Source organism: Pseudonocardia kunmingensis (genome assembly GCF_006716445.1).
GTDB lineage: Bacteria > Actinomycetota > Actinomycetes > Mycobacteriales > Pseudonocardiaceae > Pseudonocardia > Pseudonocardia kunmingensis.
Genome location: NZ_VFPA01000003.1, coordinates 800282 through 854948, shown reverse-complemented (window position 1 = coordinate 854948; position 54667 = coordinate 800282). Strand labels below are relative to the sequence as shown.

Annotated in this window: 58 protein-coding genes and 1 other annotated feature (2 of these 59 cut by a window edge); of the genes, 26 read left to right on the top strand and 32 right to left on the bottom strand. The window is 72.8% G+C overall.

Annotated features, from left to right (window positions below; all coding sequences use genetic code 11):
• The 6 genes from FB558_RS26945 to FB558_RS26920 form a co-directional block, all read right to left on the bottom strand.
• Nucleotides 1-821: the 5' portion of a carbohydrate kinase family protein gene (locus FB558_RS26945; protein WP_246106766.1), read on the bottom strand. It extends 142 nt beyond the left edge of the window; the window shows 821 of its 963 coding nt (coding positions 1-821); its start codon is at nt 819-821; its stop codon lies off the left edge, out of view.
• 8 nt (nt 822-829) lie between these two features.
• Entirely contained in the window at nt 830-1273 is a 444-nt protein-coding gene (locus FB558_RS26940) for an SRPBCC family protein (RefSeq protein WP_142058040.1), read from the bottom strand.
• A gap of 74 nt (nt 1274-1347) precedes the next feature.
• The gene (locus tag FB558_RS26935) at nt 1348-2154 is read right to left on the bottom strand and encodes a hypothetical protein (protein WP_142058038.1); all 807 of its coding nucleotides are present in this window, start codon (nt 2152-2154) and stop codon (nt 1348-1350) included.
• 206 nt (nt 2155-2360) lie between these two features.
• Nucleotides 2361-3152, bottom strand: a complete 792-nt coding sequence (locus FB558_RS26930) for a hypothetical protein (protein ID WP_142058037.1) — start codon at nt 3150-3152, stop codon at nt 2361-2363.
• A gap of 22 nt (nt 3153-3174) precedes the next feature.
• Nucleotides 3175-3492: a hypothetical protein gene (locus FB558_RS26925; protein WP_142058035.1), complete on the bottom strand. Its 318-nt coding sequence runs from the start codon at nt 3490-3492 to the stop codon at nt 3175-3177.
• On the bottom strand, nt 3489-4121 hold the full coding sequence (locus FB558_RS26920) for a hypothetical protein (protein WP_142058033.1): 633 nt from the start codon (nt 4119-4121) through the stop codon (nt 3489-3491). The genes FB558_RS26925 and FB558_RS26920 overlap by 4 nt, the downstream gene beginning before the upstream one ends.
• 176 nt (nt 4122-4297) lie before the next feature.
• Between FB558_RS26920 and FB558_RS26915 the strand changes: the two genes are divergently transcribed.
• Nucleotides 4298-5974, top strand: coding sequence for a LuxR C-terminal-related transcriptional regulator (locus FB558_RS26915; RefSeq protein WP_142058031.1), 1677 nt, complete (start codon nt 4298-4300; stop codon nt 5972-5974).
• A gap of 13 nt (nt 5975-5987) precedes the next feature.
• On the opposite strand, the gene FB558_RS26910 is transcribed toward FB558_RS26915, so the two are convergent.
• The 6 genes from FB558_RS26910 to FB558_RS26885 form a co-directional block, all read right to left on the bottom strand.
• Nucleotides 5988-6710, bottom strand: a complete 723-nt coding sequence (locus FB558_RS26910) for an SDR family NAD(P)-dependent oxidoreductase (RefSeq protein WP_211366866.1) — start codon at nt 6708-6710, stop codon at nt 5988-5990.
• Nucleotides 6694-7533, bottom strand: a complete 840-nt coding sequence (locus FB558_RS26905; RefSeq protein ID WP_142058029.1) for a polysaccharide deacetylase family protein — start codon at nt 7531-7533, stop codon at nt 6694-6696. Before FB558_RS26905 ends, FB558_RS26910 begins: the two co-directional genes overlap by 17 nt.
• Nucleotides 7530-8684 (bottom strand): C45 family autoproteolytic acyltransferase/hydrolase, encoded by a 1155-nt coding sequence (locus FB558_RS26900; RefSeq protein WP_142058027.1) that lies wholly within the window; start codon nt 8682-8684, stop codon nt 7530-7532. Before FB558_RS26900 ends, FB558_RS26905 begins: the two co-directional genes overlap by 4 nt.
• An 11-nt stretch (nt 8685-8695) precedes the next feature.
• Entirely contained in the window at nt 8696-9991 is a 1296-nt protein-coding gene (locus tag FB558_RS26895; RefSeq protein ID WP_211366865.1) for an MFS transporter, read from the bottom strand.
• A gap of 3 nt (nt 9992-9994) precedes the next feature.
• Nucleotides 9995-10726, bottom strand: coding sequence for an SDR family NAD(P)-dependent oxidoreductase (locus FB558_RS26890; protein ID WP_170231539.1), 732 nt, complete (start codon nt 10724-10726; stop codon nt 9995-9997).
• A 128-nt stretch (nt 10727-10854) separates the two neighbouring features.
• The gene (locus FB558_RS26885) at nt 10855-11355 is read right to left on the bottom strand and encodes a 2'-5' RNA ligase family protein (RefSeq protein WP_142058024.1); all 501 of its coding nucleotides are present in this window, start codon (nt 11353-11355) and stop codon (nt 10855-10857) included.
• 116 nt (nt 11356-11471) lie between these two features.
• Here FB558_RS26885 and FB558_RS26880 point away from each other — a divergent pair, with 116 nt between their 5' ends.
• A complete protein-coding gene (locus FB558_RS26880) occupies nt 11472-12662 on the top strand; it encodes a metal-dependent hydrolase family protein (protein ID WP_211366864.1) in 1191 nt (396 codons plus the stop codon).
• Nucleotides 12663-12758: 96 nt separating this feature from the next.
• Here FB558_RS26880 and FB558_RS26875 read toward each other — a convergent pair whose 3' ends face one another.
• The 6 genes from FB558_RS26875 to FB558_RS26850 all read right to left on the bottom strand — a co-directional run bounded on the left by FB558_RS26875 (nt 12759) and on the right by FB558_RS26850 (nt 18729).
• Nucleotides 12759-13859 carry a Gfo/Idh/MocA family protein gene (locus FB558_RS26875; RefSeq protein WP_142058020.1) on the bottom strand — a complete coding sequence of 367 codons (1101 nt, stop codon included), beginning with the start codon at nt 13857-13859 and terminating at the stop codon, nt 12759-12761.
• Nucleotides 13856-14620 carry a ThuA domain-containing protein gene (locus tag FB558_RS26870; RefSeq protein WP_142058018.1) on the bottom strand — a complete coding sequence of 255 codons (765 nt, stop codon included), beginning with the start codon at nt 14618-14620 and terminating at the stop codon, nt 13856-13858. The genes FB558_RS26875 and FB558_RS26870 overlap by 4 nt, the downstream gene beginning before the upstream one ends.
• A 20-nt stretch (nt 14621-14640) precedes the next feature.
• A complete protein-coding gene (locus FB558_RS26865) occupies nt 14641-15393 on the bottom strand; it encodes a carbohydrate ABC transporter permease (protein ID WP_246106841.1) in 753 nt (250 codons plus the stop codon).
• A gap of 65 nt (nt 15394-15458) precedes the next feature.
• Nucleotides 15459-16433 (bottom strand): carbohydrate ABC transporter permease, encoded by a 975-nt coding sequence (locus tag FB558_RS26860; protein WP_142058014.1) that lies wholly within the window; start codon nt 16431-16433, stop codon nt 15459-15461.
• A complete protein-coding gene (locus FB558_RS26855; RefSeq protein WP_142058012.1) occupies nt 16426-17646 on the bottom strand; it encodes a sugar ABC transporter substrate-binding protein in 1221 nt (406 codons plus the stop codon). Before FB558_RS26855 ends, FB558_RS26860 begins: the two co-directional genes overlap by 8 nt.
• 66 nt (nt 17647-17712) lie before the next feature.
• A complete protein-coding gene (locus tag FB558_RS26850) occupies nt 17713-18729 on the bottom strand; it encodes a LacI family DNA-binding transcriptional regulator (protein WP_142058010.1) in 1017 nt (338 codons plus the stop codon).
• 195 nt (nt 18730-18924) lie between these two features.
• On the opposite strand from FB558_RS26850, the gene FB558_RS26845 reads away from it, so the two are divergent.
• From FB558_RS26845 to FB558_RS26810, 8 genes are all read left to right on the top strand, one after another.
• Nucleotides 18925-19209, top strand: a complete 285-nt coding sequence (locus FB558_RS26845) for a hypothetical protein (protein ID WP_142058009.1) — start codon at nt 18925-18927, stop codon at nt 19207-19209.
• Between the two features lie 184 nt (nt 19210-19393).
• Complete coding sequence (locus tag FB558_RS26840) at nt 19394-20407, top strand: LacI family DNA-binding transcriptional regulator (protein WP_211366863.1); 1014 nt, start codon at nt 19394-19396, stop codon at nt 20405-20407.
• Nucleotides 20408-20584: 177 nt separating this feature from the next.
• On the top strand, nt 20585-21877 hold the full coding sequence (locus FB558_RS26835; protein WP_142058007.1) for an ABC transporter substrate-binding protein: 1293 nt from the start codon (nt 20585-20587) through the stop codon (nt 21875-21877).
• Nucleotides 21864-23930, top strand: a complete 2067-nt coding sequence (locus tag FB558_RS26830) for a hypothetical protein (RefSeq protein WP_142058005.1) — start codon at nt 21864-21866, stop codon at nt 23928-23930. The genes FB558_RS26835 and FB558_RS26830 overlap by 14 nt, the downstream gene beginning before the upstream one ends.
• A gap of 14 nt (nt 23931-23944) precedes the next feature.
• Nucleotides 23945-25237 carry an ABC transporter substrate-binding protein gene (locus FB558_RS26825; RefSeq protein WP_211366862.1) on the top strand — a complete coding sequence of 431 codons (1293 nt, stop codon included), beginning with the start codon at nt 23945-23947 and terminating at the stop codon, nt 25235-25237.
• Nucleotides 25234-26595: a Gfo/Idh/MocA family protein gene (locus tag FB558_RS26820; protein WP_142058001.1), complete on the top strand. Its 1362-nt coding sequence runs from the start codon at nt 25234-25236 to the stop codon at nt 26593-26595. The genes FB558_RS26825 and FB558_RS26820 overlap by 4 nt, the downstream gene beginning before the upstream one ends.
• The gene (locus FB558_RS26815; protein ID WP_142057999.1) at nt 26579-27520 is read left to right on the top strand and encodes a carbohydrate ABC transporter permease; all 942 of its coding nucleotides are present in this window, start codon (nt 26579-26581) and stop codon (nt 27518-27520) included. Before FB558_RS26820 ends, FB558_RS26815 begins: the two co-directional genes overlap by 17 nt.
• Nucleotides 27513-28421: a carbohydrate ABC transporter permease gene (locus tag FB558_RS26810; protein ID WP_142057997.1), complete on the top strand. Its 909-nt coding sequence runs from the start codon at nt 27513-27515 to the stop codon at nt 28419-28421. The genes FB558_RS26815 and FB558_RS26810 overlap by 8 nt, the downstream gene beginning before the upstream one ends.
• 156 nt (nt 28422-28577) lie before the next feature.
• On the opposite strand, the gene FB558_RS26805 is transcribed toward FB558_RS26810, so the two are convergent.
• From FB558_RS26805 to FB558_RS26795, 3 genes are read right to left on the bottom strand one after another with little or no spacing between them, the layout of a single operon-like run.
• Nucleotides 28578-29765, bottom strand: coding sequence for a plasmid pRiA4b ORF-3 family protein (locus FB558_RS26805; protein WP_246106765.1), 1188 nt, complete (start codon nt 29763-29765; stop codon nt 28578-28580).
• Between the two features lie 30 nt (nt 29766-29795).
• Nucleotides 29796-30011, bottom strand: a complete 216-nt coding sequence (locus FB558_RS26800; protein ID WP_142057995.1) for a DUF397 domain-containing protein — start codon at nt 30009-30011, stop codon at nt 29796-29798.
• Nucleotides 30012-30035: 24 nt separating this feature from the next.
• Nucleotides 30036-30881: a helix-turn-helix domain-containing protein gene (locus FB558_RS26795; RefSeq protein WP_142057994.1), complete on the bottom strand. Its 846-nt coding sequence runs from the start codon at nt 30879-30881 to the stop codon at nt 30036-30038.
• A 64-nt stretch (nt 30882-30945) separates the two neighbouring features.
• On the opposite strand from FB558_RS26795, the gene FB558_RS26790 reads away from it, so the two are divergent.
• From FB558_RS26790 to FB558_RS26775, 4 genes are all read left to right on the top strand, one after another.
• A complete protein-coding gene (locus tag FB558_RS26790; RefSeq protein WP_142057992.1) occupies nt 30946-31542 on the top strand; it encodes an LURP-one-related family protein in 597 nt (198 codons plus the stop codon).
• 63 nt (nt 31543-31605) lie between these two features.
• A complete protein-coding gene (locus FB558_RS26785; RefSeq protein WP_142057990.1) occupies nt 31606-31809 on the top strand; it encodes a hypothetical protein in 204 nt (67 codons plus the stop codon).
• Nucleotides 31806-32483: a hypothetical protein gene (locus tag FB558_RS26780; protein ID WP_142057988.1), complete on the top strand. Its 678-nt coding sequence runs from the start codon at nt 31806-31808 to the stop codon at nt 32481-32483. The genes FB558_RS26785 and FB558_RS26780 overlap by 4 nt, the downstream gene beginning before the upstream one ends.
• 68 nt (nt 32484-32551) lie before the next feature.
• Nucleotides 32552-33142 carry a TetR/AcrR family transcriptional regulator gene (locus FB558_RS26775; protein ID WP_211366861.1) on the top strand — a complete coding sequence of 197 codons (591 nt, stop codon included), beginning with the start codon at nt 32552-32554 and terminating at the stop codon, nt 33140-33142.
• Between the two features lies 1 nt (nt 33143).
• Here the strand turns inward: FB558_RS26775 and FB558_RS26770 are convergent, their stop codons facing one another.
• A complete protein-coding gene (locus FB558_RS26770) occupies nt 33144-34232 on the bottom strand; it encodes a malate/lactate/ureidoglycolate dehydrogenase (RefSeq protein WP_142057984.1) in 1089 nt (362 codons plus the stop codon).
• A gap of 680 nt (nt 34233-34912) precedes the next feature.
• Between FB558_RS26770 and FB558_RS26765 the strand changes: the two genes are divergently transcribed.
• Genes FB558_RS26765 through FB558_RS26755 form a run of 3 tightly spaced genes read left to right on the top strand, consistent with a single transcriptional unit; the run spans nt 34913 to nt 39218 of the window.
• Nucleotides 34913-35521, top strand: coding sequence for a TetR/AcrR family transcriptional regulator (locus FB558_RS26765; protein ID WP_142057982.1), 609 nt, complete (start codon nt 34913-34915; stop codon nt 35519-35521).
• Nucleotides 35515-37248, top strand: coding sequence for an ABC transporter ATP-binding protein (locus tag FB558_RS26760; RefSeq protein WP_142057980.1), 1734 nt, complete (start codon nt 35515-35517; stop codon nt 37246-37248). Before FB558_RS26765 ends, FB558_RS26760 begins: the two co-directional genes overlap by 7 nt.
• The gene (locus FB558_RS26755) at nt 37245-39218 is read left to right on the top strand and encodes an ABC transporter ATP-binding protein (protein ID WP_142057978.1); all 1974 of its coding nucleotides are present in this window, start codon (nt 37245-37247) and stop codon (nt 39216-39218) included. Before FB558_RS26760 ends, FB558_RS26755 begins: the two co-directional genes overlap by 4 nt.
• 73 nt (nt 39219-39291) lie before the next feature.
• Here FB558_RS26755 and FB558_RS26750 read toward each other — a convergent pair whose 3' ends face one another.
• Nucleotides 39292-40131 carry a class I SAM-dependent methyltransferase gene (locus tag FB558_RS26750; protein ID WP_142057976.1) on the bottom strand — a complete coding sequence of 280 codons (840 nt, stop codon included), beginning with the start codon at nt 40129-40131 and terminating at the stop codon, nt 39292-39294.
• A gap of 33 nt (nt 40132-40164) precedes the next feature.
• Here FB558_RS26750 and FB558_RS26745 point away from each other — a divergent pair, with 33 nt between their 5' ends.
• On the top strand, nt 40165-41256 hold the full coding sequence (locus FB558_RS26745; protein WP_142057974.1) for an NAD(P)/FAD-dependent oxidoreductase: 1092 nt from the start codon (nt 40165-40167) through the stop codon (nt 41254-41256).
• A 62-nt stretch (nt 41257-41318) separates the two neighbouring features.
• A complete protein-coding gene (locus FB558_RS26740) occupies nt 41319-42782 on the top strand; it encodes a flavin-containing monooxygenase (RefSeq protein WP_246106764.1) in 1464 nt (487 codons plus the stop codon).
• Here the strand turns inward: FB558_RS26740 and FB558_RS26735 are convergent.
• The 6 genes from FB558_RS26735 to FB558_RS26710 all read right to left on the bottom strand — a co-directional run bounded on the left by FB558_RS26735 (nt 42771) and on the right by FB558_RS26710 (nt 48194).
• Nucleotides 42771-43811 (bottom strand): IS110 family RNA-guided transposase, encoded by a 1041-nt coding sequence (locus FB558_RS26735; protein WP_142057970.1) that lies wholly within the window; start codon nt 43809-43811, stop codon nt 42771-42773. The genes FB558_RS26740 and FB558_RS26735 overlap by 12 nt on opposite strands.
• Nucleotides 43812-43842: 31 nt before the next feature.
• Nucleotides 43843-45107 (bottom strand): IS3 family transposase gene (locus FB558_RS26730; RefSeq protein WP_246106411.1). Its coding sequence is split into 2 segments (ribosomal slippage): nt 43843-44804 and nt 44804-45107, totalling 1266 coding nucleotides; the frame shifts between segments, so codons are not numbered across the junction.
• Nucleotides 44686-44817, bottom strand: a sequence feature (AL1L pseudoknot). It overlaps the preceding gene by 132 nt.
• 361 nt (nt 45108-45468) lie before the next feature.
• Nucleotides 45469-46716: a formamidase gene (gene fmdA / locus FB558_RS26725; protein ID WP_142057968.1), complete on the bottom strand. Its 1248-nt coding sequence runs from the start codon at nt 46714-46716 to the stop codon at nt 45469-45471.
• Nucleotides 46717-46732: 16 nt separating this feature from the next.
• Nucleotides 46733-47350, bottom strand: coding sequence for an AmiS/UreI family transporter (locus tag FB558_RS26720; protein ID WP_142057966.1), 618 nt, complete (start codon nt 47348-47350; stop codon nt 46733-46735).
• A gap of 18 nt (nt 47351-47368) precedes the next feature.
• Nucleotides 47369-47650: an FmdB family zinc ribbon protein gene (locus FB558_RS26715; RefSeq protein ID WP_142057964.1), complete on the bottom strand. Its 282-nt coding sequence runs from the start codon at nt 47648-47650 to the stop codon at nt 47369-47371.
• Nucleotides 47651-47741: 91 nt separating this feature from the next.
• On the bottom strand, nt 47742-48194 hold the full coding sequence (locus FB558_RS26710; RefSeq protein WP_170231538.1) for a MarR family winged helix-turn-helix transcriptional regulator: 453 nt from the start codon (nt 48192-48194) through the stop codon (nt 47742-47744).
• A gap of 91 nt (nt 48195-48285) precedes the next feature.
• Between FB558_RS26710 and FB558_RS26705 the strand changes: the two genes are divergently transcribed.
• Nucleotides 48286-49380 (top strand): substrate-binding domain-containing protein, encoded by a 1095-nt coding sequence (locus FB558_RS26705; protein WP_142057961.1) that lies wholly within the window; start codon nt 48286-48288, stop codon nt 49378-49380.
• 16 nt (nt 49381-49396) lie between these two features.
• Here FB558_RS26705 and FB558_RS26700 read toward each other — a convergent pair whose 3' ends face one another.
• The gene (locus tag FB558_RS26700; protein WP_170231537.1) at nt 49397-49711 is read right to left on the bottom strand and encodes a PASTA domain-containing protein; all 315 of its coding nucleotides are present in this window, start codon (nt 49709-49711) and stop codon (nt 49397-49399) included.
• A gap of 165 nt (nt 49712-49876) precedes the next feature.
• Between FB558_RS26700 and FB558_RS26695 the strand changes: the two genes are divergently transcribed.
• The 4 genes from FB558_RS26695 to FB558_RS26680 all read left to right on the top strand — a co-directional run bounded on the left by FB558_RS26695 (nt 49877) and on the right by FB558_RS26680 (nt 52543).
• Nucleotides 49877-50656: a DUF6319 family protein gene (locus tag FB558_RS26695; protein WP_142057957.1), complete on the top strand. Its 780-nt coding sequence runs from the start codon at nt 49877-49879 to the stop codon at nt 50654-50656.
• A gap of 215 nt (nt 50657-50871) precedes the next feature.
• Nucleotides 50872-51465 carry an anthrone oxygenase family protein gene (locus FB558_RS26690; protein ID WP_211366860.1) on the top strand — a complete coding sequence of 198 codons (594 nt, stop codon included), beginning with the start codon at nt 50872-50874 and terminating at the stop codon, nt 51463-51465.
• On the top strand, nt 51453-51950 hold the full coding sequence (locus tag FB558_RS26685) for a DoxX family protein (RefSeq protein ID WP_142057955.1): 498 nt from the start codon (nt 51453-51455) through the stop codon (nt 51948-51950). Before FB558_RS26690 ends, FB558_RS26685 begins: the two co-directional genes overlap by 13 nt.
• A gap of 98 nt (nt 51951-52048) precedes the next feature.
• Nucleotides 52049-52543 carry a MarR family transcriptional regulator gene (locus tag FB558_RS26680; RefSeq protein WP_142057953.1) on the top strand — a complete coding sequence of 165 codons (495 nt, stop codon included), beginning with the start codon at nt 52049-52051 and terminating at the stop codon, nt 52541-52543.
• 18 nt (nt 52544-52561) lie between these two features.
• On the opposite strand, the gene FB558_RS26675 is transcribed toward FB558_RS26680, so the two are convergent.
• The gene (locus FB558_RS26675; protein ID WP_142057951.1) at nt 52562-53017 is read right to left on the bottom strand and encodes a nitroreductase family deazaflavin-dependent oxidoreductase; all 456 of its coding nucleotides are present in this window, start codon (nt 53015-53017) and stop codon (nt 52562-52564) included.
• A 43-nt stretch (nt 53018-53060) separates the two neighbouring features.
• Nucleotides 53061-54209 carry a cytochrome P450 gene (locus FB558_RS26670; RefSeq protein WP_211366859.1) on the bottom strand — a complete coding sequence of 383 codons (1149 nt, stop codon included), beginning with the start codon at nt 54207-54209 and terminating at the stop codon, nt 53061-53063.
• A 53-nt stretch (nt 54210-54262) separates the two neighbouring features.
• Between FB558_RS26670 and FB558_RS26665 the strand changes: the two genes are divergently transcribed.
• Nucleotides 54263-54637 carry an MmcQ/YjbR family DNA-binding protein gene (locus tag FB558_RS26665; RefSeq protein WP_142057948.1) on the top strand — a complete coding sequence of 125 codons (375 nt, stop codon included), beginning with the start codon at nt 54263-54265 and terminating at the stop codon, nt 54635-54637.
• A 10-nt stretch (nt 54638-54647) separates the two neighbouring features.
• A protein-coding gene (locus FB558_RS26660; RefSeq protein ID WP_142057946.1) for a VOC family protein crosses the window boundary here: on the top strand, nt 54648-54667 show its 5' end (the start). The gene runs 382 nt beyond the window's last position; 20 of the gene's 402 nt are visible here — the first part of the coding sequence; the start codon lies at nt 54648-54650; its stop codon lies off the right edge, out of view.

The window sequence follows — 54667 nt, the reverse complement described above, 5'->3', positions numbered from 1 at the left end:
GCGGGCGCGCCGAGCAGGCCCCGCCGGTGCAGGCCGGCGAGCAGCGCGGCGGAGAACGTGTCGCCCGCGCCGACCGTGTCGACCACCGTGATCGGCACGCCGGGCCGCCGCGCCCGCACGCCGTCCGCGGTACCGGCGAGCACGCCGTCCCCGCCGAGCGTGACGGCGACGACGGCGGGCCCGCGGGTGAGCCAGCCCTCCAGCACGTCCTCCGGGCGCCTGCCGGGCACGAGCCACTCGAGGTCCTCGCTGCTGATCTTCACGATGTCGGTGACGGCGAGCAGCTCGTGCACCCCGGCCAGCACGTCGGCGGGGTCGCCCATCAGCAGGGGGCGGCAGTTCGGGTCGTAGCTGATCGTCACGTCCGCCGCGGCGCGCACGATCAGCTCGCGCAGGACGGCCGCGCCGGGCGGGGTGGTCAGCGCGAGCGATCCGGAGTGCAGCGCGACGACCGGCCCGTCGAGGGCGTCCGCCAGCTCCTCGGGGCGCCACTGCCAGTCGGCCGTGCCGCTGACGCGGAAGTCGTAGGTGGCGCCGCCGTCGGGGCCCACGGCGACCATCGCCATCGAGGTCTGCTCGCCCGCCCGCACGGCGTGGTCGAGCCCCACCCCGTTGGTCGTGAGGTGCGCGCGGATGCGTTGCCCCAGCATGTCGTCGGCGATCCGCGCCAGCAGCCGGGTGGGCACCCCGAGCCGCGAGAGCGCGACCGCGACGTTCGCGGGGCTCCCGCCCGGCGCGGCCTCGAAGTACTCGCCGACGGGCGCCGGGACCATGTCGACGAGCGCCTCGCCCGCGACCGCGACGACTGCGTTCCCGCTCATGCCGGGTGTCAGCCGCGGACGGCGTCGGCGAGCTTGGCCAGCACCCCGTCGTGGATGCGCTGCAGCCCCTTCGGCGCGAAGGTGCGCTCGAAGAAGCCGCCGATCCCGCCGGCGCCGTTCCAGGCGCTCTCGACCGTGACGACGCTGCGCCCCTCGCCGGCGGGGGTGACGGTCCAGGTGGTGACCATGCTCGAGTTCGCGTCCCGCTCGACGATCCGGTCCGGACCGGGCACGCTCACCTCGACGAGCTGGTCGCGCACCCGCTTCTGCGTGGCCTGCAGCAGCCAGTGCGCGCGCGTGCCGGCGCCCTGGCCGCCCGACTCCACGCGGTAGTCGCGGTAGTGCTCGGTGAGGATCGTGGGGCGCACGGTCTCGTAGTCGGCGAGCGCCGCGTGCACCCGCTCCGCCGGGGCGTCGATCGTGCGCTCGGTCCGCGCGGTCACCTGTGCCATGGGGCCATCCTGCCGGTCGCCCGATCGGCTCGACGGGGTACCCCGGGCTGCCGCCCCCGAGGCGGGCGGTTCGCTCAGCGCCACCTGGCGAGGCGCTTCGGGATGTCGCCGATGCCCAGCCTGATGACCTCGATGAGCTGGGACGCCACGAGGATGAGGAAGATGCTCGCCAAGATGGGCCGGGCGTGGAGGTCGATCGCGTCGGGAGGTGTGGTCGGCGTGCTCGCCATGACGACGGCGAGGAGGACCACAGCGGCGGCGCCCGCGCGGAGGAACGACTCGCCGGCGTGCCGGAGCGCCGGGAGGTGCAGGGCATCTCCGACGAACGCGTCCCGCAGGCGCAAGAAGCCGCGGATCGGGAGGAACGGCATGACCGTGACGGCAGCCGCGGCGATGATCTGGATGGATGCGCCGGGCGACGCGCTGGCCGCGCCGTGGCTCTCGGCGGCGTAGCGGGCGGTGGTGACGACGAGGAGAAGCGCGGCGAGGCCGCCGGACACCAGACATCCGACGACGCCGCGCTGGTACAGAGCCCGCGCACGCGGCCCGGCGTCCGGCGGAAGCCAGTGGTGCTCCGCGGCGGGGCCACGCCTGTCGCCGAGCGCCCGGCGGTGGAGCCAGACGAGGTGCGCCCCTTCGAGCAGCACCGCAGCGAGCAGGAGCGTGAGCAACACCGGCATGGCCGGTGAGTGGGAGAGGAGGCTCATCTGCACCACGCTCGTGGTCGCGATGGGGACGGCGGTCCATTCCGCTCGGCGCAGCGTGCGCGCGACGCGACCGGTGTCGATGCGATCGGTGGTCGCCCGGGCCAGCGCACCGACGTTCAGGCAGGACAGGAGCTGGCCGGCGGTGAGGATGCCGGAGGCGACCACAGCCGGCACGAAGGAGGAGGGCTCCGTTTCCTGCGGGCCTGCGCTCGCGAACAGGGTTGCGGGAATCGCGCCGATTGCGATGGCGAGGTGCCCGAGGGCCAGGAGCCGCAGCGTACGGCGGCCCCGTGGCCCGTCCACGGGAATCGCTCCGTGGAACCGGTCGGTCGAGGGCGGCGGCGCGGAGGCGGGGTGCGCAGCGGAGCCCGGTGGAGTGCTCACCGCAGGTTCCACTCGGTGGGGTCGCCGTCGGTGAGGCTGGCGTCGCTGAACTCCTCCGCGGCGGAGACCGGCCAGGAACCCTGCACGAAACCGGTGCCGTCGTGCACCCGACGGCCGAGTTCGGCGGTGCGGACGCTGGTCTCGTTGGCGAGGTCGGTGAACATCGTGATGGCGCTGCTCACCGCGGTGCCGAAGGCGATGAGGGACGCGGCCGCCGCCGCGATGGCGGCAGCGGTGGTGAGGGGCACCACCGCGGGGAGCGCTGCCGCGGCCAGACCGACGAGGAGGGCGATGAGGGCGACCTCGATATCCATCCAGAACTCGACGATCGCCCGGGCGAGCGCGTTGAAGACCGTGTCGATCGCATTGCCGGTGGTCTTCACCGCGTCGAGCGCGAGGTACTGCGGCCGAAGGGCACGGTGGTAGGCCTCGGCGGCCGGTCCGGTCCAGTGGTGGGCCGCCTGGGTCGAACCCTCGACAGCGAGGGCGGAGAGGTTGCTCGCGACCCCGCCGATCTCGCCGACCCAGGCCTCCCCGGCGGCCCGCAAGGCTGCGGGATCGCCCGCCTCGTCCAGCGCGCGGCGGAGCTGCCCGATCACGTCCTCGAACAGGCGCCGGACCTCGGCAACGCCGTCCCGGACGCCACCGACCAGTTCGGGAGGCAGCTCGCGGAGCACGGAGTCGACGCCGCTGATGATCCCGTTCACCAGCCCCGCGGCCTCCTCGACGCCGGATCGGATGGTCGGGACCACGCTGAGCAGGTCCTCGGGTGCGTAGGAAGCGGTCATGGCTCTTCTCCCCACAGGTGGATCAGTAGATGTTCTGCATGCGGTGGACGCCGGCGGCCTCGTCGGCGGCGTAGGCGGCGGCGCTCGCGCGCAGTGCGGTGGCGATCCCGTCGAGGTTGTCGGCCCCCTGTGCGATCAAGCCGGCCATCCGGGCGCGCAGGTCCTCGTACTCAGCGGCTGCGGCTCGCCCGGCGAAGGTGAACGCGGACGGGTCGAGCTTCTGCCGATCGGCGGTCGCGGCCGCGGCCCGCAGCTCCTCGGCGGCGAGTGCCCAGTCCTCGGCATCGGCTCGGAGCGCCTTGAGCGCAACGCGGATCTCGTCCGGGGTCGGAGTGGTCAACGCGGTGCCTCCGTCGAGTCGGGTGCGAACGGGGTGTCGGCGAGCAGTGCGCGCAGCGCCGGGTAGCCGTCGAGAGTGCGTTCGGGCAGCGTCGCGATCAGGGCGAGCGCGCCGCGCAGCGCATGACCGATGTGGTGTTCGAGCTCCCGCGCGGTGGCGATGCGCTGCCAGGCCGGGTCGATCTCGACACCTGCGAGACGACCGGCGGCAACCGTGACGATCACCTTCCGGCCGGGGCTGCCGACGCTCTCGGTGGCGGCGTGCAGGGTGGTGAGCCGTCGGCGGAACTCGCTCAGCTCGTGCCACGCGCGCGACCTCGATCCGGCCGTTGCCCGGATCGCCACCCGCCGTGGAGGTGGGTGCGCCCGTGCAGGTCCGGTGGCCCACGCCGTCAGGCGTGCGACCGTGGCCGCGGAGAAGGCCTGCAGCACCGCACCGGGCAGACCCGCTCCACCGACGGCGGAGCGCCAGCCGTCCTCGAGCACGACCACGACGTCCCGGGCCGCGCTGTCGAGCTCGACGCGCACCCGACCCGAGCCGTCCTCGCCCGCGTACCGACCGTCCCGCGGCAACACGGGTAGCGCCGCGTGCGCACCGTGTGGGCCGGTGCGCGGATCCCGTCCGTCCATGCGTCGGACGGTAGAAGCAGCGGGCATCCGCTCGTGGCCGTTTCGCAGAACTCGGAACGCCGATCCCTGCCGAGGTCGCCCAGCGATGGCGTCGGGGAACCGCACCGTCGCCCGAACCGGACGGAATCGGGAGATGTACCGCGTATCGTCGCTCGGGCCATGAGCCGGAGGCGAGGATGACACGACGCAGCGATCAGCAGCGCGAGCCCGGCCGCTTCGAGCGCTTCGTCTTCGTGGACGGTCAGCTGGTGCAGAGCGTGCCGCGGGAGGCCGCCGCGGACACCGCCCTCGTCGAGATCCTGCGGGACCTCCCCACCGCGGCCGAGCACGAGGAGCTCCAGCTGCTGGTCGCCGCCGGGGGTCCGCCCCGGCAGGCGTGGGTGAGCCGCCGGGGCGAGACCGTCTGCGTGTCGCTGGGGCAGGGGCCCGCGCCCTGGGGGCTCACGACCCGGCAGCTGGAGGTGCTGACCGGGGTCGCCGCCGGTATGACGAACGCGGAGATCGCCGCGTCGCTCGTCTGCACCACCCGGACGGTCGCCACGCACATCGAGCACATCCTGCAGATCACGGGCAGGCGGTCGCGGGTCGAGCTCGCTGTACTCGCGGTTCGATGGAATCTCGTCCTGATCAGCCATCGGCTCCGCGGGACACCCCTCGGCGCGCGAGCCCGCACGCACCTCCTCGACGGGCCCGCCGCGGAAGCGCCGTCCGGTCCGGCCCGCGCCGCCGCGACGAAGCGGCCCGTGCTGCTGGCCGCTGTCTACCCGTCCGGGCGGGCCTTCGCCCAGCACACCTCCGCCATGCGCCGGGGGCTGGAGCTCGCTGCAGCCGAGCTGAACGCGCGCGGTGAGGTGGCGGGACGCCGGCTCGAGCTGATGATCCACCACGCTGATGCCGACGAGCTGGAGACGGTGCTGGACACGGCGTTGGCCCGGGGCGCCGATGCCGTGGTGCTCGGGAACTTCCCGTTCGACGAGACGCTGCTGTCCCGGATCGAGCTGGCCGCATCCAGCGGTGCCCCGGTCCTGCACTCGATGGTGGCCCCGCAGATCAGCGAGGCCGTCGCCGAGTTCGGGGCGCGCCTGTCGAACGTGTTCCAGGTCTGCGGCGACGAGGTCTCCTACGCGCGCGGGTTCGCCCGGTTGCTCGAGGCGGCGCGCGTCCCGGATCGGCGACGGGACCGTCGTGACGTCGCCATGGTCGTCCGGCCCCACATGCTCGCGACGGACTACGTCGACGTCGCGGAGCGGTTGCTGCACCGGGCGGGGTGGCGGCTGTCGGCGGTCCGCACGGCGGATCATGTGCGCGCCGAGCCCGAACGCGTGGCGGCCGAGTTCCGCCGGGCCGGCGTGGCGGCCGTGCACCTGCCCATCCTGGACGAGGACTCGCTGCTGCGGATGACCGATGCGCTGCAGGAAGGCGGCGAGCGACCGCTGGTGGCGGCCGACTGGTCGCCGTCCTCGCCTGCGTTCGGCGCGCGGTTCGGGCGGCGCGCGGAGGGGTTGTACTGGTCGACGGTGATCGGGCTCTACGACGATCACCTGGGCCGCGCCTTCCAGGCGGCCTACCGCGACAGGTTCGGCCACAGCCCCGAGGAGAGCATCGCCGCCGTGCACTACGACATCGTCAACGTGCTCGGCCAGTCGTGGAGCCGGGTGCGGCGGCCCTGGGACTTCGGTGCCGTTCGCGCGTCGCTGCGTTCATCGGTGGTGCGCGGGGTCGCCGGGCCGTACCACTTCGGCGGGCGCGGACAGCGTGCCCTCACGCTGCCGGACGACACCGCCGACGCCTCGCTCGGGCACCGCCAGCTGCACTACCGGATCCGCGGCGGCCGCAACGTCCCGGTCGCGTAGCTCCCTCGCCCGGTCACCCGGGTTCCAGCCAGCTCGGCATGGTGGGGGAACCGAGGCTCGCACCGCCGTCCGCCACCAGGGTCTGCCCCGTGATCCACGCCGACTCGCCGCCGAGCAGCCACAGCACGACCGGCGCGATGTCCGCCGGAACCCCGACGCGACCGGCGGGGGAGGCCCGTGCCACCTCCCTCGCATAGGAGTCGGGGATGGGGTTGATGTCCGATCCGACCTCGGTGTAGCCGGGGGCCACCGCGTTGCAGCGGATACCGCGACCCGCGCCCTCGAGGGCGAAGCCGCGGACCAGGGCGTCGAGCGCCGCCTTGGACGCCGCGTAGACGGCCGTGCCGGGGCGTGCCCGGTTCCCGGCCGGGCTGGACAGGTACACCAGCGACAGCGGGCGTGCCGCGGCGACGGCGCAGCGCGCTGCCGCCGCGCCCACCTCGAGCGCGGCGCGGGTGTTGACGGCGAACACGTCGTCGAACACCGTCGCGGGCGTCTCGAGGATCGGGGCGGCGGGGAAGAGACCGGCCGCGTACACGACGCCGTCGAACGGGCCGTGCTCGGCCCACAGCCGCTCGATGTACGGCGCGACCGACGCCGCGTCCCGGAGGTCGATCTCGTCGCGGTCGGCGCCGTGTACCCGCATCCCGCGGCCGGTGGCCAGCGCGCTGATCTCGCGACCGATGCCGCCCCGGGCACCCAGCACGAGGACCGACGTCTCAGCGGGTGCCGGCACCGAGCTCACCCCGCGCGCGGACCGCGACGTCGTCGCACCGGTCGAAGCGCGCCCCGAGGGCGAAGACCTGCTCGACGAACCGTTCCAGCTCGAGCATCCGCCCGCCCCGGCCGATGACCTGCGGGTGCAAGGTGACGACGAGGAACCCGTCCCCAACCCGCTCGGTCAGGTAACGGACGTCGGCGAGGAAGCTCTCGAACATCACCCGCGGGCTCTGCAACCCCGGCATGACGGTGCCGGGTGCTCGGTAGAACTCCAGGTGCGGGTAGTCGTCCAGGGTCCACGAGACCGGCAGCTCGACGACCGAGGTCTCCCGCCCGAACCGGTAGGCCCCGCTCGGCTCGTCGAGGTCACCGCTGCGCACGAAGTAGGCAGTGCTGTCGGCTGCCATCAGCGACGAGTCGTAGTCGACCCCGATCTCGGTCAGGATGTCGACGGTGTTCGGGGTGAAGTCGAAGCTGGGGGTGCGGTGCCCGCGCGGCGCGGCGCCGGTCAGCCGCCGGATCTGCTCGACGCCACGGAGGTTGGCAGCCAGCTCCTGCGCGCGGTCCAGGGTGGAGACGGGGTCGTGCCGATCGCCGTGCAGGGCGAGTTCGTGCCCGGCCTCGGCGATGGCGCTGCACTGGGCCGGATACGACTGCAGGGTGTGCGCGGGGATGAAGAACGTCGAGCGGATGTCGTGGCGCCGCAGCAGCTCCAGGATCCGGGGGATCGCGAACGCCCCGAACTCCCCGCGCGAGACCGGACCGGGGGTCGTCGCGCCGCGGGCGAGCCAGAGCGAGATCGCGTCGAAGTCGAACGTGAGGCAGACGGTGGGCTTCACGGCGTGACCTCCTGGACCGGCGGGAACTCGACGCGCGGCTCCGGGGCGCCGCCGAACACCTCCCGCAGCGACCAGCGGTAGAAGGGCTGCTCGTCGACCGGGAACGGCGCGATCCAGAACACCTGGTCGTCGAGGTCCATCACGATCGAGAACAACGTGGCGAACCGCTCCTGCGGCGGGAGATCCGGGTCGGGGTACCGGCAGATCGAGTCGGGCCACGAGTACCGGTCGCGGAAGACCTCGGCCAGCGTCGCCGGCGTGATGGCCCCGGACCGGCGGGCGAGCAGGCGGCGAGCGCGACGAGCGCGGATCAGCGTCAGCGCGCTGGAGGCGCGCCGCCGGTCCACGACGTCGATGCCCGACTCGAAGTGGTTGGCGTGGGTGATCAGCCCGTCCTCGGGGTGGAGCACGCCGAAGGTGTCCGGCGCGAGCTCGAAGTCGATCGCCTCGCCGCCCGCGTCGGCCAGCAGGACGTTCCCCGAGGAGATGCGGGGCACCGGCAGGAGCTTGCGGTGCGCCTGCGACATCCGCCGCGCCTCCAACGCCCCGCGGAGCAGGAAGTGGTAGGGCACACCGCGCCCGCCACGGTCGTCGCCGGAGACGAGAAGGTTGGCGCAGACCCCGAGCCCGGCGCCGTTCATGCCGCTCTTCGCGAACATCCCGGCTTCCGTCAGCGCGATCGTGGTGTGCCCCTCGTCGTCGCGGGTGGCGAGGACGAAGGTCGAGCGCGCCTGCTCGGTCCGCCAGTCCCAGTTCTGCCCGAGGAGGGTGTGCCCGTCGGCGGTCACCTCGGGCAGGACGGCGGCGGCCGTGCAGCCGCCCTCCCGGTAGCCGGTCCCGTAGAGCATCTCGGTGCGGGCGTTCAGCGCTGCGATCCGTTCCGGCGCGACGTCCACCGCTTCGGCGAGGCCCACCAGCATGTCTCGGATCCGCGAGTCGTACTCGCCGGCGACGTCCAGGTAGATGCCTCCCCACCGGTTCACGTCCGCCGCGGACAACCCCGCGTCGTCGCGGAAACGGCGTTCGTAGGACGCCAGGCTGTGCTGCACCATGGTCGCGGTCTGCTCACCGACGGCCCCGCCGATCGTGCGCGAGTCGCCTTCGGCGACGACCAGGCGGGGCGGCCCCGCCGGCAGTTCTGCATCGAGCATGGTCGGTCTCCTCACCGCAGGGGGAGCCGGGACGACTCCGGCATGAGCAGGACGACGCAGAGGGTGATCAGCGCGGCGGCGCCGGGCAGGAGCGCGACGATCGTCGCGGTGTTGCCGAGCCCGATCAGCGCCGTCGCCACGAAGGGCGCGGTGCCGCCGAACACCATGACCGAGAAGTTGTAGCCGATGCCGAGCGAGGAGTACCGCACGGTCGTGGGGAAGAGCTCGGCCAGTGCCGCCGGTCCGGGCCCGGAGAACGAGGCGAGCGCGAGCGCGACGGCGATCTGGCCGACGTAGAGCGCCCACGTCTCGCCGGTCTGGAACATCACGAGCACGGGCCAGCTCAGCAGGGCGAGGCCCCCGGTGCCGGCGAGTAGCAGCGGCTTGCGACCGACGCGGTCCGACAGCAGGCCGAACCCGGCGATGGCCACGGTCAGGACGACCAGCGCCACCAGGTTCGAGGCGCGGGCGGCCGCGGCGTCATAACCGGCGAACTCGGCGAGGTAGGTCGGCAGGTAGGTCAGGAAGAAGAAGTAGGCGACGGTCCAGCCGACCGTGAACCCGAAGCCCCTCAGCATCGCCAGCTTCTGCGTGGCGAAGGCCCGCGCCAGCGGCCGGTCCGACACGGTGCCTTGCTGGGCCTCGGCGACGAAGGACGGCGTGTCGTCCACACCTCGGCGCAGCAGCACGGCCACCACCGCGGTGACGGCCCCCAGCAGGAACGGCACCCGCCAGCCGTAGGCCAGGAAGGCCTCCTCGGAGAAGAGCGCGGTGTTGGCGGCGATGACCGCAGCGGCCAGCAGGAAACCGCCGGCCGTGCTGACCTGGTTGAAGCTGCCGAAGAAGCCGCGGCGGTGCGCCGGCGCGGACTCGACGAGCATGGTGGCCGAACCGGCCCACTCACCTGCCACCGAGAACCCCTGCACCAGCCGGATCAGCACCAGCAGCACGGGTGCCGCGGCGCCGATGGCCTCGTAGGTCGGCAGGAGGCCGATGGCGGTGGTGGCCACCCCCATCATGACGACGCTGATGACGAGCGCCCGCTTGCGTCCGTGCCGGTCGCCGATGTGTCCGAACCAGAGCGTGCCGATGGGACGGGCGAGGAAGCCGACGGCGAACGTCGCGAACGTGGCCAGCAGCCCGCTGACGGCGTCGCCGGTCGGGAAGAACAGCACGCTCAGCGTCGACGCCGTGTAGGCGTAGATCAGGTTGTCGTAGTTCTCCAACAGGTTGCCGACGCTGCCGGCGAGCACCCGCCGTCGGGTGGAACCCGACAGGGTCGGGGCCGTGGAACCGGGGACGGACATGGCTCAGACCTCCTTCGTGAGGGAGCGGGGCCGGTAGTCGGCCAGGTAGCCACCACTCACCGGGACCAGCGCGCCGTTGACGTACGACGCCTGTGGTGAGAGCAGGAACGACACCACGTCGGCCACCTCCTCCGGCGTGCCCGTGCGGTCCAGCAGGCTTCCGCTGGTGCGCCGGGCGCGGTCGTCGTCGGGGAGATCCGCCACCAGCGGGGTCTCGATGAGACCGGGCACGACGGCGTTCACCCGGATCGAGCGGGGGGCGAAGGCGGCGGCCGCCATCCGGGTCAGCTGGTGCAGGCCCGCCTTGCTCACCTGGTAAGCAGGGGAGACCGGGGCCTCATCGCTGGTGGGTGGCAGCCGCTCGGCGTACACGGAGCCGACGTTGACCACGGCTCCGGCCGGCCGCAGCAGCGGGGCCATCGCCTGCATCCCCAGCCACGGCCCCGTGAGGTTGACGCCGAGGATGCTCGACCACTCGGCCTCGCTCGTCGAGAAGAAGTCGTGACGACCACTGATCCCGGCCGCGTTGACCAGCGCGTCGAGGCCGCCGTGCTCGGACGCGAGCCGCTCGCCGAGGTCGGCCCAGTCGGCGGCGCGCGTGACGTCGAGGCGTACGTCGTCCGGGCCCGACCGGGCGCGAGAACGATCGGCCGACAGCACCCGGTACCCGGCACCGGCCAGGCGGTCCCGGATCGCTTGGCCGATACCGCCGAACGCGCCGGTCACCACTGCCACGCGTTCCGTCGTCGAACGCCGAGAGGAGGCCATCGCCGGAGCCTAGGAAGGGCCGTGCTGCAGAAGTTCGGTCGATCGACCGATGTGCACGACCGCCGGGGCACCCCGCTCGCCGCCATCTCCCACGATCACGCGAGCGGGAAGGCGGCGATGTCCTCCAGGCGGGGGCCGCGGGGGGAGGAGCGGTCGGCCACCAGCACGACCTCGCGGGCCGTCCAGCTCGCCTCGACCGGCTCGACCGCGAGGGCCGCCGGCACCCGGCCCCGTGCCAGCACCACGTCGGCCCGGAACGGCTGGGGGTGCGTGACCGGCACCAGCCCGACGGTCGCGTCGAACACGACGGCAGCGAGGTCGTCCAACCCGGACACCGGGGCCCCGAGCCATCGGCCGCCCAGCCGCCGCGTGGCCGGGCCGAGCACGCAGCGGACGGGCGGGACGCCGTCGAGCTCGTCGGACAGGGTCGCCACCAGCGGCTCGACCACGTCGCCGGGCACGTGCCCGAGCGGGCGCAGCTTCACCAGCCACTGCTCCGGCACCGCCCAGCTCACGCCGGCGACGGGCTCGCGCGGCAACGCCGCGAGCACCGCGACCGCGTCGGCGGGCAGGTGGAGCGCCACGGACAACCGCACAGCCCCACGCTAGTCGGCGAGAGTGTCCATGATCCGCGTTTTCGGTTGTCCATGGTTGCGCGAACAGCAGTGAGCAACCGATACCGCGGATCTTCGCCCGTGGCACCATGCGCCCCATGGGGTCGCTGTCGATCGTCAACTGCAGGGTCTTCGACGGGGAGGCGGGGGAGCTGCGTGACGGTCCCGTCCACGTCGTCGACGGGCGGATCACCGCCGTCGGAGACGCGGCCGCGCCGGCCGGCGAGGTGCTGGACGCGCACGGGGGCACCGTCGTGCCCGGCCTGATCGACGCGCACTTCCACGCCTACGGGATCGGCCTCGACCTGGTCGGCATCGAGTCCCGCCCGCCGACGTACGTGGCGCTCGCAGGCGCGCGGCGCCTCGCGGCGGCGCTGCAGCGCGGGTTCACCACCGTGCGCGACGTGGCGGGTGGCGACCCCGGCCTCGCCGCGGCCATCGACGAGGGCCTGCTGCCGGCGCCGCGCTACCTCTACACGGGGGCGGCGCTCAGCCAGACCGGCGGCCACGGCGACTCGCGCCCGGCCGAGACGGACCTGTGCGGCTGCCACGCGCACATGAACGAGGTCGTCGACGGCGTCGACGCGCTGCGCCACGCCGTGCGCGACCGGTTCCGCCGCGGGGCGCACGCCATCAAGATCATGGCTTCCGGCGGGGTCGTCTCGCCGACGGACCCGATCCGCGTGCCGCAGTACTCCGCGGAGGAGATCCGCGCCGTCACGGAAGAGGCGACCCGCCGGGGCAGCTACGTCGCCGCGCACGCCTACTCACCGGAGGCGATCCGGCACGCCGTCGAGAACGGGGTGCGCTCGGTCGAGCACGGCAACCTGATGGACCGGGCCACCGCCGAGCTGATGGCCGAGCGCGGCGCGTTCCTCGTGCCCACGCTCGCCACCTACGACGCGATGGACCGCCGCGGCGACGAGGTGGGGCTCTCGGCCGTCGGGCAGGGCAAGAACCGCGAGGTGCTCGACGCCGGCCGGGAGGCGGTGCGGCTGGCCAGGGCGGCGGGGGTGCGGATCGGGTTCGGCACCGACCTGATGGGCGGCCTCGAGGACGAGCAGCTGGAGGGTCTGCGGCTGCAGACCGAGGTGGAGGGAGTGCTGGCCGCCCTGCGCGCGGCGACGTCGGTGAACGCCGACCTGCTGGGCCGCCCGGACCTCGGCCGCGTGGCCCCCGGCTGCGCGGGCGACCTGCTGGTCCTGGCCGGCGACCCGCTGCAGGACCCCGAGCTGGTCTGGACGCAGGACCGAAAGGTGATCCAGAACGGAAGACTGCTCACCCCCTGATGTGATGACCGCACCTTGGAGCCTCACTGCTGTTTTTCGACGCTCTGAACAGCAGTAAGGCTCCAAGGTGCGGGACGAGGGGCGGGGTGGGGGACACTAGGGGTGCGTGGCGGCCGTCAGGACCTCTCGCACGTTCGGCCAGCTCGCCAGCGCGTCCTTGACGTCCGGGTTGCTCTCCGTGCGCAGGGCCTCCGCGTGCGCCTCGGCCAGCACCTCGTCGAGCAGTACCGGCCGGCCCGTCTCCGCCGACTGCACCGCCGCCTCCACCATCGCCAGGCTGAGCACGTTCTCGTGCACCTCGCCCATCGGTGGGACGCCGGTGCGCAGGGCATCGGTGAACACCAGCAGCGACCCCTCGATCCCGGAGAACAGGGCCGGTGGCCGCGGCGTGGGCTCGACCTCGGCGTCGAGCACCGGCTCGTGGTCGCCGTCCCAGTGCGCCGAGCCCTTCTCGGCGGACAGGCGCCACTCGCCGTTCCAGGACGTCTGCCGCCCGGGTGCGCACCAGCTGCCGGTGTAGGTGTAGCGCGCGCCGCCCTCCATCGCGAAGACGGCCGTGGCCGCGGCGTCGCCCGCGTACCAGCTCCACGGCGGGTTGTGCGTCTCGCAGTACGCCGACACCGGCTCGGCGCCCAGGACGAACCGCGCCGAGTCGAACGCGTGGATCGCCATGTCCACCAGCAGCGGGTGGGCCATCTCCTCCCGGAACCCGCCGAAGCGCGGGGCCCGGAAGAACTCCGTGGTCAGCGAGCCTGCCGCGCCGAGGTCCTCGGCCATGGCGCGCAGGGCGAACAGCTGCGGGTTCCACCGCCGCGACTGGCTCACCATGAACAGTCGGCCCGTCACCTGCGACGCCGCGGCCAGCGACAGCGCCTGCGCCACCGTCTCGGCCACCGGCTTCTCGCCCAGCACGTCGAGGCCGGCGAAGAGCGCGTCGGTGGTGACGGGGTGGTGGGCCGCGGGCACGGTCACGTCCACCACGGCCCGCGCCCCGGTGGACGCGGCCAGGGCGACGGCGTCGGTGCCCACCGCGACGGGCCGCCCGAGCTCGGCGGCGGCCGCCTCCGCCGCACCGGGGTCGATGTCGGCGATCCCGGCCAGCTCGACGTCCGGCGCGCCCTCGATCGTCCGGCCCCACGCCCGGCCCATGTTCCCGGCGCCGGCGAGCACCACCCGCAACGGGTCGGCGAGGGTCATCGAAGCGGCCCCCGGTAGCCCGCGCCCTTGAAGAACTCGCCGGTCTCGTAGCGCAGCAGCTCCGGGTAGGCCCGCTCCGGCCGGTGGGTGCGGGCCCACCTGACCCCGTTGGCGATCACGCGCCGCACGTCCTTGTGGTGGTAGGTCGGGTAGTCCTGGTCGCCCGGGCGGAAGTAGAAGATCTTGCCGTGGCCGCGGCGGAACGTGCACCCGCTGCGGAAGGCCTCGCCCCCGGAGAACGTGCTGATGAAGACCAGCTCGTCGGGCGCGGGGATGTCGAAGAACTCCCCGTACATCTCGTCCTCCTCGATCTCCAGCGGGTGCGGGACCCCCTCGGCGATCGGGTGAGTCGGGTTCACGGTCCAGATCAGCTCGCGGTCGTGCTCGCTGCGCCACCGCAGCGTGCAGCTGGTGCCCATGAGCTTCGTGAAGATCTTCGACCAGTGCCCGGAGTGGAGCACGACGAGGCCCATGCCCGCGAGCACGTGGTGGTGCACCCGCTCCACCACCTCGTCGGCCACCTCGCCGTGCGCCGCGTGCCCCCACCAGGTGAGCACGTCGGTCTCGCGCAGCACCTCCTCGGTGAGGCCGTGCTCGGGGTCGTCGAGGGTGGCGGTGCGCACCACGGCGTCCTCACCCAGGTTCTCCCGGATGCCCGCGGCGATCGTCTCGTGCATGCCGTCGGGGTAGATCTTCCGGACGTGCTCCTCTCGCTGCTCGTGGCGGTTCTCGCCCCAGACGGTCACGCGGACGGGACTCACAGGCGGTGCCCTTCTCTCGACTACTTGACAGCGCCGCTGGCAACGCCCGCGGCGACGAACCTCTGGGCCACGACCAGCAGCACCACTGCCGGCAGGGAGGCGAGCACGGCGGTGGCCATCACCGAGCTCCAGTCGTTCACGTAGGTGCCGATGTACTGGTAGATCCCGAGCGTCACCGGCCGCACCTCCTCGGTGGTGGTCAGCGTGAGGGCGAACAGGAAGTCGCTCCACGTGAACAGGAACGTGAAGAGCGCCGCCGTCACCAGCGCGTTGCGGCTCATCGGCACGACGATCGCGACGAAGGCGCGGATCTGGCCCGCGCCGTCCACCCGGGCCGCCTCGATCACCTCGGCCGGGATCGAGAGCAGGTACGCCCGCATGATCAGGATGGCGAACGGGATGCCGTGCGTGGAGTCGGCGAGGATCAGGCCCGGGATCGAGTTGAGCAGGCCGAGGTCGCTGTAGACGCGGTAGAGCGCGTTGGCGACCACGATGCCCGGGATCATCTGGCTGATCAGGATCCCGAACAGCACCACGCCCGCGCCGCGCACGCGGAACTGCGCGAGCGCGTACGCCGCGGGCGTGGCGACCAGCAGGCTGAACACGACGCTGCCCGCGGAGACGACCAGGCTGGTCACCAGGTTGCGGCCCTGGTCGCGCAGGGCCGTGGCGTAGCCGTCGAACGACAGGTCGAGCGGGAGCCACGGCGTCTCGACGGCGGAGCCGCTGGGCTGCAGCGAGACGTTGAGCATCCAGTACAGCGGGAACAGCATCACGGCGAGGACCAGCACCCCGATCACGGTGCTGCCCCAGCCCCGGGTCTGCGTCACGGCGGGCCTCATCGGAGTGCGGCGCGCCGGTTGGCGCGCAGGTAGAGGAGGGCGAACACCAGCGAGATGACGATCAGGACGTTGCCCAGCGCCGCGCCCTCGCCGAAGCGGAACTCCTGGAACGAGAGGTGGTAGGCCTGCGTCGCGATCGTCTGCGTCGCGTTGGCCGGGCCGCCGTCGGTGAGCCCGAGGATGATGTCCAGCACCTTGATCGTGTAGACGACCCCGAGCACCAGCACGACGTTCACCACGGGACGCAGCAGCGGCCACGTCACGTGCCGGAACGCGCGCCAGCCGGTGGCGCCGTCCAGCGCCGCGGCCTCGTACAGCTCCTGCGGCACGTCCTGCAGGCCGCCGTAGAGGATCGTGGTGTTGAACGGGATCCCGATCCAGATGTTCACGCCGATCACGGCGATCAGGGCGAGCGAGGTGCTCGTGAGCCAGCCGGGGTCGTCGGCGAGGCCGACGGCGCCGAGGAACCGGTTGAGCACGCCGTTGTCCTGGTCGAGGATCCAGCGCCACACGGCGCCGGACACGATCAGCGGGATCAGCCACGGCAGCAGGAGCAGCGAGCGCAGGAAGCCGCTGAGCGGGAACCGCCGGTGGAAGAACACCGCGATGCCCAGCCCGATCACGAACTGCCCCGCGATCGACCCGACGGTGAACAGCACCGTGTTGAGCAGCGCAGTGCTGAACACGCCCGAGGACAGCACGGCGACGTAGTTGTCGAGCCCGACCCAGGGTGCCTCGCCGGTGTAGAACGTGCGGGTCGTGTACTCCTGGAACCCCATCACCACGTTCTGGACGACGGGGTAGCCGAAGAACAGCAGCAGGTAGGCCACCGCCGGGACGAGGAACGCCAGCTGCAGCAGGCGCTCCCGGCCCCGCGGCGACCACCAGCCGCCGGACGGGACCCCGCGGGGTGGCGGTGCCGCGTCCGCCGTCACCCGCCGGCCGGGCGCGGTGGCGACCGCGTCAGCCATCCTGGGCCTGCTGCAGCGCCTGCTGCGGGGTGGCGCCGCCGGTGATCGCGGTCTGCACGGCCGTGTAGATGCGGGTGGCCGTGGCGGGCCACTCGGCGCCGAGCTTGCCGGTGCGGGCGCGGGCGTCCTGCACGAGGTCGGTGAACGCCTCCATCCGCGGCACCTGCGCGACGAACTGCTCGCGCAGCGCGGTCTTGGTGGGCACCGTGGTGCGCTCGGTGGCCAGGGCGATCTGGTTCTCGTCAGTGTTCAGGCAGGCGATGATCTCGGCGCCCTTGGCCTGGCGGGCGGGGTCGCCGGTCTGCGGGAGCGTCCAGGTCTCGCCGCCGAGCGGGGCGATCAGGGTGTCACCGGCCTGCGGCACCGGGATCGGCGCGACCTCGTAGTTGAGGCCCTCCACCTCGTCGAGGGCCGGGAACTGCCACGGCCCGTTGATCATCATCGCCGCGTTGCCCGCCGCGAACTGGTCCTTCACGTCGGCCTGCCGCCAGTTCAGCACCGAGCGCGACGCCGATCCCGAGTCCACGAGGTCGACCCAGAGCTGCAGCGCCTCGGCCACCTCGGGGCCGGCGATGTTCGTCTCGTCCCCGCCGTTGGTCCACATGAACGGCAGGAACTGCCAGGCCCCTTCGTAGTCGGCCACCGCGGAGAACGCGACGCCGTAGCGCTCGCCCTGCGTGAGTGCGGCGGCCGCCGTCTTCAGCTCGTCCCACGTGGTCGGCGGCGCGATGCCGGCCTCGGCGAGCATGTCGACGTTGTAGAACAGGCCGAGTGAGTTCGTGACCGGCTGCAGGCCGTAGAGCTGACCGTCGAACGTCGACGCGCTCACCACACCGTCCGCGTAGCCGTCGGCCGCGAGCCCGAAGTCGGAGAGCGGGGCCAGCGCGCCGGTGGAGGCGATCTGCTGCAGGTCCGGGTTGTCGAGCATCAGGACGTCCGGCAGCGTGCGCGACGAGGCCTGCTGCAGCACCTTCGAGATGAGGGAGTCGCCGGGCACGACCTCGCGCTCGATCGTGACGCCCGCCTGCTGCCCGCACGCGTCGAGCTTCTGCGCGTAGACGGTGCGGTCGGGCTCGTTGTTGTAGTAGTCGAGGACGCGGATCGAGGTGACGTCGCCGCCACCGCCTCCGCCGCCCCCGCCACACGCGCTGAGGCCGAGCGCCGCGGCCGCGACCAGCGCGACCGTTCCCGTTACTGCTCCTCGTCGAGCCATCTCCGGTCCTTCCGTCGATACGTATCGATTGCCGACGTGCGGCGGCCCGCCGTGGCGGGCGTGTCGTCAGGGGGCGGGCAGCGTGGTCTCGCGGCGGGTGAGCCGCGGGGGGATCAGCTCGACGAGCTCGGCAGGAGGCTCTGCCGCGCGGTCGAGCAGGCGGAACAGGATCTGCATCGCGCGGCGTGAGACGTCGCGCGGCTCGAGCGACACGTTCGTGACGGCCGGGGTGCTCGCCTCGGCGACGGCGTCGGTGCACAGGCCGACGAGCGTGACGTCGCGGCCCGGCACGAGCCTGCGGTCGAGCAGGGCCTGCAGCACCGGTTGCACGGCGGGGGAGTTCGGCACGACCAGGCCCGTGCGGGGGCCACCCCGGTGCAGCGCCTCGGCGACGGCCGCCTCGGCGCCCGCGCGGTTCGGCTCGACCGGGCTCACCATCTCCAGGGCGACGCCGTGCGACCGGGCGGCCTCCGCGGCGCCCTCCTCGAAGCGGTGCACGAAGTTGATGCCACGGGTCACGACGTCCGGGGCGTGCCCGATCACCACGATCCGCTCGTGCCCGGCGGCGGCCGCCTCGCCGACGGCGAGCCGTCCGGCCGCGGCGAAGTCGACGTCGACGCAGTGCAGGCCCGCGTTGTCGTCCGGGACCCCGATGAGGATCACCGGCACGCGCAGGGCCGCGGCCACCGGGATCCGCGGGTCCGCGGCCTCGATGTCCATCATCACGATCGCGTCGCAGAGCGCGCGCCCGGCCAGCCGGGTGAGCCCCTCGGAGCCCTCGTCGGCGGTGACGAGCAGGACGTCGTGGTCCTCGGCCCGCGCGCAGCCCGCGATCGTCTCGATGAACGGGAGCAGGCCGGTGGTGTCGGCGCCGGGGCGGAAGCGCACGACCAGGCCGATCACCTGGGTGCGCTGGCTCGCGAGCGCGCGGGCGCCCGCGTTGGGCTGGTAGGTGAGCTCCTCGATCGCCGCGAGCACGCGCCTGCGGGTCTCCTCGGAGATCGAGCGGCGCCCGCTCATGACGTAGGAGACGGTGCTCTGCGAGACCCCCGCGGCACGGGCGACGTCCCGGCTGGTGACCATGCCGCCCCCCCTCCGCGGGAATCGATACGCATCGACGATTGATGTGACGGTAGCCACTCGAACGGGTGGACGCAACCGTCGCGGGGAAGCGGTCCGCGACGACGCAGCGAGCCGATCGGCGGTTCCGCACCCGTGAGGGGAACGGATCTACTGGGACGCCCCTCCCGCCGATCTCGAGGAACGCGAGGTCCACCCGTGGTCACGCCCAACATGGATCCCAGCGCCGCACCCGACGGGGTGCCGGTCGCGCCGGGCACCCCGGCCGCCGAGGCCCAGGAGCACCCGCCGGTCTGGGACTCCCACCCCCGGCACCACCGCTGGGACTACGTGCCGGAGATGGGCGGGTGGGTCCACGACCAGGACCCTGACACGCTCTGCAACTCGGTCGGCGCGATCCCGTTCCAGCCGACCTTCGCCTACCCGCCGCCGCACCCGCGCTGCCGCATCGGCGACTGCCCCTGCGGGACCGCCGGCCCCTGAGCGCCGCCCCGGTGCGCACCTTGGAGCCGTACTGCTGTTCTGAAGCGCCTCAAACAGCGGTATGGCTCCAAGGTGCGGGTTGGGTCGGCTCGGCCGTCGACCGGGGGCGGTAACCGGTTACCGAAATTCGGAGGGCTAGGTTTCGAGGTCCGGTGTGGACAGGCGGATCACGGAGGTGGGGCGGGTGTCGGCCACCATGCGCGACGTCGCGCGGCTCGCCGGGGTGTCGGTGAAGACCGTGTCCAACGTGGTCAACGACTTCCCGCACGTGAAGAGCGCGACGCGGGACCGCGTGCTCGCGGCGATCGCCGAGCTCGGGTACCAGATGAACTTCTCGGCCCGCAACCTCAGCCGCGGTACCACCGGAATGATCGCGCTCGCCGTCCCCGAGCTCTCGCTGCCGTACTTCGCCGAGCTGTCCGACGCCGTGATCGCGGCGGCCGCCGAACGCGGGTACACGGTGCTGGTCGAGCAGACCGGGGGCGTGCGGGAGCGGGAGCTGGAGGTGCTCGCGAGCGAACGGCGCCGCATGACGGACGGGTTGATCTTCTCCCCGATCGGCCTGCGCCCGGCCGACGCGGCACGGCTCGAGGTCGACTACCCGATCGTCCTGCTCGGTGAGCGGGCGCTGCACAGCAGCGTGCACCACGTCGCGATGGCCAACGCCGACGGTGCTCGCGCGGTGGCCGAGCACCTGCTGGCCCGCGGCAGGCGCCGGATCGCGGTCATCGGCTCGTTCGACGAGCGCGGGCCGAGCGCGGGTTCGCTGCGCACGCGCGGTTTCCTCGACGCGCTCGACGAGGCGGGCGTCCGGCACGACCCCGCGCGCACGGGCGAGGCGCTGCGGTGGTCGCGCACGACCGGCGCCGCGGCGATGCGCCAGGTGCTGGACCGCGGGGTGGGGTTCGACGCCGTCTTCGGCCTCAACGACGTGCTCGCGCTCGGTGCGATGCGGGTGCTCCACGAGCGCGGGCTGCGTGTTCCGGAGGACGTCGCCGTCGCCGGCTTCGACGACATCGAGGACGGGCGGTTCGCGCGTCCGAGCCTGACGACGGTGCAGCCCGGCCGCGCGCAGATCGCCCGCACGGCCGTGGAACTGCTGGTCGAGCGGCTGGCCGGCGGGGAGCCGGCCGCCGGACCGGGCGGCGAGGAGCGGGTGGCGCAGTTCGAGCTGCTGGTGCGGGAGTCGACGGGCTGAGGGGACCCGGGATTGACCCGTCACTCGACCGTGTGCTGCACTTACACCGGTGTAAATCGAGACGTGCGCCACCGCCGTGGTCCGATCGGACCCGGCTCCGCGTCGTCGCCGGCCGGCGCTCCCCACCGGCCGGAACCGCTTTCGAGACCGCAACGACGTGGCAGGGAGTAGGAAGACATGCCGACCTCACGAGGGACGACCAGGATGGCGGCGGCCGTGCTCGGGGCGGCGCTGTTCGCCACGGCCTGCAGCGGGGGCGGGTCCGGTGACGACGGGTCGGTGACGATCCGGTTCTCCTGGTGGGGCAACGACGAGCGGGCGCAGATCACCAACCAGGCCGTCGACGCCTTCGAGGCGGCCAACCCGGGGATCACGGTCGAGACCGAGTCGGTCGACTTCAACGCCTACTTCGACCGGCTCGCCACCTCCGTCGCGGCGAACGACGAGCCGGACGTCATCACGATGGGCGGCGCCTACCCCCGCGAGTACGCCGACCGGAACGTCCTGCTCGACCTCGCGGAGGTCGCCGAGCACCTCGACGTCTCCGCGCTCGACGAGCACGCGATGGCCGGTGGCAACTTCGAGGGCACGCAGTTCGCGGTGCCGACCGGTGTGAACACCTACGGCCTCATCGCGAACCCCGCCGTCTTCGAGGCAGCCGGCGTGCCGCTGCCCGACGACAACGCCTGGAGCTGGGAGGACTTCTCCCGGATCGCCGCGGAGATCTCCGCGGGCAGCCCGGAGGGCACGTTCGGGGTCGAGGACCCGACGAGCCCCGACGTGCTGGACCTGTACGCGAACCAGCACACCGGCGAGGGCCTCTACAGCGCCGAGGGCGGCATCGCGCTGCAGGCCGAGACCGCGCAGCGGTGGTGGGAGATGACCGCCGGGCTCATGCGGAGCGGGGCCACCCCGCCCGCCAGCATCACCGCGGAGCTGGCCGGCCAGCCGGCCCCCGAGCAGTCGCTGATCGGCCAGGGGCTCGCGGCGATGAAGTTCGGGTGGTCGAACCAGCTGTCGGCGTACCGGCAGGCGTCCGGCGCGGACCTGGTGCTGCTCCGCGCACCGGGGGAGACCACGGCGCAGGGCCCGGGCATGTGGCTGCAGGCGTCGCAGCTCTACACGATCAGCCGGCGCAGCGACCACCCCGAGGCCGCGGCGAAGCTGGTCGACTTCCTGGTCTCCGACCCGCGCGCGGCCGACTTCATCAAGGCCGACCGCGGCATCCCGGCCAACCCGGAGATCCGGGCGCACCTGGAGGCCTCGCTCGACGAGAGCCGGAAGGTGGAGTTCGCCTTCGTCGACCGCATGAGCGAGCTCGTCGACGGCCATTTCGTGATCGGCCCGACGGGCTCCACGGAGAGCGTGCAGATCGTCACCCGGCTCAACGACTCCGTGCTCTTCGGCCGGGTGCCGCCCGCCGAGGCCGCGCAGCAGCTCGTCGCCGAGCTCAACGATGCCGTCTCCTGACCCCGGGCCGCCGATCGACCGGCGGGCGGTGGTGCGCCGCCACGTCGTCGAGGTGACGGGGATCGACCCGGCCGCGCCGCTGTCGGTCGGCAACGGGGAGCTCTGCGCGACCGTGGACGTCACGGGCCTGCAGACCTTCCCCGATGCCTACCCGGGCGGCGGCGGCACGCTGCTCGGCACGCAGTCGCAGTGGGCCTGGCACAGCGTGCCGCCGCCGGAGGGCGCCGACCTGGCGCAGGCGCTGCGCCCGTACCGGACGTGGCGGGGTGAGGTGGCTTTCGTGGACGGCCCGCCGATGCCCGGCGGGGACGAGTCCCGGCTGGACGCCGGCACGCGCTGGCTGCGCGCCAACCCGCACCGGCTCGACCTCGCCCGCATCGGGCTCGTGCTCCGCGACGGGTCCGGCCACCGCGCTCCGGACCCGGCCGAGCTGGGCGCGTGCCACCAGACGCTCGACCCGTGGACCGGCGTGATCGAGAGCGACGTCGAGCTCGCGGGGCGGCGCCTGCGCGTGACGACGGCCTGCCACCCCGACCGGGACGTCCTCGCGGTGCGGATCGCCGGGCTCGGGGCCGCGGTGCGGATCGCGTTCCCGTACGGGTCGCAGGCCTGGGGCGACGCCGCCGACTGGACCCGCCCGGACGCGCACGCCTCGCGCGTCGAGCCGCTGCCGGGCGGGGTGCTCGTGCACCGCCTGTTCGACGGCGCCGACGCCCCGCTCCACGTCGTGCGGGTGCGGGCCGACGGTGCCGCGGTCCGCACCACGGGCGAGCACGAGCTCGTCGTCGAGGCCGACGCCGCGGAGCTGGAGCTGGTACTGGCGTTCGGCAAAGCGCCACCCGCGGAGCCGCCGGATGCCGCCACGGTGTTCGCGGCCTCGGCCCGGCACTGGCCCGCGTTCTGGAGCCGGGGCGCGGCGCTCGACCTGGCCGGCAGCACCGACCCGCGGGCCGAGGAACTCGAACGGCGGGTGGTGCTCTCGCAGTACCTCACGGCGATCCAGTGCGCCGGCTCGCTGCCGCCGCAGGAGACCGGGTTGACGTGCAACAGCTGGCGCGGCCGGTTCCACCTGGAGATGCACTGGTGGCACGCGGCGCACTTCGCGCTGTGGGGCCGACCGGACCTGCTGGCCCGCAGCACGGACTTCTACCGGCGGATCCTGCCGGTCGCGCGGGAGACCGCGCGCCGGCAGGGCTGCCGCGGGGCGCGCTGGCCCAAGCAGGTCGGGCCGGACGGCCGGGAGAGCCCGAGCCACATCGGTCCGTTCCTGCTGTGGCAGCAGCCGCACGTGATCCACCTGGCCGAGCTGCTGCGCCGGGCGGGCGGCCCGGAGGCCGGCCGCTGGGGCGATCTGGTGGAGGCCACCGCGTGGTTCATGGCCGATGTCGCCGAACCGACGCCGGACGGGTACGCGCTCGGCCCGCCGCTGGTCCCGGCCCAGGAGAGCTACGCCGACGTCCGGGACCGCGCGACCAACCCGCCGTTCGAGCTGGCGTACTGGTCCTGGGCGCTGGGCGTGGCGAAGGAGTGGCGGGTGCGGGCCGGTCGGCCGCCCGAGCCGCTGTGGGACGAGGTGGCGAAGGGGATGGCCCGGCCGCTGGTCCGCGACGGGCGGTACGCCGCGATCGGCATCGAGCCGTTCACGGTCCGCGCCGACCACCCCTCGATGGTCTACGCCCTCGGCGTCGTACCCGCGACCGACGTCGTCGATCCCGCGCTCGTCGCGGCCACCCTGCGCGCGGTGCTCGCCGACTGGGACTGGGAGAGCACGTGGGGCTGGGACTTCCCCGCGCTCGCGATGACCGCCACCCGCCTGCACGAGCCGGAGACGGCGGTGGCCGCGTTGCTGCGGGACACGCCCAAGAACCGGCACGTGCGCAGCGGCCACAACCGCCAGAGCGCCGACCTGCCGGTCTACCTGCCCGGCAACGGCGGCCTGCTCGCCGCCGTGGCGCTGATGGCGGCCGGGTGGGACGGCAGCGGCGACGCGCCCGGCTTCCCCCGCGACGGCACCTGGAGCGTGCGGCACGAGGGGTTCGTGCCTGCGCCATGAGACGAAGGAGCAGCATGATCGACCGGAAGGTGCGCCCGGTGTCACTGGCGTGCGCCGCCCTGGCCCTCTCCGCCGCGCTCGCGGCCTGCGGGACCGGCGCCGGGAGCCAGGACGACGGCCCCGTGGAGCTGCGCTTCTCCTGGTGGGGCAACGACAACCGGCACGCGACCACCGAGCAGATCCTCGACCTGTTCGAGCAGAAGCACCCGGGGATCACGGTGCAGGGCGAGTACACCGACTGGGGCGGGTACTGGGACAAGCTCGCCACGACCACCGCGGCGGGCGACACCCCGGACGTCATGACCCAGGAGGAGCGCTACCTGCGCGAGTACGGCTCGCGCGGGAGTCTGGCGAACCTCGACGACCTCGCCGCGACGATCGACACGAGCGCGCTCGACCCGAGCGTCGCGCGGGCGGGGGAGCTCGACGGGGAGCTGTACGGGCTGCCGACCGGGATCGTCGCGGCCGCGATCCTCGCCGACCCGGCGGTGTTCGTGCAGGCCGGTGTGCCGATGCCGGACGACGCCACGTGGTCGTGGGACGACTACGCGCAGGTCGCGAACGCGATCACCGCGGGCAGCCCGGAGGGCACCTACGGCGCGCAGGACTACGGGTTCACCGAGGTCGGCTTCGCGGTCTTCGCGCGCCAGCGCGGCGAGGAGCTCTACACGGCGGACGGCGGGCTCGGGTTCTCCCCGGAGACGCTGGCGCAGTGGTGGCAGCGGGCGGCGGACATGCGCGCCGCGGGCGGCAACCCGCCCGCGTCCCGCTCGGTGGAGATCAACGCCGACACGACGCAGTCGCTGATGGCCACCGGCACCGGCGGCATGGGTGTGTGGTGGACCAGCCAGCTCGGCGCCACCGAGGAGCGTTCGGGCCGTCAGCTGGAGCTGCTGCGGATGCCCGGGGAGACCACGGGCGAGCGGACCGGCACGTACTTCAAGCCGTCGATGTACTACGCGATCTCCGCCGACACCGAGCACCCGGAGGAAGCGGCGCTGCTGGTCGACTTCCTGCTGAACGACGTCGACGCGGGCCGGCTGATGCTGTCCGACCGCGGCCTGCCCGCCAACACCGACGTGCGGGCCGCGCTCGACGCGCACTTCACGGACGCGGACCGGCGCGCCGCGCAGTTCCTCACCGAGGTCGGCCCCACCGTCCAGGACGGGATGAACGCTCCGCCGATCGGGGCCGGTGAGGTCGCCGAGATCTTCGCCCGGTTCAACGAGCAGGTGCTCTTCGGGCGGCTCGACCCCCGGCAGGCGGCCGAGGGGTTCATCGCAGAGGTAGAAGGGGTGATCGGATGACCCGCCGCTACGGCGTGGTCGGGACAGGTGCCCGCTCGCAGATGTTCGTCACGGCGCTCGCGGGCGAGTTCGCCGACGCGGGCGAGCTGGTGGCGTGGTGCGAGCCGAACCCCGCGCGCATGGACCACGCGGACGGCATCGTCGCGCGGCTGCGGCCCGGCGCCCCCGCGCCCGCCCGGTACGGCCCCGCCGACCTCGAGCGCATGGTCGCCGAGCAGCGCCTGGACGCGGTGGTGATCACGACGCCGGACTGGACGCACGCGGAGCTGGCCACCCGGGCCCTGCGAGCGGGCGCGGACGTCGTCCTGGAGAAGCCCTTCGCCACCACGGCCGAGGGATCGCGTGCGATCACCGACACGGTCGCCGAGACCGGCCGCTCGCTCGTCCTGACGTTCAACTACCGGTACTCGCCCCGCAACGCCGCGCTCCGCGAGGTGATCGCGTCCGGCGAGATCGGCGAGGTGACCGGCGTGCACTTCGAGTGGGCGCTCGACACGATGCACGGCGCCGACTACTTCCGCCGCTGGCACCGGGAGAAGGAGCACTCCGCGGGCCTGGTCGTGCACAAGTCCTCCCACCACTTCGACCTCGTGAACTGGTGGCTCGCCGACGTCCCGGAGTGGGTGTTCGCCAGTGGGGCACTGCGCTTCTACGGCGACGCGAACGCCGCTGCCCGCGGCCTGGGGGAGCGGCCGCCCCGCGGCACCGTCGACCCGCCGAGCACCGACCCGTTCGCGCTCGACCTGCGCGCCGATCCCGTGCTCAAGGCGCTGTACTGGGACGCCGAGCAGCACGACGGCTACCAGCGCGACCGGGACGTGTTCACGCCCGGCATCACGATCGAGGACAACCTGTCGCTCCTGGTCGGCTTCGCGCGCGGTGCGGTGATGACGTACTCGCTGAACGCGCACAGCCCGTGGGAGGGCTACCGGGTCACCGTCAACGGCACGGCCGGGCGGGCGGAGCTGGACGTGGTGGAGCGGGCCGCGGTGCTGCCCGGCCCGGACGGGCGGCTGGTCCTGGACGCCAGCTCGGTGGTCGATGCGGGCGCCGACGATGACGCGCGCCGCCGCGGCGAGCGGCTCACCGTGCAGCGGCACTGGGAGAAGGCCCGGGTCGTGCCGATCACGACCGCGGGCGAGGGCGGGCACGGCGGCGGCGACGCGCTGCTGCTGCGCGACGTCTTCCGCGGCGCGACGGACGACCCGCTCGGCCGCCAGGCCGGCTACCGCGACGGGCTGGCGGCGGTGGCCGTCGGGCTCGCGGCCAACGCCTCGATGCGGACGGGCGAGCGGGTGGCGGTCGCCGACCTCGGGCTGGCCCCGCTCGCGGGAGGTACGCATGTCGGCGCTCGGTGAGCTCGCGACCCTGCGTCGCGCGAAGGGCGTGCGGGCCCGGCCCAGCCCGGTGGAGCAGGGCGACAACAAGGCCGCCGCGTTCTTCCTGGCGCCGTGGTTCGCCGGGCTGGCCCTGATCACGATCGGGCCGATGGCGGCCTCGCTCTACCTGTCGTTCACCGACTACAGCCTCCTGGACGCCCCCGAGTGGATCGGCCTGGAGAACTACCTCGGGATGCTGGGCGACGAGCGGCTGCTCGTCTCGCTGCGCGTCACGTTCGTCTACGTCTTCGTGTCGGTGCCGCTGCAGCTCGCGGCGGCGCTGGCGCTCGCGCTGTTCCTCGACCGCGGCCTGCGCGGTCTCGCGATCTACCGCTCGGTGTACTACCTGCCCTCGCTCCTGGGCGGCAGCGTCGCGATCGCGATCCTGTGGCGGCAGATCTTCGGCACCAGCGGGCTGATCAACCAGCTCCTCGCGGCGCTGGGCGTCCAGGGCGAGGGCTGGGTGTCGCACCCGGACTACGCGCTCGGCACCCTCGTCGTGCTCAACGTCTGGACGTTCGGCGCGCCGATGATCATCTTCCTGGCGGGCCTGCGGCAGATTCCCGAGACCTACTACGAGGCGTCGGCGATCGACGGCGCCGGGCGGCTGCGGCAGTTCCGCAGCATCACGCTCCCGCTTCTCACGCCGATCGTCTTCTTCAACCTCGTGCTGCAGGTGATCGGGGCGTTCCAGTCGTTCACGCAGGCGTTCGTGGTGAGCGGGGGCACTGGGGGCCCGGTCGACTCCACGCTGTTCTACACGCTCTACCTGTACCAAACGGGGTTCACGAACCTGGACATGGGCTACGCCTCGGCGATGGCATGGCTGCTCCTGGTGATCACCGGCGTGCTCACCGCCGTCAACTTCCTCCTCTCCAAGTACTGGGTCTTCTACGATGACTGACACCGACGTCCGCAGCGTCCCGGTTCTCGCGCCGTCCGCGCCGCCGCCACCCACCCCCCGCCGCTCGTCCTGGGGCTTCCGGATCCGCCGGACCGCCAAGCACGTCGTGCTGGTCCTCGGCGGGTTCGTGATGCTCTACCCGCTGCTGTGGATGCTCTCCAGCTCGTTCAAGCCGACGGCGCTGATCTTCCGCGACCCGGCGCTGATCCCGAGCGAGATCGACCTGAGCAACTACACGCTCGGCTGGTACGCGCTGGAGCACCCGTTCACGCACTACCTGCTGAACTCGTTCGCCATCGTGGCCGGGGCCGTGCTGGGCAACCTGCTGTCCTGCTCGATGGCCGCGTACGCGTTCGCGCGCCTGAACTTCCGGGGCCGCAGGCTGTGGTTCGCCGTCATGCTCATGTCGATCATGCTGCCGATCCACGTCGTGATCGTCCCGCAGTACGTGCTGTTCTCCCAGCTCGACTGGATCAACACCTACCTGCCGCTCGTGGTGCCCAAGCTGCTGGCCACGGACGCGTTCTTCATCTTCCTGATGGTGCAGTTCTTCCGCGGCATCCCCCGCTCGCTGAGCGAGGCGGCGCTGATCGACGGCGCCGGCCACATCCGGATCTTCTTCCGGATCATGCTGCCGCTCTCGACGCCCGCGCTCGCCACCACGGCGATCTTCACGTTCATCTGGACCTGGAACGACTTCTTCAGCCAGCTGATCTTCCTGACCGACCCGGACATGTACACGGTGCCGGTCGCGCTGCGCACCTTCGTCGACTCGACGGGCGAGAGCTCGTGGGGCCCGCTGTTCGCGATGTCGATCGTCTCGCTGGTGCCGATCTTCCTGATCTTCCTGTTCGGGCAGAAGTACCTGGTGAAGGGCATCGCGACGACGGGTCTCAAGTGACGCCGCCGGTCGTCGTGACGCACTGATCGTTCCGAGCAGCACGCCAGCGACCGCCTGGCCGCACTGCCGCGCATCTCGGATCGATCACAGCGCGCAGATCGTTCCGATCAGCACGACAGGGTGCCGCCGACCGTGCCGGCGCGCTGCTCGGATCGATCACCGACCGTCAGCCGTGGGAGAGCCGAGGTCCACCTCGATCTCCTGCGCTCCGTCGCTCAACCGAGCGAGCCGGACGTTGATGTCCGCCTGGTCGAAGGTGATCCAGGCAGGCTCCTCGTCCTCGATCCAGTCCTCGACGGGTGCGTCCCCGCGGCCGTCGACGCAGAGCGGGTAGGTGACGGACGCGTCCGGCTCGACGGTCTTCTCCAGGAGGATCTCGTGTTCCCAGCTGTCCCCGAGGTCGTAGACGTACGTGATCGGCTTGCGGGTGCGGGCGAACGCGGCGGACAGGGTGATCGCGTCCTCGTCGTACTCGAAGTCGAAATACGGATCGCCGTACCGGCGCGGCCCGACGGTGAAGACGTGGAGATGGTCGTCGTCCCATGCGAAGGCGATCCGGATGACCTCGTGCAGGTCGCCCAGCGTCACCTCGGCAGGCACGAGGACCCGGCGCCAGCAGGCCGGGCGGACGTTCCGGAGCGTCACCTTGATCTCGCAGATCCCGGAGACCGCGCCCTCCGCGTCGGACGAACCGAGCAGTGACACCCCGTGCGCGCCGATCTGCCGGAGAGCCCAGCGACCGAGTGGGGTGATGCGCCACTGATCGGGGTCGACGGTGCCGAAGGCGGCCAGTTGCTCCATCACCGCTTCCATCGGGTCACGGAGACCGCGAGTGAAGATCCTTACCAAGGCGGGGTCCGCTGCGTGGAGGACGTCAACGATCGTCAGGTACAGGTCGTCCCGCGCCGGGGCCGGGTCGGCGGCGAGGACGGTCAGCAGCAGCCGGCCGATCTTCAGGGAGTCGGCGTCGTCGCCCTCGGCATAGGCGTCGGCCAACACCCTTGCGAGCCCTCGCAACCATCCGGCGAGTACGTCGCCGTCGGGGGCCGAGTGCCAGCCGGGACGGGCCGGACCCGGTACGGCTCGGCTGCCCTCGACCGACAGCAGGCCGGCAGCGAGCGCAGCGGTCCACGGATGCTGCAGGTCGGGCAGGTCCGCCGCGCTGCGCAGCCGCTCCGGCGCCGTGACACCGACCGCGGCGCACGCCGCCGCCACGTCCGCGCGTCGCAGCACCCGCTTGCCGGTCACCGGCCGGCCTGAGCCGACCCACTCGGCCAGGGCCTCTGCGTGGCTCAGCGCCCGGCATCGACGCGCGGCGTCGGCGACCTCGAAGCTCCGGATCACCGCGCGAGGGTACTGAGCGACCCCGCCCGGTCAGGAGCCGAACTCGCCCGCTCGGAGGCCGGCGAGGAACGCTCGCCATGCCGACGCCGAGTGGCGGTGGGGCGCCCGGGACCGGTCCTTCGTGTCCCGGACGGCGATGTCGCCCCCGGGCAGGGGGGCCACCTCGACGCAGCCGCTGCTGGCGCCGCCGCTGCCGCTGAAGCTGCTCGTGCGCCAGGCCAGGTCGTCGAGGTTCGGGACGGGCATCGGGCACCTCTTCGCGTCGCGGCCTCACAGCTCCATGGCCACCCGCTCGATCAGGGCCGCGGACTCGGCCGGGTCCAGCGCCAGCGCGCGCAGGCGGTCGAACACGACCCTACCGCGCGCGACGTCCTCGGCCTTCTCGATATGGACCGCTCCCATGGGGTGCTCGACGTAGCCGATGTCCGGCTCGCCGAGCCCGTCGAAGCTGAGGACGATGAACGCTCCGGTCACGCTCGGGTGCGCGCAGGCGTCGGGCGGGAGCACCTGGATGGTGACGGTCTCGAGCGCGGCGGCCTCCCACACCTGCGCGAGCTGCGCGCACATCACATCGGGGCCGCCGATCACCCGCCGCAGCGCCGACTCCTCGATCACCGCGGTCAACGTCAGCGGGTTCTCCGGGTCGCGGAGCCGATCCTGGCGGATCATGCGGACCTCGACGTCGTTCTCCCGCACCGCCCGGCTGCCGACGTGCATCGAGCTCTCGAACAGCGCTCGCGCGTAGTCGGCGGTCTGCAGGAGCCCGGGCAGGTAGTTCACCGTGTACTCGCGCACCCCGCTGGCCTCGGCCTCGAGGGGCACGTAGCCCTGGTCGTCCAGGCCGTAGGCGCGCCACCAGCCCTTGCCACTGGCCTCGCGGGTGAGATCGAGGATCGCGTTCCACCGGTCCCCGCCGACGCCGAAGACGTCCATCATCGTGCGCACGGCGTGGACGTCGACGCCCTGGTGGGCGTTCTCGATGCGGCTGAGCTTGCTCGGGGAGAAGTCCAGCTTGGGCGCGGCGTCCTCGATGGTCATGCCGGCCTTCTGGCGCAGCCCGCGCAGGATGCGGGCGAGTTGCCGTCTGCGGACGAGGGCGCCGCTGCGCACAGCCATGGTCACAGAGTGTCAGTGGGAGATGCGAGGTGAAAGATCCGCCGGTGGTGCCAGACTCGCGTCCATGACCGCTCCGATGCACGTCCCGCGGTTCTTCGTCCGCCAGCGGATCACGATGATGGTCAACCGCTACGAGATCCGCGGCGCCGACCCGGATGGCACCGAGGGCCCGCTGCTGGCGTTCGCGCAGCAGAAGCGCATGAAGCTGCGGGAGGAGGTCACCTTCTACGCCGACGAGTCCCGGTCGCGCCCGGTGTTCTCCTTCAAGGCCCGCCAGCGCCTCGACGTGCGCGCCGAGCACGACGTGTTCGACGAGCACGGCACCGCGCTCGGCACCTTCCGCAAGGACTTCGGCGCGAGCCTGCTGCGCTCGACGTGGCACCTCACGGGGCCGGGCTACGCGGCCGTCGGGAGGGAGCGCAGGCCGGTGCTGGCCGTCGTGCGCAGGGTGTGGGACTTCATCCCGTTCATCGGCGACCTCTGGGTGCCGTTCGTCTTCCACTTCGACTTCGTGGACACGGCCACCGGGCAGCCGGTGCTCGTCAGCGAGCGGCAGAAGTCGGTCCGGGACCGCTACACCGTCGACGTCCCCGACCCGCGCGTCGACTTCCGGGTGGCGGCCGCCATGGCGGTGGCGCTCGACGCGCTCCAGTCGCGGTGAGGGCCCGGACCCGCCCGGTCTCGGCGTTGCCCCGCCGATGTTAATGACATTAACATCGGCGGCATGAGGAGAGAGCGCGCCGTCGTCCGGGCCGTGCACATCGGGCTCGCGGTCCTCGTCGGCGTGTACGTCTACCTGCCGCCGGCATCCGCGTCCGGGCTGCGCGGCCTGCTGACGGTGGTGGTGTTCCCGCTGCTGGTGCTCACCGGCGCGTACCTGTGGCAGCGCGCGCGGCTGCGCCGGCTCTTCGCCCGGCGGGCGTCGTGACCGGCAGGCTCGTCCGCCTGCTCGCGGCAGCGGTCGTGGTGGCCGTGGTCGCACAGGTCCTGCTGCAGTCCGTGTTCGCGACGGTGCGACACCCGGTGGCGCTCGGCGTGGCCAACACGACCGGCGACGCCGAGCTGGTGCGTTCGTGGCACCGCCGGCTGCTCGCCCAGGGGACGCTCGAGGAGATGGTGGCCACCGAGCTCGTCGACCTCCTCTGGATCGCGGCCCTGGCGGCCGTCGCGGTGCTCGCCACCGCACTGGCGGCCCGGCTGCTCGCGCCGCACGACCCCTGGGGCGCGTCCGTCCTGCGCCGCTCCGCGCCGTGGACCGCGCTCGCGCCCGGCCTCGACCTGCTGGAGAACGCGCTGTCGCTCGCGATGCTCGCCGACCCGCTCGGGTTCCCGGCGTGGCTCGCCGCCGCGCACGCGTCCGTCTCCCGGGCCAAGCTCGCGGCCGTCGTCGCCGTCGCGGTCGGGGTGCCCGCCTTCGCGCTCGCGCGCCGGGTGCTAGTGGTCCCCGCCGGAGGTTCGCCCAGGGGCTCGGCGGCCCAGCTCCCCGCTGGACGCACCGGCGGACAGCCCGAGTACGCCCGGTACGAGGGCTGCCCGCCGGCACGCCCAGCGAGAAGCTGGATCCACCGATACCCCCGACGAACCTCCGGTGGGAACCACTAGTGCGGCGCGCGGCCTCGGGGTGAGCCCCGCGCCCGGCGGGGCGACCGGGGTGGGGCAGGGTGGTCGCCGTGCCCGAGCGGTCCGGCTACCACCACGGTGCGCTGCGCCAGGCCCTGATCGACGCCTCGCTCGAGCTCATCGAGACCCACGGCGTCGAGGGCTTCAGCCTCGCCACCGCGGCCCGGGCGGCAGGGGTCAGCGCCGCGGCGCCGTACCGGCACTTCGCGAACCGCGCCGCGCTCCTCGGGGAGATCGCGGCCGCCGGGTTCGGGCAGCTGCGTGACGTGCTGCGCGCCGCGGCCGCCCGGCACCCCGACGACCCGGTCGAGGCGCTGCTCGAGCAGGGCTCGGACTACATCGGATGGGTGGTCGCCCACCCCGCGCACGCCGCGGTGATGTTCTCCACCCGCGGCCGGGAGCCGCAGAGCGACGCCGGCCTCGCGGCGCTCGCCGAGCTGGGTGCCGTGCTGGGCCGGCTCGCCGAGGGTGGCCGGCTCGCGGTTCCCGTCGACACCGCCCTGCGCACGACGTGGGCCCTCGTGCACGGGCTCGCGGTACTGCACCTGGGCGGCATGCGGACGATCAGCGAGGAGGACGTGCCGCTGCTGCGCAGGCAGGTGCTGCGCCCGCTGCTCGACGGCGGTCTCCTCCGCCCGTGAGTCAGGCCGCGACGCCGAGCGCCTGCGCGGTCCGGACGATGGCGGCCCAGGTGTCCACCGGCAGGGGCACCCCCTCGGCGAGGCGCGCGCTGCGCGTCGCGTTCTCCGGGTCGCCCGGGGCGAGGACCGGTGCGGCCGGGTCCGCCGGTCGCGCGGCGAGCACCCAGTCCAGGTACTCGCGCGCGATGCGCTCGAACTCGGCCTGCGTGCCGAAGTGGGCGGGGGAGAGGAAGACCGCCAGCATGCCGTTCGTGATGCCCCGACGCGGGCCGTCGAGCGGACCGGCGCAACCACCGGCGGTGAACGCCCCGGCGAGCAGCTCGCACATCAGCGCAAGTCCCGAGCCCTTGTGGTCGCCGAAGGCGCGGATCGCGCCCTCGCCGCCGCCGGGCCGGCGCAGGTCGGTGGGGCCGTAGTCGCCGTAGAGGACGCGCGGGTCGTCCGAGGTCGTGCCGTCGGGCGCGATCAGCGCGTCCGGCGGCAGCGGCCGTCCACCGTAGGAGGCCACCTGCACCTTGCCCTCCGCGACCAGCGACGTGGCGAAGTCCAGCACCACCGGGCGCTCCGGCAGCGGCACGCCGACGGCGAACGGCGCCGTCGAGAAGCGCCGCTCCACCGCCCCGAACGGCGCGACCAGCGGCGAGCCCGCGACGTTGACGAAGTAGATCGAGACCAGCCCCGCGGCGAGCGCGGTCTCGGCGTAGGCCCCGACGCGTCCGATGTGGCCCGCGTTGCGCAGGGCGACGATGCAGCTGCCGTTCTCCTGGGCCCGCTCCACGCCGAGCGCCACGGCCTGCGCGGCGACCGTCTGGCCGAACCCGTGCCGGCCGTCGAGCACGACGAACGCCCCGCCGTCCGTGACGACCTGCGCCTGCTGCCCGGCGAGGACGTACCCCTCCCGCATCCAGTCGACGTAGAGCGGCACCCGGACGACGCCGTGGCTGTCGTGGCCCGCCAGGTTGGCGCCCACCAGCTCGCGGGCGATCAGCGCGCCCTCCACGTCCGCACACCCGGCCGCGGTGAAGATCGCCGCGACCAGCTTCTCCAGTTCCCGGGCACCGACCAGCCGAACCGCTCCCGCATTCGTCACGGCCCCAGCATGACCGACGAGCCGGAAGGCAACCCCGGTCGGGGGAGATCACTCACACACCGACTGCAGGCCTCGCACACCGACTGCAGTCGGTGTGGCAGCACCGAAGTCGGTGTGCGACCTCCGACGCCGCGGCCGCCCGCCTCCGGGGCGGTGGCTCACGCACCGACTGTGGTGCTGGCACACCGATTGCAGGCCTCGCGCACCGACTGCAGTCGGTGTGGGAGCGCAGATGTCGGTGTGCGAACTCCGACGCCGCGGCCGCCCGCCTCCGGGGCGGTGGCTCACGCACCGACTGTGGTGCTGGCACACCGATTGCAGGCCTCGCACACCGACTGCAGTCGGTGCGGCAGCGCAGATGTCGGTGTGCGACCTCCCGGACGCCGCGGCCGGCCGCCTCCGGGGCGGTGGCTCACGCACCGACTGTGGTGCTGGCACACCGATTGCAGGCCTCGCACACCGACTGCAGTCGATGTGGCAGCGCAGATGTCGGTGTGCGAGCTGCCGGCGCGCGTCCGAGCGCCGTGCCCTGGCGTCCGCGGCTCCCACACCGACTGTGGTGCTCCCACACCGACTGCAGTCGGTGTGGGACCACCGAAGTCGGTGTGCGACGGCCTGGGATTCGGCTCGCGGCGAAACCCGGTCGCCTACTGAGTGCGCACTCATTTACTCTCGTCGGAGTGAGTACCCCCAGCGGTCGCGCCCGGCGGATGGCGCCCGAGGCCCGGCGCGCCGCGATCCTCGCGGCGACGCTGCCGCTGGTGCGCCGGCACGGCACGGAGGTGACCACCCGCCAGATCGCCGAGGCCGCGGGCGTCGCGGAGGGCACGCTGTTCCGCGTCTTCCCCGACAAGGAGTCGCTGGTCCAGGCCGCCGTCGCGCAGGCGTTCGACCCGGAGCCCACGTTGCGGGAGCTGGCCGCGATCGACCGCTCCCTCCCGCTCCGGCCGCGGCTGACGGCGGCGGTCGTGGTGCTGCAGCGGCGCCTGTCGGAGGTGTTCGGCCTGCTCCACGCGCTGGGCTGGGCCGGGCCCCCGGACCGGATGCGCAAACCGCCGCAGCCCGGCATCAACGACGGGTTCCGCGCCGCGGTCGTCGACCTCGTCGGCCCGGACGAGGACGCGCTGCGCGTCCCGGCGGCGGAGCTGGCGCACGTGCTGCGCCTGCTCGTCTTCTCCGGGACGCACCCGATGATCGCCGACGGCCACCCGCTCGACGCACCGCAGATCGTCGCGATCCTGCTCGACGGCCTGCTCGCCCCCACCACTCCCGAGGAACCCCGATGCTGATCCGCCTACTGCGGGCCCACCTGCGCCCCTACGCCCGGCCGTTGCTGTGGGTGGTGCTGCTGCAGTTCGCCGGGACGATGGCCTCGCTCTACCTGCCGAGCCTGAACGCCGACATCATCGACCGCGGCATCGCCCGGGGCGACACCGGCTACATCATGTCCGTCGGCGGCTGGATGCTGCTGGTCACGCTCGTGCAGATCGTCTGCTCCGTCGCCGCGGTCTACCTCGGCGCGCGCACGGCGATGGGGTTCGGGCGCGACGTGCGCGCGGCGCTGTTCCACCGGGTCGGGGAGTTCTCCGTGCGGGAGGTCAACCGCTTCGGCGCCCCGTCGCTGATCACCCGTGGCACCAACGACGTGCAGCAGGTGCAGATGCTCGTGCTGCTGTCCTGCACGATGCTCGTGACGGCGCCGATCATGTGCTTCGGCGGCGTCGTGATGGCGCTGCAGGAGGACGTGCAGCTGTCGTGGCTGATGCTGGTGTGCGTTCCGGTGCTGGTGCTCGCCGTCGGCGCGGTGATCATCCGGATGGTGCCCGGCTTCCGGGTGATGCAGACCCGCATCGACGAGGTCAACCGCGTGCTGCGCGAGCAGATCACCGGCATCCGCGTCGTGCGCGCGTTCGTGCGGGAGCCGCAGGAGACCGCGCGGTTCGAGGGCGCGAACGCCGCGCTCACCGACGTGGCCACGCGGGTGGGGCGGTTGATGGCGCTGGTCTTCCCGATCGTGATGCTCGTGCTGAACCTGTCGAGCGTGGCCGTGCTGTGGTTCGGCGCCGCCCGGATCGACGCCGGGCAGATGCAGATCGGGGCGCTCACGGCGTTCCTGGCCTACCTGATCCAGATCCTGATGGCCGTCATGATGGCCACCTTCATGGTGATCATGATCCCGCGCGCGGCGGTGTGCGCGGAGCGGATCACCGAGGTGCTCGACACCACGTCGTCGGTGGCGCCGCCGACGCAGCCGGTCACGCCGGCCGCCGCCACCGGGGTGCTCGAGCTGCGGGGCGCCGGGTTCTCCTACCCGGGCGCCGACGCGCCCGTGCTCCACGACGTGACGCTCACGGCGGCGCCGGGCACGACCACCGCGATCATCGGCAGCACCGGAGCGGGCAAGACCACGCTGCTCGGGTTGGTGCCCCGGCTGTTCGACGCCACCGCGGGCGAGGTGCGGGTGGACGGCGTCGACGTGCGCGACCTGGACCCCGAGTACCTGTGGAGCAGGGTCGGGATCGTGCCGCAGAAGCCCTACCTGTTCTCCGGCACCGTGGCGAGCAACCTGCGCTACGGCAACCCCGACGCCACGGACGCGCAGCTGTGGGAGGCGCTGGAGGTGGCGCAGGCCGCCGAGTTCGTGCACGCGATGCCCGACGGCCTCGAGACGCCCGTCGCGCAGGGCGGCACCAGCGTCTCCGGCGGCCAGCGCCAGCGCCTCGCGATCGCGCGGGTGCTGGTCCGGCAGCCGCAGATCTACCTGTTCGACGACTCGTTCTCGGCGCTCGACCTGGCCACCGACGCGCGGCTGCGCGCGGCGCTGCGGCCCGTCACGGCCACGGCGACGGTGGTCGTCGTCGGCCAGCGCGTCGCCAGCATCCGGGACGCCGACCAGATCGTCGTGCTCGACGACGGCGCGGTGGTCGGGATCGGGGACCACCACGAGCTGCTGGCGAGCTGCCCGACCTACGCCGAGATCGTCGCGTCCCAGTTCAGTGCGGAGGAAGTGGCATGACCCGCCCGGGTGAGACCAACCGCGCGGCGCGCGAGATGACGAACGCGCGCCGCGGCGGCCCCGGCTGGGGGTCGATGGGCATGCCCGCGGAGAAGTCGATGGATTTCGGGCCGTCGGCGCGCCGGCTGCTGGGGCGGCTCGCCCCCGAGCGGCTCGGTGTGGTCGCGGTCGTCGTCCTCGGCGTGATCAGCGTGGCGCTCAACGTGGTCGGGCCGCTCGTGCTCGGCCTCGCCACCGACGTCATCTTCGCCGGCGTGATCGGGCGGGGGCTGCCGCCCGGCGGTTCCGCCCAGGAGGCCGCGGACGCGGCGCGGGCGGCGGGCGACGAGACGTACGCGAACGTCATCGAGGGCGCCGGTGTGGTCCCGGGCGCGGGCATCGACTTCGACCTGCTCGGCCGCGTCCTGCTCGGGGTCGTCGTGATCTACGTGGCGGCCTCGCTGTTCGGGTGGGCGCAGGGCTGGCTGCTCAACGGCGTCGTGCAGCGCACGATCTTCGCGCTGCGCCGCGACGTCGAGGAGAAGATCAACCGGCTCCCATTGCGCTACTTCGACCGCCAGCCCCGCGGCGAGGTGCTCAGCCGCGTCACCAACGACATCGACAACATCTCCCAGAGCCTGCAGCAGACCATGAGCCAGCTGCTCACGTCCCTGCTCACGGTCGTGGGCGTCGTGGTGATGATGCTGGTGCTCTCGCCGCTGCTCGCGCTGGTGGCGCTCGTGACGATCCCGGTGTCGCTGCTGGTCACCAAGGCGATCGCGGCCCGCTCGCAGAAGCAGTTCGTGGCGCAGTGGCGCCACACCGGCACGCTGAACGCGCACATCGAGGAGGCGTTCACCGGGCACCAGCTGGTGCGCGTGTTCGGGCGGCGCCGCGAGGTGGAGGCCGAGTTCGACGCCCGCAACGAGCGGCTGTTCGACGCGAGCTACCGGGCCCAGTTCATCTCCGGGATCATCATGCCGGCGATGATGTTCATCGGGAACCTGAACTACGTGCTGGTCGCCGTGGTCGGCGGCCTGCGCGTGGCGTCGGGGGCGATGAGCCTCGGCGAGGTGCAGGCGTTCATCCAGTACTCCCGCCAGTTCACCCAGCCGCTCACGCAGCTGGCGTCGATGGTGAACCTGCTGCAGTCCGGGGTGGCGTCGGCGGAGCGGGTGTTCGAGCTGCTCGACGCCGAGGAGCAGCAGCCCGACCCGGCGCGGCCCGCTGTCCCGCAGACGCGCTGCGGGCGCGTGGTGTTCGAGGGCGTCTCGTTCCGCTACCGGCCCGACGAGCCGCTGATCGAGGACCTCTCGCTCACCGCCGAACCCGGGCAGACGGTCGCGATCGTCGGCCCGACCGGGGCGGGCAAGACCACGCTCGTCAACCTGGTCATGCGCTTCTACGAGCTCGACGCGGGCCGCATCACCCTCGACGGCGTGGACACGGCCGAGATGGACCGCGCGATGCTGCGCTCCGGCATCGGGATGGTGCTGCAGGACACGTGGCTGTTCGGCGGCACGATCCGCGACAACATCCGCTACGGCGACCCGTCCGCGAACGACGAGCAGGTGCTCGCGGCGGCCCGGGCCACCTACGTCGACCGGTTCGTGCGCAGCCTCCCCGACGGCTACGACACGGTGATCGACGACGAGGGCTCGAACGTCAGCGCGGGGGAGAAGCAGCTGATCACGATCGCGCGGGCGTTCCTCGCCGCCCCGACGCTGCTCATCCTCGACGAGGCCACCAGCTCGGTGGACACCCGCACCGAGCTGCTGGTGCAGCACGCGATGGCGGCGCTGCGCACCGACCGCACCAGCTTCGTGATCGCCCACCGCCTCTCGACGATCCGCGACGCCGACCTGATCCTGGTGATGGAGGCCGGCCGGATCGTGGAGCAGGGCACCCACGAGGAGCTGCTGGCGTCGGGGGGCGCGTACGCAGCGCTGTACGAGAGCCAGTTCGCCGCAGCCGCATCCACCCCCGACTGACCGCACCTTGGAGCCGTACTGCTGTTTCAGACCCGACAATCAGCAGTAAGGCTCCAAGGTGCGGGTTGGGATGTCAGCGTGGGCGGCGGGCGACCAGCGAGAACGTCAGCGGGATCCGCGGGCTGCCTTCCGGGAGGCGCCAGCCCTCCGGGCACTGCTCCAGGGCCGCGAAGGGGCGCCAGTCCATGAACGGGTGCTCGCCGAGCGCCTCGATCACCAGGCCCGCGTCGAGCAGCGCGCCGGTGACCTCGGCGAGGTCGTGGCGCCACTCGTGGTTGACGGTGTGCGTGATGGCGTCGACGGGCCCGTCCGTGTAGGTGCCGGCCTCGTCGTAGGTGTTCACGCCGCCACCGCTGAGGTAGTCGCCGGTCACCTCCCACGGCTCGAAGTCCATGGCGCCCAGGAGCGGGTGGTCGTCGCGGATCGCGAAGACCCCGCCCGGTTCGAGCAGGTCGTGGATCGAGCGGCCCCACGCGCGCAGCTCGGGCAGCCACACGATGGTGCCCGCGCTCGTGACGACCACGTCGAACCGGCGGTCGATCACCGACGACGCGGTGCGGGCGTCACCCTCGACCCACGTGATTTCCGCGCCGTCGGCCTCGGCGATGCGTCGGGCGTGCGCCAGCGAGCCGGGGGAGAGGTCGAGGCCGTGGACCTCCACCGCGCCCAGGCGGGCCCAGCTGACCGTGTCGGTGCCGATGTGGCACTGCAGGTGCAGCAGCGACCTCCCGGCCACGGTCGCGCCCTCCAGGTGCGGCGCGAGGACCGCGAGGTCGTTGCGGACGACCTGGGAGATCACCGACCGGTCTGCGAGGAACCCGTCGACGTCGTACATCCGCGACCGCGCGTGGACGTCGGCGCGCTGGTCCCAGTTGGCGCGGTTCGCGGCGATCGCGGTGTCGAGCTCGGTCATGTCTCCTGCTTCCGTACGTGATCTGATCGCGGGGTGCGCGTCGTCGTGATCGGATCAGGTATCTCGGGGGCTGGTGTGGCCTACCACCTCGCACGTCGCGGGGTCGACGTGATTGTCGTGGACGACGCGCAGGCCGGGCGCGCCACGGCGGCGGGGGCGGGGATCGTCTCGCCGTGGGCCACGGCCGACGAGGACCACTTCCGGATCGCCGCGCCGGCGGCGGGCTACTACCCGCGGCTCGTGGCCGCGCTCGCCGAGGACACGCCCGAACCCACGTCCTACACCGTCGTCGGGGCGCTCGTCGCGAGCCACGACGGGGACGCGCTGCGTGCGGTCCAGCGCCGGGTCGCCGCCCGGGCCGGCGCGCACCCGGTGGCAGGGGAGGGCGCGCTGCTCGACGAGGCGCAGGCCCGGGCGCTGTTCCCGCCGCTCGCGCCCGGGCTGTCCGCCGTGCACGTCACCGGCGGCGCCCGGGTGGACGGGCGGCAGGTCCGGGCGAGCCTGCTCGACGCCGCTCGCCGGCGCGGGGCGCAGCTGCGCACGGGGACGGCCGCGCTGGCCGTGGACGGTACCCGCGTCGACGGTGAACGCCTCGACGCCGACGCCGTGGTCGTCGCGGCGGGAGCGTGGAGCAGGCAACTGGTGGCACCGCTCGGGGTGGACCTCCCGGTCGCCCCGCAGCGCGGGCAGATCACCCACCTGCGCGTCACCCCGGAGCAGGACACCGCGCTGTGGCCGGTGGTGTCGCCGTCGGGCAGCGGCCATTACCTGCTCGCGTTCGAGGACTCCCGCGTCGTGGTGGGCGCCACCCGGGAGGCGGGCGCCGGCTTCGACCACCGGGTGACCGCCGCCGGGCAGCTCGAGGTGCTCCAGGAGGCGCTCACCGTGGCGCCCGGCCTGCGCGACGCCACCCTCCTGGAGACCCGGGTGGGCTTCCGGCCCGCCACACCCGACGCCGGGCCGGTGCTCGGCGCCCTGCCCGGGCACCCGAACGTCGTGCTGGCCACCGGGTTCGGCCCGAGCGGGCTCACGCTCGCGCCCTACGCAGGCGCGCTGATCGCCGAGGTGGTCCTCGGAGAGGAGCCCGGGCTGGACCTGAACCCGTACCGCGCCGACCGCTTCTGACGAACGGCACTCCCGTCGGTTCCTGGCCGACGAATGTGCCGTTCGTCGGGGATGATCCCCGTGTGGAGCATCTCGACGTTCTCATCGTCGGTGCGGGGATCTCCGGGATCGACGCCGCCTACCGGCTGCAGACCGAGCACCCGCAGCGCACGTACGCGATCCTCGAGGCCCGCGACGGCATCGGCGGCACCTGGGACCTGTTCCGCTTCCCCGGCATCCGCTCGGACTCGGACATGTTCACGCTCGGCTTCCCGTTCCGGCCCTGGACGGAGGCCACCGCGATCGCCGAGGGCGCCACGATCCGGCGCTACCTGCAGGACACGGCCGCCGAGTTCGGCATCGACCGGCGCATGCGCTTCCGCAGGCGGGTCACGGCGGCGTCGTGGTCGAGCGCGGAGCAGCGGTGGGAGGTGCAGGTCACCACGGCCGACGGCGGCACCGAGCGCTGCACCTGCGACTTCCTGTTCCTCTGCAGCGGCTACTACCGCTACGACCAGGGCTACTGCCCGCAGCTGCCCGGCATCGACGAGTACCGCGGCGAGGTGGTGCACCCGCAGCACTGGCCGCCCGACCTGGACTGCGCCGGGAAGCGGGTCGTCGTGATCGGCAGCGGCGCCACCGCCGTCACGCTGGTCCCCGCACTGGCGGAGCGGGGCGCCGAGGTCACGATGCTGCAGCGCTCCCCGAGCTACGTCATCGCGCTGCCCGGCACCGACCGGCTCGCGCAGCGGCTGCCGTCACGGCTGGGCCACCGGATCGTGCGCTGGAAGAACATCCTCGTGACCTCGGCGTTCTACCAGCTCGCGCGGCGCGCTCCCGGCGTGGCGAAGCGGGTGCTGCGCGCGGGGCTCGAGCGCCAGATCCCGCAGCGCGAGGTGATCGACCGCGACTTCACGCCCCGCTACCAGCCGTGGGACCAGCGGCTGTGCGTGGTGCCCGACGGCGACCTGTTCCGGGCGATCCGGACGGGCCGCGCGACCGTCGTCACCGACACCGTCGCCGGGTTCTCCGCCGACGCGGTCCGCCTCGCGTCCGGCCGCGAGCTGCCCGCCGACGTCGTCGTCACCGCGACCGGGCTGCAGCTGCAGGTCGGCGGCGGGATGCGGATCGACGTCGACGGCACCGAGATCGACACCGGCCGCACGGTCACCTACCGCGGCTGCCTGCTGTCGGGGGTGCCGAACCTCGCGCTGTGCATCGGCTACGTCAACGCCTCCTGGACGCTGCGCGCCGACCTCACCGCGCGCTACGTCTGCCGCCTGCTCGCCCACATGGACGCCCACGGCCACCGCTCGGCCACCCCGGAGCACGACGGCCCGGTCAGCGCCCGCCCGCTGCTCGCCCTCACCTCGGGGTACGTGCGGCGCGCGGCCGACGTCCTGCCCAAGCAGGGCAGCGCGGACCCGTGGGTGCTGCGGCAGAACTACCCGCTCGACCTGCTCGCCACCCGGTTCGGCGACGTCACGCGCGACATGGTGTTCGCGGCTCCTATCCGGACGAACGAAGCTTCTATGTCAAGCCGCTGACGCGAGTTGGTGTTGGTGGTCGGCGTGGAGGGCGCGGTAGACGACGTCGGCCAGGTGGCGTTTGAGGGCGCGTAGCGCGGCTTTGCCGGTGGCGTTGGGGCGCCGGGCGATCCAACGTTGCCGCCAGGCTTTGGCTTCGGCACTGTGGCTGAGTTGAGTGATCACGATGCGATGTAGGCAAGCGTTGAGCTGACGGTTACCGCCGCGGTTGAGTCGATACTGGGGCCGGTTGCTGCTCCAGACCGGGATCGGGGCAACGCCGGTGTGCATGGCGAACGCCGCCGCGGAGCGGAACCGGGTGACACCGGCGACCTCGCCGAGGATCTTGGCCGCGGTCACCACGTTGATCCCGACGATGGCCAGCAGCGCCGGGGCGAGCGGGGTGACCAACGCGGCGAGTTGCTTGTCGAGCTGACGGATCTGCTCGCCCAGCCGACGGATGTCGGTGACCAGGTCCAGGGCGAGGTCGCGACGCACGCCTGCGGTCAACCCGCTCAACGCGGTGGCCAACCGGTCCAGCTGTCGTGGACCGGTCAGCCGGCCGGGGGCGTCCAGGTGCGGGGCGAGGTCGTGCAGGTGCCAGCGCAGCTGGTTGACCGCGGCGGTGCGCGCCTTGACCAGGTACTCGCGTCGGTCGCTCAGCAGGCGCAAGTCGGCGGCGTCGTCGTCGAGGTGCGCGGTGGGCAGGTCCGGCTCGCGCACCGCGGCGCGGGCGATGGCGAGCGCGTCGATGGGGTCGGACTTGCCGCGGGTGCGGGCGCTGGCCCGGCACTGGGCCATCAGCTTGGGTGGCACCCACACCACCACCGCGCCCTGCCCGATCAGGGTGCGGACCAGACGAGCGGCGATCCCGCGGCCGTCTTCGACCGCCCACCGCCGATCCGGGCCGAACCGCGCCGCCCAGGCCCACAACCGCAACAGTCCGTTGTCATCGCTGGGCACGGTGAGTTGGCTCAGCTTGCGCCCCACCGCGTCGACAGCGACGGCGGTGTGGCTGCGCTTGTGCGGATCGATTCCAATGACCACCATGAACCGTCCTGGGATCGCGAGAGGCTGACGTTCAGGCCACCTCGCCCCGTTGGGCGATGGTGTGAGCATACATGACTTCCCGCTCTATTGGTGTCATGTAGTCGATGGATGAGTGGATTCTTTCGTGGTTGTACCAGCGGACCCACTCGGCGGTCTCGCGTTCGACCTGCCGAAGTCCGACCCAGTTCCGGCGGCTCGCACCGGGCACGATCAACTCGGTCTTGTAAAGGCCGATCGTGGATTCCATGAGGGCGTTGTCCAGGGCGTCGCCGACCGTGCCGATCGATCCCGCGATCCCGGCCTCGGCGAGCTCCTCAGTGAACGCCAGGGCCGTGTATTGTGAGCCGGCGTCGGAATGATGGATCAGACCGCGGGCGGTGAACTCGCTACTCGCCCGCCGGCGCGCCGACAGCGCCTGCGCGAGCGCGGCCGTGACCAGGTCGCTGGTCTTGCTCATCGACGCCCGCCACCCGAGAATCCTGCGCGAATAGACGTCGGTGATGAACGACACGTAGCAGAACCCGCTCGCGGTCCACACGTAGGTGAAGTCCGCGACCCAGATCGCGTCCGGTCGGTTCGGCGTCTTCCAGCCGCGTTTGACCAGGTCCGGGTGCCGTGGCGCGCGCTCGTCCCGGCTGGTGGTCACGGTGCGGTGCGCGCCGCGGCGCACCCCCTGTATGCCCGCGATCCGCATCAGCCGCCCGACCTGATCGCGCCCGATTCGCAGTCCTGCGCGGCGCGCAGCGTGCCACATCTTCCGCACTCCGTACACGCGCTTGTTCCGCCGATACAGGTCCACGATCGCGTTCACCAGATACGCTTCCTCCAACTCGCGTGGCCGGACCGGGCAGGTCAGCCACTTGTAGTAGGTTCCCGGGGCAATCTTCATGCCGTGCTCGGACAGTACGGCGCAGATCGGCTCGACCCCGAAACGGTGTCGATAGGCGTGGACGTAGCAGAGCTTTACTTGAGTCGGCGGTCGAGCTCCGCCGCCGCGAAAAAGGCACTCGCAGTCTTCAGAATCTCATTGACCCGCCGCAACTCGGCGTTCTCGGCGCGCAGCCGCCGCAACTCGGCCGCGGTATCGGCCGAGCCGTCCGCGTCCGACCTGGCCGGGCGAGCCGCGCGCTCCTCGGCCTCCACCCAGTTCCGTATCGTCCCCGGGTTGATGTCCAGCAGCTCACCGACGTGCTTGCGGGCGGCGAGCTTGGACGCCCCGTGATCACGCAGCCGGTCGGCGTACAGGCGCACGGCGCGGGCACGGGTCTCGTCATCGAACTTCCGAGGTGCGGGCACGGCTCCAGTCTCCTTGCTAGATCAGGAGCCTCTCCACGACCCAGGGCGGTTCACCATGAACGTCCGGGTGTCCCTTCCATCGGAGACAGGCATCCGGAACGGGTCGGCTGGTCGGACATACCTCAGTAGAGGTTGCGTCTTGCCCACGCTTCTATCAAGTCAGGCCAGCCGGCCCGAACCCTGACCACGCTGGACGATTCGTTCCTAGGCCAACCAGGCGGTGGCAGGCACTCTCTGAGTCACCACGTGATCAGGACCGGACCCTAGCCGCTGAGGATCAACGGCCAGCCCAGGCTCACACTGAGGCACTCTCGTCGGTACCTAGCCGACGAAAGTGCCGTTCGTCATGCGAATCCCGTATTCAGGACGTCACGCACACCTGCCCGCGGTCGGTGCGGCGGGGACCCTCGGCGTTCGGGCGGATGTCGGTGTCGAAGATCGCCGTGGGCAGGAAGACCGAGCAGCAGGCGTTCGGGATGTCCACGACGCCGCCGATGCGGCCCTCGATCGGCGCGGTGCCCAGGATCAGGTAGCCCTGCTCGCCGGTGTAGCCCCACTGCTTGAGGTAGTCGATCGCGTTGAGGCAGGCGTTGCGGTAGGCGAGCGTCGCGTCCATGTAGGCGTTGCTGTTGTCGCGGTGGTCCACCGAGATGCCGATGAACGTGAGGAACTCCGAGTAGCGGGGCTCCACGTTGCCCGGCATGAACACCGGGTTGTTGCGGATCGCGTACTTCTCCATGCCGCCCTTGATCAGGTCGACGTGCATGTCGATGAAGCCGCCCATCTCGATGGCGCCGCAGAAGTTGATCTCCCCGTCCCCCTGGCTGAAGTGCAGGTCCCCGCCCGAGAGCAGGGCCCCCGGCACGTGCACGGGGTAGAAGATGCGGCTGCCGCGGGTGAAGTTCTTGATGTCGTGGTTGCCACCGTTCTCCCGGGCCGGCACGGTGCGGGCGCCGTCGCGCCCGATGGCCTCCGCGGCCGCACCGGTGGCGGTTCCGGGGAGCACGCCGTTCGCCAGCGGCGGCAGCGCCAGCGGCGGCACGCGGTCGGGGTCGGTGGCGATCAGGGCCCGCTCGCGCTGGTTCCAGCTCGCCAGCAGGTCCGGCGACGGCGCGGTGCCGAAGAGCCCCGGGTGGGTGATGCCGGTCATCCGCACGCCCGGCACGTGCCGCGAGGTGCACTGCTGGCCCTGGAAGTCCCACACCGCCTTGTAGGCGTCGGGGAAGTAGTCGGTGAGGAAGCCGCCGCCGTTGACCTTGGCGAAGATCCCGGAGTAGCCCCAGCCCTGGCCGCAGTGCTCGCCGACCTCCTGGGGCACCGGCCCGAGGTCGAGGATGTCGACGATCAGCAGGTCACCCGGCTCCGCGCCCTCCACGCCGATCGGGCCGCTGAGCATGTGCGCGACATCGAGGTCCACGTCCCGGACGTCGTTGGCCGAGTCGTTGTTGCCGATCTGGCCGTCGGTCCACTCCTTGCACTCGATCCGGAACGTGTCTCCGGGCTTGACCATCACGGCGGGCGGGATGTCGGGGTGCCAGCGGTTGTGCCCGGGCACCCGCTGGTCGCGCATCGACTTGGCCTGCTCGACGGTGAACACGACCTCGGGCATGACGATCTCCTCCTGGTCAGGCGGGGTGGGGGGACGAGGACGACGTGGGACGGCGGCCTGCGGCGAGCCAGAGCCCGCCGAAGAGCAGGACACCGACGGCGAGGTAGCTGAGCGCCAGGGCGGTGGAGTCGGTCCACACGCCGGTGATCAGCAGGAACCCGGGCACGGCCGCGGTGCCGAACGCCTCGACGAGGGTGACCCAGCCGGTGAAGCGGGCGAGCCGGTCGATCCCGAGGCCCAGCACGAGGAAGAACAGCAACCACAGGAACGACCAGAACAACCAGATGGCGCCGAACGTGCGGTCGCCGAGGCCGACGACCGAGTGGACCGCGAACCCGACCGCGCACAGCGCCACGAACAGCGAGAACCACCCGAGCCCGGCCTGGGGCCAGCCGGTGAGCGCGTTGACGCCGACCCAGAGGTAGGTGAAGCCGAACAGGTAGAGCCCCGCAGCCAGCGAGATGGCACGCGCGTCGCCGTCCGCGGCGATGATCAGGTAGGTGGGCGTGACGACCTGCAGCCCGCCGACGAACAGGTTGATCGGTGCCGCCGCGCGCCCGTCGACGACGCCGAGCAGCAGCAGCCCGTTGACGAACAGCACCGCGCCGACGTAGAGCAGCCCGACGCTACCCATCTCAGACGCCGCCCATCTCTAGGGGCGCGGGAGTCGGGCGTGCAGCGGGTGGGCCGGGCGCCGGGGCGGGCCCGCGGCCGTGGGGACCGACGTGACCAGCTGCGGGTTCTCCGCGCTGGCGCCGGCGGTGTCGAGGGCGGCGACCAGGCCCGGCGCCACGAGCCGGGTGTGCGGACCGGTGAAGACGCGACGCGCGCCGGCGCCGCAGCGGGGGCAGGACAGCTGAGTGCTCGCCTCGCCCATGGGTCGGCGGACGTCGACGTCGCCGCAGGCGGGGCAGCGGTACTGGTAGGTGACCACGGTGGACCTCCAATGCTTCCATCTGGAACTTATCCATGTGGAAGGGAAAGTCAAGCGGCCATGGGCACCGCGGCAGCGGGCGTTCGGGGGGTCAGGCGCTGGTCGGATCGGCCGCGGCGGTGCCGGTCAGCCGGGTGAGCAGGGCCGAGAGCGTGCTGCGCTGGTCATCGGTGAGGGCGGAGAGCGCCGCGGCCTCGGCCTCGACGACCGCGGGGCGCAGGGACCGGCGCAGGCGCTGTCCACGCGGCGTGAGGTGCACCAGCACGCGGCGGCGGTCGTGCACGTCGACCTCGCGGTGCACCAGCGCCTTCGTCGCCAGGTCGTCGACGATGCGGGTGAGCGTGGGCCCGGTGACGACCACGGCGCTCGCGATCTCGCTCATCGTCATGCCCTCGCGCTCGGCGAGCAGGTCGAGGATGCGCCACTTCTCGAGCGTGACGCCGCTGTCGCGTAGCACCTTCTGCACGGCCGAGGACACCCGCCCCGCGGCGCGGTCCAGCAGCAGGGACGGCCCGACCGGGCCGTCGTCCTCGGTGGTCGTCACACCATCCCCCGAATGTTCGTCGGCACCCCTACCCAACCTAGTGCTTCCATGTGAAAGTAGCCGTTCCGCGCGTCACCTCGAGAGGGGGGACATGCTCGTCAGCGATCTCCGGGATGCGCCGGCCCGGCCGCGTGGCAGCGCGCGTCCGTTCCGGGTGGCGCTGGTCATCCCGCTGCAGGGCCCGGCGGGCCTGTTCGGCGCCTCCTGCGAGGCGGTCGCCGAGCTCGCCGCGGCGGAGCTCAACAGCGGCACCGGGCTGCTCGGCCGCCCGGTGGAACTGGTGGTCGTGGACGGCGGCGCGCCGGCCGCCACGATCGCCCGGCAGATCGAGCGCCTGGTCGACGACGGCCTGGTGGACGCCGTCACCGGCTGGCACATCTCCGCGGTCCGCGAGGCCGTGGTCCCGGCGATCGCGGCGCGGGTCCCGTACGTCTACACGTCGCTGTACGAGGGCGGCGAGCACCGCCCCGGCGTCTTCTGCTCCGGGGAGACGCCCGCCGACCAGGTGGCACCCGCGCTGCGCTGGCTGCGCGACCAGCTCGGGCTGCGCCGCTGGGCGATCGTCGGCAACGACTACGTCTGGCCGCGGCGGTCGAGCCGAGCCGTCCGCGCCTACGCGGCCGCCCTGGAGCTGACGCTGCTGGACGAGCAGTACCTGCCGCTCGGGGCGGGGGACGTCCCGGCCGCGGTCGAGCGCGTCGCCCGCAGCGGGGCGGAGGCGGTGCTGATGCTGCTCGTGGGGCAGGACGCCGTGCGCTTCAACCGCTGCTTCGCCCGCTGCGGCCTGCAGGAGCGGATCGTGCGGTTCAGCCCGCTGATGGAGGAGAACATGCTCCTGGCCAGCGGCCCGGACGCCACCGATGGCCTGTACGTCGCCGCGTCCTACTTCCGCTCCCTGACCACCGCGGGCTCCATGGACCTGGTGGGGCGCTACGTCCACCGCTTCGGGCAGCACGCGCCGCCGCTGAACAACGCCGCCGAGTCCTGCTACGAGGGCATCCGCACGCTCTTCGCGCTGTCGCACCGGGCGGGCTCGACGAGCGTGGACCGGATGATGGCCGTGGCCGACTCGGTCGGCTACGACGGGCCGCGCGGGGTCATGCACGTGCGCGACGGGCACGTGCGGCAGCGCGTGCACCTCGCGGTGGCCGACGAGGTCGACTTCGCGGTGATCACCACGATGTGAACCGGGCGGGCACCGACTAGCCGACCGGCTTCGTGCCCGCGGGGTCGCGCGGTCCGGGTGGCGGCGTCGGGAGCGGCCTGCCGCCACCGCCTCCGCCGCCGTCCCCGCCGCCGTCGGCGGGACCGGCGTCCACGGCGATGGCCACCGTGGCTGCGGGGTCGACGCGCGTACCTGCGCTCGGGTCCTGCGCGGTGACGACCCCCGCGGTCGGGAGGGGGGTGGCGGGATCGGCGGCGACCGCGACGACCCGCGCCGCGAAGGCGAGCTCGTGCGCGTCGCCCACCTCCAACCCGATCAGTGCGGGCACCAGCACCTTCTCCTGATCGCTCACGCACACTGCGTACCCGATCGACCGCGGATGTTCACGGGGCGCGGCGCCGGGTGCGCCCGGACGGGTGCGGCGCGCCCCGATCGGCAGGCGCACGAGCCCTGGTCCGTTCTGTCGGTGCGTCCGGGCACAATGCAGCCCACTCGAGCTGAGGGGGAGTCACAAGCGATGGCCGCACCGGATCCGCTGTCGGAACAGGACCTGGCGGCAGCGCGCGCCGAACTGGCGGCGGGCACGCCGGTCACGGTCTGGTTCACCCCGGCCGCGGTCGGCGTCCCGGCCGGCGGCTCGGCGAAGCTGGTCGCGATCGATGATGCGGCCGAGGGGGATTTCCTCCAGGTCCGCCCCGCGGGCTCGCGCGACACGATGTTCTGCTCGCCCGGCGAGCTCACCCGCACGCGCCCGCCGCGCAAGCGCGCCCGCGCGGGCGCCGACAAGGGCCCGGAGCAGGCGAAGCGCCCGGCCCCGGCGAACCGGGCGGAGCCGTCCGCGCCCCCGTCGCCGGCCCGGAAGGCGGAGCAGGCGAGCCGCGCGGAGCCCGCGCCGGCCGCGAGGGCCGAGCCGGACCGGCGCACGACCCGCGCGTCGGCGGCGTCCACGGCGGCGTCCACGGCGGCGCCCTCGGCGACATCGGCAGCGGGGGAGAGGCCTCCGGAGCGGCCCCGTGCCGGTCGCACGCCGCGCCCGGCCGAGGTCACCGTCACCCTGAACGCCTCTCCCGACGGGGAGTGGACGGTCGAGGTCATGACCGGCAAGAAGCGCACCGTGCGCGCCACCCCGGTGCAGGCGGGTGACGTCGCCAAGGCGGCCCGCGCGCTGCCGTCGGAGGTCGCGGAGGCGATCGAGTCGTCGCTCGAGGCGGCGCGCCTGCGCCAGCTCGAGCGGGTGGAGCGGCTGCGGGCCGAGCTGGACGCCGCACAGCGAGCGTTGCAGGAGCTGAGCGGCTGACGTTCCGGGTCGATCGGCGGGGAGCGTGTGCTGCGAGGTTCGTATAGTATGAGTTTCGTATTGTACGAGTCTCGGCTACTCGGGCTGCCCGCCCACGAGAGGACCCACCATGATGTCGATCTCCGGAGTCACCGCGACCCCTGACCGCCTGCCCGTCGACCTGATCCCGCACGCCGCCCCGGGCCAGAGCTGATCGAGCGACCGGAGCACAGGCGATGTTCGTCGCTCTCGTCCTCGCGGCGGCGTCCGCGCTGTTCGGACGCCGCATGGCCACTCGCAAACCCGTGATCACGGCGTCCGCCGCCGCGCGGGTGGCGCGCTTCGCGAGCCTGCTCTTCGGGGGTCTCTTCGCGGGGTTCCTCGTCGCGGTCCTCGTCCTCGAACTGCCCCTGCGCCGCTTCGACGCCTCGGTGTACACGCAGGTGCGGCACATCGAGCTCATCGGGTGGGACGTCCTCGCGTCCGCCACCCTGCTGCCGGCGCTGGTCGCCACGGCGTTCCTCGTGGTCGTGGAGCGGCGGAGGGGGCGCGCCTCATGGCCCGCACGCACGGCACTCGTCCTGCTCGTGCTGGTCTTCGCCCTGTCCTCGCTGGTCAACCTCCCCATCAACGCCGAACAGCTGGCGTGGTCCGTGCAGATGCCCCCGGGCGACTGGACGAGCACGCGGGACCTGTGGCAGCTCTCCCACGTCGTGCGTACGGGAGCCGCCGTGCTCGCGCTCGGATGCCTCGCCGCGGCGGCATCCGTCACCGGTGAGCGGTCGCCGCTGCGCGGCGCCGGACACAGGAGGCCGTCGTGCTCGATCTGACGCTGTGGGTCGCGCAGGGATTGCTCGCGCTCTTCTTCCTCGCCGCCGGCCTTCCCAAGGTGGTCGGGCGCGGTCTCGACCGGTGGGACGGGTTCGACGGCATCCCCCGTGGGCTCACGGTCGTCATCGGCGTGTCCGAGGTCGCCGGAGCGCTCGCGCTGGTGCTGCCGTCGCTGCTCGGGGCGCTCGGGTGGACGACACCGCTCGCCGCGATCGGGATCGCCGTCGTCTCGCTCATGGCCGCCGGGTTCCACGTGCGCGCCTGCGAGTGGGTCTGCGTCGCCGAGACGGCGCTGCTGGCCGCGCTCGCCGGGGCGGTGGCCGTCGGCCGTGGAGGGGTGGCGCCGGCCGTTCCGCCGGGCGTCCTCGTGGCCGCGATCGCGCTCCTCGTCCCCGCGATCGTCGTCGTACTGGTCCTGCTCGCGCGGCGCCCGGTCGCGCCACGGGGCGCCGCCGGTTCGCCGCAGCGCGTGGTGGGCGGCTGACGGTCGCCGGAGCCTGCGGGGTGGGCGGCGAGGTCCCGCGCGTCGGGACGCCGACTACCCTGCAGGCCCGGATCCGTAGACGGCGAAAGTCGGACTGTATGAAGGCAGAATCTTCCGAGGACGATGGCGTCGAGCTGCGGCGGGGGCCCCTGCAGGCGTCGGTGCGGCGATCGCTCAACGAGGCGGCGCTCCAGCTCGCGTTGCTCAACCGCCGGGTCGGCGGCCGTCTGGAGCTCAAGGACGCCGACCTGGAGTGCTTCAACCTCGTCCACAACGAGGGGCCGTTGACCCCGAGCGTGCTGGCGCGCCGCGCCGCGCTGCACCCGGCCACGGTCACCGGCGTTCTCGACCGCCTCGAACGCGGCGGGTGGGTGGTGCGGGAACGGGACCCCGGCAACCGGCGCGCGGTGCTCGTCCGGGCCCTGCGCGATCGCAACAACGAGCTGTTCGGCCTGCTGGCGGGGATGAACACCGCGATGGCCGACATCCTGAGCGAGTACAGCACCGACGAGCTGCGGGTCATCGCCGACTTCCTCGACCGCACCGCCGACGCCGGCCGGCACGCCACGGACGACCTGGCGTCGGAGGCCTGACCGGCGTCGGCGCCCCGGTCAGGCCGGTTCGACGCGGAACACCGCGATCCGTTCGGCGGCGGCGGCGACCGCCTCGGCCGTCGGGGCCGCCGCGAGCCCGGTGGTCACGTAGCGCTCGGCGGCGCTGCGCGGCTGGGTTTCCACGACCTCGCGGAGCAGGGGGCGCCGCTCCTCCACCGGCACCTCGACCAGTCGTGCGACGGACGCGCGACGGCCCCTCGTCAGCGTGACGGTGCCGGCCGCGCGCACGTTGGCCACCCATGCGGCGTTCGGGAAGGCCTGCACGATGTAGCGGCGCCCGGACAACGGGAGCACGGCGATCGGGAAGGTGCGGGGTCGGCCGCTGCGCCGCCCCGTGACGGTCAGCAGCTCCATCGGCCCGAACGCGATGCCGATGCGCTGGAGGCCGGTGACGACCTTGTTGATCCTGTTGACCGTTCGACGGTAGCTCTGCGCGGATGCTCGTTGTGACATGCTCGCAGTATAATACGAATCTCGTATCGTACGAGTTACGGTTTTAAGCCCATCGGGCGTGCAGCGCCTGCGGCTTGCGGAAGACCAGGCCCGACGGGGCGACCGGCTGCCGGTCGTCGAGCGCGAGGTCCGGCAGGGCGGAGAGCACGGTCCGCACGCCGATCACCGTCTCGAGCCGGGCCAGGTCCATCGCGGGGCAGAAGTGCGGGCCGTGGGCGAAGGCGAGGTGCTGGCGGGCGTTGACGCGGTGCGGGTCGAAGGCGTCGGGGTCGGGGAACGTCGCGGGATCGCGGTTGGCCGCGGCCAGCGACACCGTCACCGGGTCGCCGCCGCGGATCGGTGCGCCGCCGAGAGTGGTGTCGGTGGTCGCGTAGCGGTCGACGACGGAGGCCGCGGGTTCGAGCCGCAGCGACTCCTCCACGGCGTTCGGCAGCAGCCCGGGATCGGCCCGCACCTCGGCGAGCCGTTCGGGACGGCGCAGCAGGTGCCAGAGCAGGTTGAGGATCATGCCCTCGGTGGTCTCGATGCCGCCGAACAGCAGGACCGCCGCGTTGGAGACGACGGCGCCGGTCTCCAGGCCCGCGGCCACCGCCTCGGCGAGCAGTGAGTCGCCGTCGAGCCCGGCGTGCACCTGCCGGGCGAGCGCGTCGAACGCCGCCGGTGCCGCCGGCGGCACCGCGCCGCCGGCCGTCACCTCGGACACCGCGGAGACGAACGTCGAGTACCACCGCAGGACGGTGGCGGTGTCGATCTCGGGGAGGCCCAGCGCCTCGGCCACGACGCGGACCGCGAGCGGCCCGGCGAACGCGGCGCGCAGCTCGGCGTGACCCGCCGGCGCCATCGCGGCCACCAGCTCCTCGGCGTGCGCCGTGATCCGCGGCGCGAAGCGCTGCGCCACCTGGGCGGGCCGGAACGGGCCTGCGAACGGCTTGCGCGCGGCCGCGTGCGCCGGCCCGTCGAGCGACAGCATGCTCGGCCCCACCACCTGCGCGGTGGAGAAGCGGGGATCGTCGACGGTGAACGTGCGCGCGTCCCGCAGGACCTGCAGGGCCGCGTCCCGGCCGGTCACCAGCCAGCAGCCGAGCTCGGGGACCCACGACACCGGCTCGGTGGCGCGCAGCCGGGCCAGTGCGGGGTGCGGGTCGGCGGCGAGCTCGGCGCGGGTGACGGTCGCGCCCACGGGGAAGGCCACGACGCCGCAGCGTATGCCCGCCGGTGTCGGACGGGGGCGCTAGCGTGACCCGCGTGACCCCGGAGGAGCTGAGAGCGGCCTGCCTGGCGTTCGCGGGTGCGGGCGAGGAGTTCCCGTTCGACGAGTCGACCAGCGTGTTCAAGGTGGCGGGCAAGATCTTCGCCTTGGGCCGGCTCGACGGTCTCCCGCTGCGGGTGAGCCTCAAGTGCGACCCGGACCTGGCCGTGCAGCTGCGGATGAGCCATCCGGCGGTCACCGCGGGGTACCACCTGAACAAGCGGCACTGGAACACCGTCCTGCTCGACGGTTCGGTGCCCGACGACCTGGTGCGGGAGATTATCGAGGACTCCTACGACCTCGTGGTCGCCCGGCTGCCGAAGGCGCAGCGCGAGCGGCTGGGCTGGGTGGCGCTGAGCCGGGGGGAGTGAGCGCAGCACGATGGGTGGCACGGCGTTCCT

What these genes read in the sequence shown, in the direction of transcription:
- FB558_RS26720 (WP_142057966.1), bottom strand. Translation starts at nt 47,350, where the DNA reads ATGGGTAGCGTCGGGCTGCTCTACGTCGGCGCGGTGCTGTTCGTCAAC.
- FB558_RS26690 (WP_211366860.1), top strand. Translation starts at nt 50,872, where the DNA reads ATGTTCGTCGCTCTCGTCCTCGCGGCGGCGTCCGCGCTGTTCGGACGC.
- FB558_RS26880 (WP_211366864.1), top strand. Translation starts at nt 11,472, where the DNA reads ATGGGGTCGCTGTCGATCGTCAACTGCAGGGTCTTCGACGGGGAGGCG.
- FB558_RS26755 (WP_142057978.1), top strand. Translation starts at nt 37,245, where the DNA reads ATGACCCGCCCGGGTGAGACCAACCGCGCGGCGCGCGAGATGACGAAC.
- fmdA (WP_142057968.1), bottom strand. Translation starts at nt 46,716, where the DNA reads ATGCCCGAGGTCGTGTTCACCGTCGAGCAGGCCAAGTCGATGCGCGAC.
- FB558_RS26875 (WP_142058020.1), bottom strand. Translation starts at nt 13,859, where the DNA reads ATGACCCTCGCCGACCCGTTGCGGGTGGTGCTCGCCGGCGCCGGGAAC.
- FB558_RS26705 (WP_142057961.1), top strand. Translation starts at nt 48,286, where the DNA reads ATGCTCGTCAGCGATCTCCGGGATGCGCCGGCCCGGCCGCGTGGCAGC.
- FB558_RS26850 (WP_142058010.1), bottom strand. Translation starts at nt 18,729, where the DNA reads ATGGTCACCAGCCGGGACGTCGCCCGTGCCGCGGGGGTCTCGCAGAGC.
- FB558_RS26940 (WP_142058040.1), bottom strand. Translation starts at nt 1,273, where the DNA reads ATGGCACAGGTGACCGCGCGGACCGAGCGCACGATCGACGCCCCGGCG.
- FB558_RS26825 (WP_211366862.1), top strand. Translation starts at nt 23,945, where the DNA reads ATGATCGACCGGAAGGTGCGCCCGGTGTCACTGGCGTGCGCCGCCCTG.
- FB558_RS26855 (WP_142058012.1), bottom strand. Translation starts at nt 17,646, where the DNA reads ATGGCTCGACGAGGAGCAGTAACGGGAACGGTCGCGCTGGTCGCGGCC.
- FB558_RS26915 (WP_142058031.1), top strand. Translation starts at nt 4,298, where the DNA reads ATGACACGACGCAGCGATCAGCAGCGCGAGCCCGGCCGCTTCGAGCGC.
- FB558_RS26810 (WP_142057997.1), top strand. Translation starts at nt 27,513, where the DNA reads ATGACTGACACCGACGTCCGCAGCGTCCCGGTTCTCGCGCCGTCCGCG.
- FB558_RS26750 (WP_142057976.1), bottom strand. Translation starts at nt 40,131, where the DNA reads ATGACCGAGCTCGACACCGCGATCGCCGCGAACCGCGCCAACTGGGAC.
- FB558_RS26835 (WP_142058007.1), top strand. Translation starts at nt 20,585, where the DNA reads ATGCCGACCTCACGAGGGACGACCAGGATGGCGGCGGCCGTGCTCGGG.
- FB558_RS26895 (WP_211366865.1), bottom strand. Translation starts at nt 9,991, where the DNA reads ATGTCCGTCCCCGGTTCCACGGCCCCGACCCTGTCGGGTTCCACCCGA.
- FB558_RS26920 (WP_142058033.1), bottom strand. Translation starts at nt 4,121, where the DNA reads ATGGACGGACGGGATCCGCGCACCGGCCCACACGGTGCGCACGCGGCG.
- FB558_RS26815 (WP_142057999.1), top strand. Translation starts at nt 26,579, where the DNA reads ATGTCGGCGCTCGGTGAGCTCGCGACCCTGCGTCGCGCGAAGGGCGTG.
- FB558_RS26900 (WP_142058027.1), bottom strand. Translation starts at nt 8,684, where the DNA reads ATGCTCGATGCAGAACTGCCGGCGGGGCCGCCCCGCCTGGTCGTCGCC.
- FB558_RS26800 (WP_142057995.1), bottom strand. Translation starts at nt 30,011, where the DNA reads ATGCCCGTCCCGAACCTCGACGACCTGGCCTGGCGCACGAGCAGCTTC.
- FB558_RS26675 (WP_142057951.1), bottom strand. Translation starts at nt 53,017, where the DNA reads ATGTCACAACGAGCATCCGCGCAGAGCTACCGTCGAACGGTCAACAGG.
- FB558_RS26795 (WP_142057994.1), bottom strand. Translation starts at nt 30,881, where the DNA reads ATGGCTGTGCGCAGCGGCGCCCTCGTCCGCAGACGGCAACTCGCCCGC.
- FB558_RS26695 (WP_142057957.1), top strand. Translation starts at nt 49,877, where the DNA reads ATGGCCGCACCGGATCCGCTGTCGGAACAGGACCTGGCGGCAGCGCGC.
- FB558_RS26680 (WP_142057953.1), top strand. Translation starts at nt 52,049, where the DNA reads ATGAAGGCAGAATCTTCCGAGGACGATGGCGTCGAGCTGCGGCGGGGG.
- FB558_RS26735 (WP_142057970.1), bottom strand. Translation starts at nt 43,811, where the DNA reads ATGGTGGTCATTGGAATCGATCCGCACAAGCGCAGCCACACCGCCGTC.
- FB558_RS26830 (WP_142058005.1), top strand. Translation starts at nt 21,864, where the DNA reads ATGCCGTCTCCTGACCCCGGGCCGCCGATCGACCGGCGGGCGGTGGTG.
- FB558_RS26785 (WP_142057990.1), top strand. Translation starts at nt 31,606, where the DNA reads ATGAGGAGAGAGCGCGCCGTCGTCCGGGCCGTGCACATCGGGCTCGCG.
- FB558_RS26760 (WP_142057980.1), top strand. Translation starts at nt 35,515, where the DNA reads ATGCTGATCCGCCTACTGCGGGCCCACCTGCGCCCCTACGCCCGGCCG.
- FB558_RS26860 (WP_142058014.1), bottom strand. Translation starts at nt 16,433, where the DNA reads ATGGCTGACGCGGTCGCCACCGCGCCCGGCCGGCGGGTGACGGCGGAC.
- FB558_RS26820 (WP_142058001.1), top strand. Translation starts at nt 25,234, where the DNA reads ATGACCCGCCGCTACGGCGTGGTCGGGACAGGTGCCCGCTCGCAGATG.
- FB558_RS26790 (WP_142057992.1), top strand. Translation starts at nt 30,946, where the DNA reads ATGACCGCTCCGATGCACGTCCCGCGGTTCTTCGTCCGCCAGCGGATC.
- FB558_RS26865 (WP_246106841.1), bottom strand. Translation starts at nt 15,393, where the DNA reads ATGCTGTTCCCGCTGTACTGGATGCTCAACGTCTCGCTGCAGCCCAGC.
- FB558_RS26930 (WP_142058037.1), bottom strand. Translation starts at nt 3,152, where the DNA reads ATGACCGCTTCCTACGCACCCGAGGACCTGCTCAGCGTGGTCCCGACC.